The organism is Nostocoides jenkinsii Ben 74 (assembly GCF_001046875.1).
In the GTDB taxonomy this organism is placed as follows: domain Bacteria; phylum Actinomycetota; class Actinomycetes; order Actinomycetales; family Dermatophilaceae; genus Nostocoides_A; species Nostocoides_A jenkinsii.
The window spans coordinates 1,686,139-1,742,977 of sequence record NZ_HF571038.1 but is presented as its reverse complement, the minus strand read 5'-3'; the positions used below and the strand labels follow the sequence as shown (position 1 = coordinate 1,742,977).

General features: G+C 67.4%; 50 protein-coding genes and 3 pseudogenes. 30 read left to right on the top strand and 23 right to left on the bottom strand.

All coding sequences use genetic code 11. The features are described from left to right. Positions 1-21: 21 nt before the first annotated feature. A complete protein-coding gene (locus tag BN13_RS08105) occupies positions 22-789 on the bottom strand; it encodes a tyrosine-protein phosphatase (protein WP_048545896.1) in 768 nt (255 codons plus the stop codon). Between the two features lie 464 nt (positions 790-1,253). Between BN13_RS08105 and hemW the strand changes: the two genes are divergently transcribed. After that, the gene (hemW, locus tag BN13_RS08095; protein WP_048545892.1) at positions 1,254-2,489 is read left to right on the top strand and encodes a radical SAM family heme chaperone HemW; all 1,236 of its coding nucleotides are present in this window, start codon (positions 1,254-1,256) and stop codon (positions 2,487-2,489) included. A 43-nt stretch (positions 2,490-2,532) separates the two neighbouring features. On the opposite strand, the gene BN13_RS08090 is transcribed toward hemW, so the two are convergent. After that, positions 2,533-2,994 carry a DUF4870 domain-containing protein gene (locus tag BN13_RS08090; protein WP_235433979.1) on the bottom strand — a complete coding sequence of 154 codons (462 nt, stop codon included), beginning with the start codon at positions 2,992-2,994 and terminating at the stop codon, positions 2,533-2,535. A gap of 125 nt (positions 2,995-3,119) precedes the next feature. Then, positions 3,120-3,986: a DUF3097 family protein gene (locus BN13_RS08085; RefSeq protein ID WP_048549001.1), complete on the bottom strand. Its 867-nt coding sequence runs from the start codon at positions 3,984-3,986 to the stop codon at positions 3,120-3,122. 196 nt (positions 3,987-4,182) lie between these two features. On the opposite strand from BN13_RS08085, the gene hrcA reads away from it, so the two are divergent. The 5 genes from hrcA (at position 4,183) to BN13_RS08060 (ending at position 7,697) form a co-directional block, all read left to right on the top strand. Then, positions 4,183-5,208 carry a heat-inducible transcriptional repressor HrcA gene (hrcA, locus tag BN13_RS08080; RefSeq protein WP_048545889.1) on the top strand — a complete coding sequence of 342 codons (1,026 nt, stop codon included), beginning with the start codon at positions 4,183-4,185 and terminating at the stop codon, positions 5,206-5,208. 25 nt (positions 5,209-5,233) lie between these two features. Continuing rightward, complete coding sequence (gene dnaJ, locus BN13_RS08075) at positions 5,234-6,358, top strand: molecular chaperone DnaJ (protein WP_048545887.1); 1,125 nt, start codon at positions 5,234-5,236, stop codon at positions 6,356-6,358. Further along, entirely contained in the window at positions 6,355-7,098 is a 744-nt protein-coding gene (locus tag BN13_RS08070) for a 16S rRNA (uracil(1498)-N(3))-methyltransferase (RefSeq protein WP_048545885.1), read from the top strand. Before dnaJ ends, BN13_RS08070 begins: the two co-directional genes overlap by 4 nt. Positions 7,099-7,185: 87 nt before the next feature. After that, complete coding sequence (locus BN13_RS08065; protein ID WP_048545883.1) at positions 7,186-7,428, top strand: type II toxin-antitoxin system Phd/YefM family antitoxin; 243 nt, start codon at positions 7,186-7,188, stop codon at positions 7,426-7,428. Beyond that, entirely contained in the window at positions 7,425-7,697 is a 273-nt protein-coding gene (locus BN13_RS08060) for a Txe/YoeB family addiction module toxin (RefSeq protein ID WP_048545882.1), read from the top strand. The genes BN13_RS08065 and BN13_RS08060 overlap by 4 nt, the downstream gene beginning before the upstream one ends. A gap of 46 nt (positions 7,698-7,743) precedes the next feature. Here BN13_RS08060 and BN13_RS08055 read toward each other — a convergent pair whose 3' ends face one another. Together BN13_RS08055 and BN13_RS08050 are read right to left on the bottom strand one after the other, a co-directional pair. Next, positions 7,744-8,946 (bottom strand): hypothetical protein, encoded by a 1,203-nt coding sequence (locus BN13_RS08055; RefSeq protein WP_048545880.1) that lies wholly within the window; start codon positions 8,944-8,946, stop codon positions 7,744-7,746. Further along, a complete protein-coding gene (locus BN13_RS08050; RefSeq protein ID WP_235433978.1) occupies positions 8,943-9,512 on the bottom strand; it encodes a SigE family RNA polymerase sigma factor in 570 nt (189 codons plus the stop codon). Before BN13_RS08050 ends, BN13_RS08055 begins: the two co-directional genes overlap by 4 nt. Positions 9,513-9,578: 66 nt before the next feature. Here BN13_RS08050 and BN13_RS08045 point away from each other — a divergent pair, with 66 nt between their 5' ends. The 9 genes and pseudogenes from BN13_RS08045 to BN13_RS08010 all read left to right on the top strand — a co-directional run bounded on the left by BN13_RS08045 (position 9,579) and on the right by BN13_RS08010 (position 17,803). Then, on the top strand, positions 9,579-9,917 hold the full coding sequence (locus BN13_RS08045) for a histidine triad nucleotide-binding protein (RefSeq protein ID WP_048545875.1): 339 nt from the start codon (positions 9,579-9,581) through the stop codon (positions 9,915-9,917). 23 nt (positions 9,918-9,940) lie between these two features. Next, positions 9,941-10,654: pseudogene (locus BN13_RS19970) on the top strand (PhoH family protein); the annotation flags it as partial. A gap of 918 nt (positions 10,655-11,572) precedes the next feature. Next, positions 11,573-11,980, top strand: a pseudogene (locus tag BN13_RS19965) (PhoH family protein); the annotation flags it as partial. Further along, positions 11,980-12,441, top strand: a complete 462-nt coding sequence (ybeY, locus tag BN13_RS08035) for an rRNA maturation RNase YbeY (protein ID WP_048545873.1) — start codon at positions 11,980-11,982, stop codon at positions 12,439-12,441. The pseudogene BN13_RS19965 and the gene ybeY, both read left to right, overlap by 1 nt. A 1-nt stretch (position 12,442) precedes the next feature. Then, the gene (locus tag BN13_RS08030; protein WP_048545871.1) at positions 12,443-13,789 is read left to right on the top strand and encodes a hemolysin family protein; all 1,347 of its coding nucleotides are present in this window, start codon (positions 12,443-12,445) and stop codon (positions 13,787-13,789) included. Then, the gene (gene era / locus BN13_RS08025; RefSeq protein WP_084733639.1) at positions 13,786-14,778 is read left to right on the top strand and encodes a GTPase Era; all 993 of its coding nucleotides are present in this window, start codon (positions 13,786-13,788) and stop codon (positions 14,776-14,778) included. The genes BN13_RS08030 and era overlap by 4 nt, the downstream gene beginning before the upstream one ends. A 121-nt stretch (positions 14,779-14,899) precedes the next feature. Then, positions 14,900-16,120: a DUF2157 domain-containing protein gene (locus tag BN13_RS08020; RefSeq protein ID WP_162199932.1), complete on the top strand. Its 1,221-nt coding sequence runs from the start codon at positions 14,900-14,902 to the stop codon at positions 16,118-16,120. Beyond that, entirely contained in the window at positions 16,117-16,641 is a 525-nt protein-coding gene (locus BN13_RS08015) for a GDYXXLXY domain-containing protein (RefSeq protein ID WP_084733637.1), read from the top strand. The genes BN13_RS08020 and BN13_RS08015 overlap by 4 nt, the downstream gene beginning before the upstream one ends. 127 nt (positions 16,642-16,768) lie before the next feature. Beyond that, complete coding sequence (locus BN13_RS08010) at positions 16,769-17,803, top strand: aspartate-semialdehyde dehydrogenase (RefSeq protein ID WP_048545866.1); 1,035 nt, start codon at positions 16,769-16,771, stop codon at positions 17,801-17,803. A gap of 124 nt (positions 17,804-17,927) precedes the next feature. Here the strand turns inward: BN13_RS08010 and BN13_RS08005 are convergent, their stop codons facing one another. After that, entirely contained in the window at positions 17,928-18,557 is a 630-nt protein-coding gene (locus tag BN13_RS08005; protein ID WP_048545865.1) for a DUF305 domain-containing protein, read from the bottom strand. Next, positions 18,554-19,183 (bottom strand): DUF3105 domain-containing protein, encoded by a 630-nt coding sequence (locus BN13_RS08000; protein WP_048545862.1) that lies wholly within the window; start codon positions 19,181-19,183, stop codon positions 18,554-18,556. The genes BN13_RS08005 and BN13_RS08000 overlap by 4 nt, the downstream gene beginning before the upstream one ends. A 122-nt stretch (positions 19,184-19,305) precedes the next feature. Here BN13_RS08000 and BN13_RS07995 point away from each other — a divergent pair, with 122 nt between their 5' ends. From BN13_RS07995 to BN13_RS07975, 5 genes are all read left to right on the top strand, one after another. Further along, positions 19,306-19,719 carry a PIN domain-containing protein gene (locus BN13_RS07995; RefSeq protein WP_048545861.1) on the top strand — a complete coding sequence of 138 codons (414 nt, stop codon included), beginning with the start codon at positions 19,306-19,308 and terminating at the stop codon, positions 19,717-19,719. A 105-nt stretch (positions 19,720-19,824) separates the two neighbouring features. Then, positions 19,825-20,496: a GntR family transcriptional regulator gene (locus BN13_RS07990; RefSeq protein ID WP_048545860.1), complete on the top strand. Its 672-nt coding sequence runs from the start codon at positions 19,825-19,827 to the stop codon at positions 20,494-20,496. Between the two features lie 90 nt (positions 20,497-20,586). After that, positions 20,587-21,615: a 1-aminocyclopropane-1-carboxylate deaminase gene (locus BN13_RS07985; protein WP_048545859.1), complete on the top strand. Its 1,029-nt coding sequence runs from the start codon at positions 20,587-20,589 to the stop codon at positions 21,613-21,615. Positions 21,616-21,674: 59 nt separating this feature from the next. Continuing rightward, complete coding sequence (locus tag BN13_RS07980) at positions 21,675-24,047, top strand: transketolase-like TK C-terminal-containing protein (protein WP_048545857.1); 2,373 nt, start codon at positions 21,675-21,677, stop codon at positions 24,045-24,047. A gap of 35 nt (positions 24,048-24,082) precedes the next feature. After that, a complete protein-coding gene (locus BN13_RS07975; protein WP_048545855.1) occupies positions 24,083-24,559 on the top strand; it encodes an aminoacyl-tRNA deacylase in 477 nt (158 codons plus the stop codon). Here the strand turns inward: BN13_RS07975 and BN13_RS07970 are convergent. The 4 genes from BN13_RS07970 to BN13_RS07955 all read right to left on the bottom strand — a co-directional run bounded on the left by BN13_RS07970 (position 24,543) and on the right by BN13_RS07955 (position 28,727). Next, a complete protein-coding gene (locus tag BN13_RS07970) occupies positions 24,543-25,307 on the bottom strand; it encodes an endonuclease/exonuclease/phosphatase family protein (RefSeq protein ID WP_048545853.1) in 765 nt (254 codons plus the stop codon). The genes BN13_RS07975 and BN13_RS07970 overlap by 17 nt on opposite strands. Positions 25,308-25,400: 93 nt before the next feature. Next, the gene (locus BN13_RS07965) at positions 25,401-26,306 is read right to left on the bottom strand and encodes a GNAT family N-acetyltransferase (RefSeq protein ID WP_235433977.1); all 906 of its coding nucleotides are present in this window, start codon (positions 26,304-26,306) and stop codon (positions 25,401-25,403) included. Between the two features lie 52 nt (positions 26,307-26,358). Next, complete coding sequence (locus BN13_RS07960; protein ID WP_048545852.1) at positions 26,359-27,243, bottom strand: universal stress protein; 885 nt, start codon at positions 27,241-27,243, stop codon at positions 26,359-26,361. After that, positions 27,240-28,727, bottom strand: coding sequence for an APC family permease (locus BN13_RS07955; protein ID WP_048548997.1), 1,488 nt, complete (start codon positions 28,725-28,727; stop codon positions 27,240-27,242). The genes BN13_RS07960 and BN13_RS07955 overlap by 4 nt, the downstream gene beginning before the upstream one ends. 101 nt (positions 28,728-28,828) lie before the next feature. On the opposite strand from BN13_RS07955, the gene ddaH reads away from it, so the two are divergent. Further along, entirely contained in the window at positions 28,829-29,593 is a 765-nt protein-coding gene (gene ddaH, locus BN13_RS07950; protein WP_048545848.1) for a dimethylargininase, read from the top strand. On the opposite strand, the gene BN13_RS07945 is transcribed toward ddaH, so the two are convergent. Both BN13_RS07945 and BN13_RS07940 read right to left on the bottom strand, forming a co-directional pair. Beyond that, on the bottom strand, positions 29,565-30,935 hold the full coding sequence (locus BN13_RS07945) for a flavin monoamine oxidase family protein (protein ID WP_048545846.1): 1,371 nt from the start codon (positions 30,933-30,935) through the stop codon (positions 29,565-29,567). The two genes, ddaH and BN13_RS07945, sit on opposite strands and share 29 nt — an antisense overlap. Positions 30,936-32,163: 1,228 nt before the next feature. After that, positions 32,164-32,718 (bottom strand): PadR family transcriptional regulator, encoded by a 555-nt coding sequence (locus BN13_RS07940; RefSeq protein ID WP_048545844.1) that lies wholly within the window; start codon positions 32,716-32,718, stop codon positions 32,164-32,166. Positions 32,719-32,862: 144 nt separating this feature from the next. Here BN13_RS07940 and BN13_RS07935 point away from each other — a divergent pair, with 144 nt between their 5' ends. Continuing rightward, complete coding sequence (locus BN13_RS07935; protein WP_048545841.1) at positions 32,863-33,267, top strand: nuclear transport factor 2 family protein; 405 nt, start codon at positions 32,863-32,865, stop codon at positions 33,265-33,267. Continuing rightward, on the top strand, positions 33,264-35,291 hold the full coding sequence (locus BN13_RS07930) for an FAD-dependent oxidoreductase (protein WP_048545839.1): 2,028 nt from the start codon (positions 33,264-33,266) through the stop codon (positions 35,289-35,291). The genes BN13_RS07935 and BN13_RS07930 overlap by 4 nt, the downstream gene beginning before the upstream one ends. Before the next feature lie 125 nt (positions 35,292-35,416). Here BN13_RS07930 and BN13_RS07925 read toward each other — a convergent pair whose 3' ends face one another. Beyond that, entirely contained in the window at positions 35,417-35,599 is a 183-nt protein-coding gene (locus tag BN13_RS07925; protein ID WP_048545837.1) for a hypothetical protein, read from the bottom strand. A 72-nt stretch (positions 35,600-35,671) separates the two neighbouring features. Here BN13_RS07925 and BN13_RS07920 point away from each other — a divergent pair, with 72 nt between their 5' ends. After that, entirely contained in the window at positions 35,672-36,142 is a 471-nt protein-coding gene (locus BN13_RS07920; protein ID WP_048545835.1) for a MarR family winged helix-turn-helix transcriptional regulator, read from the top strand. A 146-nt stretch (positions 36,143-36,288) separates the two neighbouring features. On the opposite strand, the gene BN13_RS07915 is transcribed toward BN13_RS07920, so the two are convergent. Genes BN13_RS07915 through BN13_RS07905 form a run of 3 tightly spaced genes read right to left on the bottom strand, consistent with a single transcriptional unit; the run spans position 36,289 to position 39,786 of the window. Further along, positions 36,289-37,434, bottom strand: a complete 1,146-nt coding sequence (locus BN13_RS07915; protein WP_048545833.1) for a M20/M25/M40 family metallo-hydrolase — start codon at positions 37,432-37,434, stop codon at positions 36,289-36,291. 3 nt (positions 37,435-37,437) lie between these two features. Beyond that, complete coding sequence (locus tag BN13_RS07910; protein ID WP_048545832.1) at positions 37,438-38,691, bottom strand: Zn-dependent hydrolase; 1,254 nt, start codon at positions 38,689-38,691, stop codon at positions 37,438-37,440. A gap of 12 nt (positions 38,692-38,703) precedes the next feature. Then, a complete protein-coding gene (locus tag BN13_RS07905; protein WP_048548996.1) occupies positions 38,704-39,786 on the bottom strand; it encodes a diaminopropionate ammonia-lyase in 1,083 nt (360 codons plus the stop codon). 83 nt (positions 39,787-39,869) lie between these two features. On the opposite strand from BN13_RS07905, the gene BN13_RS07900 reads away from it, so the two are divergent. Then, the gene (locus tag BN13_RS07900; protein WP_048545830.1) at positions 39,870-40,763 is read left to right on the top strand and encodes a LysR substrate-binding domain-containing protein; all 894 of its coding nucleotides are present in this window, start codon (positions 39,870-39,872) and stop codon (positions 40,761-40,763) included. Positions 40,764-40,809: 46 nt separating this feature from the next. Here the strand turns inward: BN13_RS07900 and BN13_RS07895 are convergent, their stop codons facing one another. Both BN13_RS07895 and BN13_RS20910 read right to left on the bottom strand, forming a co-directional pair. Further along, positions 40,810-41,319 (bottom strand): GNAT family N-acetyltransferase, encoded by a 510-nt coding sequence (locus BN13_RS07895; RefSeq protein WP_048545828.1) that lies wholly within the window; start codon positions 41,317-41,319, stop codon positions 40,810-40,812. Further along, entirely contained in the window at positions 41,316-41,609 is a 294-nt protein-coding gene (locus BN13_RS20910; RefSeq protein ID WP_048545826.1) for a type II toxin-antitoxin system TacA family antitoxin, read from the bottom strand. The genes BN13_RS07895 and BN13_RS20910 overlap by 4 nt, the downstream gene beginning before the upstream one ends. A gap of 288 nt (positions 41,610-41,897) precedes the next feature. Here BN13_RS20910 and BN13_RS07885 point away from each other — a divergent pair, with 288 nt between their 5' ends. The 5 genes from BN13_RS07885 to BN13_RS07865 are packed head-to-tail and all read left to right on the top strand — an operon-like array spanning position 41,898 to position 52,630. Beyond that, positions 41,898-45,179 carry a helicase-related protein gene (locus BN13_RS07885; protein ID WP_235433976.1) on the top strand — a complete coding sequence of 1,094 codons (3,282 nt, stop codon included), beginning with the start codon at positions 41,898-41,900 and terminating at the stop codon, positions 45,177-45,179. Then, entirely contained in the window at positions 45,176-45,850 is a 675-nt protein-coding gene (locus BN13_RS07880) for a DUF4391 domain-containing protein (RefSeq protein ID WP_048545824.1), read from the top strand. The genes BN13_RS07885 and BN13_RS07880 overlap by 4 nt, the downstream gene beginning before the upstream one ends. Before the next feature lie 25 nt (positions 45,851-45,875). Continuing rightward, positions 45,876-47,816 carry a site-specific DNA-methyltransferase gene (locus BN13_RS07875; RefSeq protein WP_084733935.1) on the top strand — a complete coding sequence of 647 codons (1,941 nt, stop codon included), beginning with the start codon at positions 45,876-45,878 and terminating at the stop codon, positions 47,814-47,816. 3 nt (positions 47,817-47,819) lie between these two features. Then, complete coding sequence (locus BN13_RS07870) at positions 47,820-50,891, top strand: type III restriction-modification system endonuclease (protein WP_048545819.1); 3,072 nt, start codon at positions 47,820-47,822, stop codon at positions 50,889-50,891. Next, on the top strand, positions 50,888-52,630 hold the full coding sequence (locus tag BN13_RS07865) for an ATP-dependent nuclease (protein ID WP_084733636.1): 1,743 nt from the start codon (positions 50,888-50,890) through the stop codon (positions 52,628-52,630). Before BN13_RS07870 ends, BN13_RS07865 begins: the two co-directional genes overlap by 4 nt. Before the next feature lie 54 nt (positions 52,631-52,684). On the opposite strand, the pseudogene BN13_RS07860 reads toward BN13_RS07865, so the two are convergent. From BN13_RS07860 to BN13_RS07845, 4 genes and pseudogenes are all read right to left on the bottom strand, one after another. Further along, positions 52,685-52,897 (bottom strand): annotated as a pseudogene (locus tag BN13_RS07860) (transposase); the annotation flags it as partial. A gap of 101 nt (positions 52,898-52,998) precedes the next feature. Continuing rightward, positions 52,999-53,400: a DUF6262 family protein gene (locus BN13_RS07855; RefSeq protein WP_048545813.1), complete on the bottom strand. Its 402-nt coding sequence runs from the start codon at positions 53,398-53,400 to the stop codon at positions 52,999-53,001. After that, positions 53,390-55,615 carry a tyrosine-type recombinase/integrase gene (locus BN13_RS07850; protein ID WP_235433975.1) on the bottom strand — a complete coding sequence of 742 codons (2,226 nt, stop codon included), beginning with the start codon at positions 55,613-55,615 and terminating at the stop codon, positions 53,390-53,392. The genes BN13_RS07855 and BN13_RS07850 overlap by 11 nt, the downstream gene beginning before the upstream one ends. Beyond that, a complete protein-coding gene (locus tag BN13_RS07845; RefSeq protein WP_048548993.1) occupies positions 55,612-56,709 on the bottom strand; it encodes a tyrosine-type recombinase/integrase in 1,098 nt (365 codons plus the stop codon). Before BN13_RS07845 ends, BN13_RS07850 begins: the two co-directional genes overlap by 4 nt. Positions 56,710-56,839: the final 130 nt, after the last annotated feature.

Here is a 56,839-nt window from a genome sequence, read left to right as displayed (position 1 = left end):
CAAGCGACGTCCTCGGAAGGCTCAGCCGCGCAACTTAGCGCGCAAACCAGCCACCTGCTCCGTGGACCAGCCCTGGGCGCGCAGCCACCCCGCAGCCCCGCCGAAGTCGTCCGTCAGCAGTCCCAGCAGTGCTTCCATCGCGCTGGCTACCGGAACCTGCTCGGCGATCGGCTTGTCCCGCAACGACTCTCGATAGGGATCGCGGTCCATCAGCCGGTCCATGATGCGCTGGATGCGCTCGCCCGACAGCACATAGTCGGCGATGATCTCCTCCTGAGGCACCCCCGCAACGGCCAACGCAATGCCGACGACCGTCCCGGTGCGGTCCTTGCCGGCGGCGCAGTGCACCACGGTCGCGCCGGCGGCGGTCGCGATGACCGAGAGCGCGCCCGACACCGAGTCCGGCCGGCCGGTCAGGTAGCCGCGATAGTGCTGACTCCAAAAGTTCGGGTCCTTCGGACGCGCCACCCCCGCCGGGTCTGCGGCCAGAAAGCCAGGCGCATCGATGCCCGGCGCCTCCTCCCGGATGAAGCTGTAGTGGTGATGCCGCAATGACGTCGCGCGCAGCGGCCCGTGGCCCGTGGCGTGAACTTCCTTGTGCGAGCGCAGATCCACGACGTCCGACACGCCGAGATCCGCCATCAAATAGCGCACCGACCCCGGGCTAAGATCCTGCAGGTTGTCCGAGCGAATCAGGCGGCGGGAGCGCACCACACCGCCGTCGGCGGTCGGCAGGCCCCCGACATCGCGCATGTTCACCACGCCGGCCAGGTCGATCCACCGCTCCATGGCGCCAGCCTAGGTGGGCAAAAGGTGAGGGCCTCGGAAAGTATGAGTTTCCGAGGCCCTCGTCGATCTCGACCGAAGTCGAGGTCGATGCACCAGCCGAAGCCGGTACGGTGATAGCGACCGAGGTCGCGATCGGAGTCATCGGCCGAAGCCGAGACAGAATCGAGCCGAAGCTCGATCACGATTCCGGCGCCGAAGCGCTGGAATCGGGTGATGCAGAACAAGTTCCGCATCGATCGGGCAATCCCGAAGGACTGTCCTTCGCTCCCGCCCGGAGGCGTTTGCGATGGGTTATTCCTACCCCGAGAACCCACCTCCGGCAACGCTTAGCGCCCACCCAATGTCAGAATTTTTCCGCGAACGGCGTGTCGTGCTGGACACGCCGCGTCCGGTGTTACTCACGTGACGACCCGCGGCGCCACCTGGAGTTCGTGGCCTCCGGAGGTCGCTGGCATCATTCCCGTATGCCGCCCAGCGCCCTCCCCGACGGTGACCCCGCCCCCGCGGATGGCCGGCTCCCAACCGCCGCGCTCGGCGGCGTTGCGGGGATCGCGGCATACGTCCATGTGCCTTTTTGTCGGGTCCGGTGCGGCTATTGCGACTTCAACACCTACGCCCCCGGCGAACTGACCGGGCCGGCCGGAGCCACGGCAACCTACGAGGTCGCACTAGCCCGCGAGGTGGACCTGGCCGCCGCCGTCCTCGCGCCCGCCGGCACGCCGAGGCTCACGAGCGTCTTCGTCGGCGGCGGCACCCCGACCCTGCTGCCGAGCGACCATCTCGCCGCCCACCTAGCCCGCATCACTGACCGCTGGCAGCCGACCGACGACATCGAGGTGACGACCGAGGCCAATCCCGACTCCGTCACCCCAGAATCGTTGGCGCAGTTGCGATCCGGCGGGTTCACCCGGATCAGCTTCGGCATGCAGTCCGCGGTCCCGCACGTGCTGGCCACCCTCGAGCGCACCCACGACCCGGCCAATGTCGCTGCCGCGGTCGCTGCCGCCAAGGCCGCCCGACTCGACGTCTCCGTCGACCTCATCTACGGCACCCCAGGGGAGTCCCTCGCGGATTGGCGCACGAGCCTCGACGCGGCCATCGCCCTCGAACCCGACCACATCTCGGCCTACGCCCTCGTCGTGGAGGAGGGCACGAAACTCGCAGCCCAGGTTCGCCGCGGCCGGGTCACTATGCCCAACGACGATGACGAGGCCGACAAGTACGAACTCGCCGACACCCTGCTCACCCAAGCCGGCTACGACTGGTACGAGGTCAGCAACTGGTCTCGACCCGGCAAAGAGTGCCGGCACAACCTGGCCTACTGGGAGGGCGGAGACTGGTGGGGGTTCGGCCCCGGTGCCCACAGCCACGTCGGCGGCATCCGTTGGTGGAATGTGAAACACCCTGGGGCGTATGCCGATCGGCTGGCCCGCGGGGTTTCCCCGGCCGCCGCGCGGGAGACCCTCACCCCCGACCAGCGCTATGACGAGGAAGTCCTCCTCGGCATCCGCCTGGCGAGCGGCCTCCCGGTGGCGCGCCTCGACGGGGCGGGGGTCACGGCCATACCGGCGCTGGTGCAGGACGGTCTCGTGACGGACGTCCCCGCAGACGCCGACCGCCCTCGACGAGTCGTGCTGACTCGTCGAGGGCGGCTGCTCGCGGACACGGTCGTCCGCCGGCTACTGGGCCTGGCGGCCTGACGGGGTTACTGCACGAAGTCTGGGCTACTTCACGAAGTCGGGGCTACTTCACGAAGTCAGGCGTCATCGGCGGCTTGTACCACTCGCCGTTGTTGGCCTTGACCGCCGCGAGAGCGTGCAGGACGCAGCCCCAGATCGCGACCGCGATCAGGCCGAGGACGCCGATCGGCGACAGGATGATCGTCAGGATCATGATCCAGCTGATCACCACGCCGATGCCCATCGCGATCTGGATGTTGAGTGAGTTCGCGGCGTTCTGACGCACGAACGGGCCACGGTCCTTGTACATCAGATAGATCACCAGCGACGCGACGAACCCGAGGGTCCCGGCGCTGAGGATGAAGAGCGCTAGCGGCACGACGTGGGACAACGTTGCCCACGTGCGCTCCTGCTGCGGCGACAACGGGCCCGAGCCACCGATGTCCCCCATCGTGCGCTCGAAGTTGGTCTGACCGGCCGGCGGCGTGCTCTGGTAAGCCGGGTCACCCTGCGGGTACTGGCTCATGTCTGGTCTCCCTGCTGCGGCGGCCCGGGGACCCTCCCCGGCGGCGCTGCTGACACCAAGTCAACCGCACGACGGTCCCGAAAATTGCCACATTCAGGGGTATGCCGCGCCCTTCCCGGGGGTAGTCAGGGTCGGACCGGAGGGGGGACCGTCATGAAGTCGATCAACTCCTCGACGCGACCGGAGAAGGCGGGCTCCAGATCGGCATACGTCCGCACGCGCCCGAGGATCTGTTTCCACGCCAACCCCAGATCCTCGGTCGTCGTATGGGGGAGCCCCAGCGCGGCGGCGATCCCCGCCTTCCACTCGACGTCCCGGGAGATGGTCGGCCAGGCGGTCAGCCCTACGCGCTGCGGGCGGACGGCTTGCCAGACGTCGACATAGGGGTGGCCGACCACCAGCACGGTGTCGTCGGGGAAGCGCGCGCTCGCGGCAGCGACGATCCGGGACTCCTTGGAGCCGGGGACGAGGTGATCGACCAATACCCCCGCCCGCGCGGTCCGGGTCGGCCCGAAATCCGCCAGGGCCGCGGCGAGGTCGTCCACGCCGTGGAGGACCTCCACGACGACGCCCTCGACGCGCAGGTCGTGGCCCCACACCTTCTCCACGAGTTCGGCATCGTGGGTGCCTTCGACGAAGAGCCGGGAGGCGGCCGCGACGCGCGCCTTCGCCCCGACCACCGCCCGCGATCCGCTGGCCGAGCGCACGGGTCCGGCGGCTGCCGTCGCGGCGTTCGCCCTGGTCAGCACCACCGGGCGACCGTCGATGAGGAAGCCGGGTCCGAGCGGGAACGAGCGCACCCGGCCGTGTCGGTCCTCCAGCACGACCACCTGGCGCCCACCAATTGGCTCGACCCGCAGCACCGCGCCGGTCCAGCCCGTCTCGCGGTCCTCGACCACCAGTCCCAGCTCCGCCGGGACCGTGGCCACCTCGGCGGCGCGCGGGCGGCGCCAGTCGCCGGCAAGCGGGTCGGATCCGTAGCGGCTGCTCACCGCGGCAGCGTATGCGACCGGTTGCGCCGGACGTCCCCGGCGCGCGACGTAGAATTGGCAGTCTCCCGAGTCGAGTGCCAGCACCGAGGTCGAGTGCTGGCGAGCCGGACCGGGGGATCGACCGCCGACAACGACTGCCGACAACGACTGCAGGCAAGGACTGCCGGCCAGGACCGCCGACGAAGGGAGGACGCTCGTGAGCCAGGACCGACGACTCGCCGTCCTCGGGGCGATCGTGCACGACTACGTGCATACGAGTGAACCCGTCGGCTCCAAGGCCCTGCTCGACCGCCACCAATTCGGCGTCTCCGCCGCCACCATCCGCAACGACATGGCTGCCCTCGAGGAGGAAGGCCTGATCGTCGCGCCGCACACCAGCGCGGGCCGGGTGCCGACGGATGCGGGCTATCGCCGCTTTGTCGACCGATTGAGCCAGGTCAAGCCGATGAGCCGCGCCGAGCAGGCGGCGATCGCCCAGTTCCTCGCCGGCGCCGTCGACCTTGACGATGTCGTCGATCGGACCGTTCGACTCCTGGCCAGCCTGACCCGGCATGTCGCGGTCATGCAGTACCCCTCCCTGACGAGGTCGAGCGTCCGGCACATCGAGTTGGTGCCGATCCCGGCGGGCCGGCTGATGGTGGTGCTCATCACGACCACCGGCCGCGTCGAGCAGCGGATCATCGACGCTGGCCTCGATGTCGAGGCGGAGGGCGAGTTCGTCGCCGACCTGCGCGCGCGCCTCAATGAGGCGGCCGACGGACACACCCTGGTCGAGGCGGGGGAGCAGCTCGCGGGCCTCGCCGATCAATTCGCGGTCGAACGGCAACCCGCGGTGCGCGCGGTCGTCGCGACCCTGGCCGAGGTGCTCGTCGAGGAACGCGAGGAGCGCGTCGTCCTCGCCGGGACCGGCAACCTGATGCGTGCGCCCGCCGACTTCTCGACCTCTCTTGAACCCGTTCTCGACGCCTTGGAACAACACGTCGTGCTGTTGAAGTTGTTGTCCACGGCGGCGAATGCCGGCGAGCACATCGCGGTGCGGATCGGGCACGAGAATCCGTATGCCGAGCTGCACTCGACCTCCCTCGTCACCACCGGCTACGGCAGTGGAGCGCAGTTGGTCGGCGGTCTCGGGGTCGTCGGACCGACGCGGATGGACTACGGCGCGAGTATGGCGGCGGTGCGCACCGTCGCGGCATACGTCTCGGAATTGCTCGGCGAGTGAACTGCACGAACCAGACAGGACATCGGTGAACGACTACTACAGCGATCTCGGAGTCTCGCGCGACGCGAGCCCCGAGGAGATCAAGAGTGCCTACCGCAAGTTGGCGCGCAAACTGCACCCCGACGTCAACCCCGGCCCCGAGGCCGAGGAGAAGTTCAAGACGATCTCGCAGGCCTATGACGTGCTCGGCGACCCCGAGAAGCGGCGCAGCTACGACATGGGATCCGACCCCTATGGCGGTGCGCACGGCGGCTTTGGCCAGGGCTTCTCGTTCAGCGACATCATGGACGCCTTCTTCGGCGCAGGGGCCGCGGGGGCCACGCGTGGTCCTCGTCCCCGGGCGGCCCGCGGGCAGGACGGCCTCGTTCGCCTCGGTATCGACCTGCGCGATGCGGTCTTCGGTGGCGAGCGCGAGCTGACCATCGAGACGGCGACCGTCTGCAGCACCTGCCATGGCGACGGTGCCCAGCCGGGGACGTCCCGGCGCACCTGCGACGTCTGCGGCGGGCGCGGCGAGATCCAGCAGGTCCAGCGCAGCTTCCTCGGTCAGGTCATGACCAGCCGGCCGTGCAACGCCTGCCAGGGGTATGGCGAGGTCACCCCCAACCCGTGCTTCGAGTGCTCCGGCCATGGTCGCGTCCGGACCCGGCGCACCATGACGATCGGTATCCCGGCCGGCGTCGACACCGGCACCCGCATCCACCTCGCCGGCGAGGGGGAGGTCGGTCCCGGCGGCGGTCCGGCCGGCGACCTGTATGTCGAGGTCAGCGTCGAGCCCGACCCCACCTTCCAGCGTCGCGGCGATGACTTGCACGCGAGCGTGCAGGTGCCGATGACTGCAGCCGCGCTGGGCACGACCTTGCAGCTCGACACCTTCGACGGGGCCCAGTCGATCGACATCAAACCCGGCACGCAGGCCGGCGAGGCCCTGACGATGCGCGGCCTCGGCGTCACCCGGCTGCGCACCAAGAACCGCGGTGACCTCATCGTCCATGTCGACGTGCGCACCCCGACCAGGCTGGACAGCCAGCAGGAGGCGTTGCTGCGCCAGCTCGCCGAGCTGCGCGGCGAGGACCAGATGCAGGGGCGGCTCGGGTCGACCGATCAGGGCATCATGGGCAGGCTCCGGGACGCCTTCAAACCGCGATGACGCGTCCGCTGTTCTACACCGAGATCGGTGAACTCGACTCGCTCACCCGGGGAAGCGCCTTCGTTCTCGGCGGCGCCGAGGGTCGGCACGCGGCCACCGTGCGTCGCCTCACCCCGGGCGAGGACGTCTGGCTCGCCGACGGCGCCGGGGTGCGGGCGGACGCGCGGGTCGTGGCCGCCGCGGGCGGTGAGCTCCGGGTCGAGATCGAGGCGGTCAGCCGCCTGGAGGCGCCCACCTGCACCTTTGCCCTGGTCCAGGCACTGGCGAAGGGCGACCGCGACGAGCAGGCCATCGAAGCCGCGACGGAGTTGGGCGTCGACCGCGTCGTGCCCTGGCAGGCAGAGCGGTCCATCGTCCAATGGCGCGGCGAGCGCGCGGAGAAGTCCCGGCGCAAGTGGGTCGACACCGTCCGCGCGGCCGCCAAGCAGAGCCGCCGCGCCACCATCCCCGCGGTGACCGATGTCGTCACGACCGCCGGGCTCGCGCCGCTCATCGCCCGATCCGTGGCCACCTTCGTGCTCCACGAGGATGCCCGTATGCCGCTGGCGAGCCACCCGCTCCCCGCCTGCGGTGAGGTGCTGGTCGTCGTGGGTCCCGAGGGGGGCATCTCCGAAGCCGAGCTCGCCACCCTGACCGGGGCGGGCGGCATACCCGTGCGGTTGGGGGAGGGTGTGCTGCGCTCCTCCACCGCCGGCCCCGCCGCCCTCGCCGTCCTCAGCGCCGCCTCCCGCTGGGCGTAGCCGTCCCCGCACATATTTCATCGCATGGGCTCAAGACTCTTGCCAGAACGTACGCAATAGCGTACGTTAGGCGCGAAGGAGTCGAGCATGACTGCAGTGAGCGCAACATCGGCCAGGGCCAACCTGTACCGGTTGATCGATCAAGTGAATCAGGATTCGCAGCCGCTGACGATCACCGGACAGCGGGGCAACGCCGTTCTCATTGGGGAAGACGACTGGCGAGCGATTCAAGAGACCTTGTTCCTGGAGTCCGTCCCGGGTCTGGCCGAATCCATTCGCGCTGCACGGCGCGAAGGTGTCCAGGCTGCTTCGAGCGAACTCGACTGGTGACCGACGCTGAATGGACCGTTGTCTATTCACGGCAGGCGCAGAAGGATGCTCGCAAGTTGGCGTCCTCCGGCCTTAAGCCCAAGGCTCTCAAGCTGCTCGCTCTGGTGGCGCAGGATCCGTTCGCCACACCACCTCGCGTCGAGAAGCTCGTTGGCGATTTGGCTGGCTGCTACTCCCGACGGATCAACATCCAGCATCGGCTTGTTTATGAGGTGTTTCCGGACGAACGCATCGTCCATGTGTTGCGCATGTGGACCCACTACGAGTGAGTCCCGCCTGGATACGGCTCGCCCGTCCGGGCGCCGGGGCGGCGCTCTAGCCCTCGGCAAAGACGTCGAGCATGGTGGTCACGACGCCCAAGGTGCTGCCGTCCTTGGCCGAGGGATAGCCGACCGACAGGCGATAGGTCCCGGCCGGCAACCCGGCCAGATCGAAGCCGAAGCCGCGCTCCAGGGGTGAGGTGCCAGCGCCGGGGTCTTGGTCCGCTATGGCCGTGCCCCGGGCCACCTCGGCGCCGCTGGCGAGGTCGCTCACCCACCACACGAGTTGGCCTTCGGGAACAGCCGCAACGCCCGTGACCGGAATGGTGTCGCCAGGCGTGATGGGACCGGGCCCGGGCCGCGTGAGGAGCACCGGGGCCAGCTCCGTCAGGATGGCGTCGCTGTTCGGCCGGTCGTATGCCGCGCCCGCCGGATAGCGCCCCAACAAGACTTGCGTCCGTTGCTCGACCCGGAAGGTCACTGGGACGCGGCCTTTGCCATACGCCGCCTGGGCCGTCCACACCAACAGTTGGCGCGCCATCAGCGCCAACTCCGCGTCGGCAGGATCGGTGAGTTGGGATCCGGGGCCGGACAGCGTCACGGTGATCAGGTCGGGCGTCGCCGAGACATCCACAATGCCGACGCTGCCCCAGGGCGACGGCAGTCCGTCCACGCGGGTGCCGGGGCCGATCGCGTACTCCAAGGCGGCCTGCACCCGGGCGGCGGGGGTGTCTGACCCGGGCAGCCCCACCGACAAGAACGTCCGGCCGAGGCGCCAGTGCTCCCCGTCGTCCGTGGCGATACGCACGAGCACATAGGCGGGCAGGGTGACGGGACCGCCGGCAGAAGTGGAACTCGAACTTCCCGAGGTCCTGGAGGTCACCGACGCCGAGGCTGTTTCGGAGCTCGGTGGGCTGGCGGCGGAGGTAACCAGGCTCGACGAGCTCTGGCCCGGCGTCGACGCACCCACGCCCCCACCAGGCGGTGCCCAGGGGCGGTTCGCCGCGGCGATACCGCCCACCACGATCGCCCCGACGGCCGCAGCCGAGCCGAGCGCCAGCAGCCACGACCGGCGCGGCGCCACCGGAGCCGTCGCCCGCGACCGGACCTCCGCCAACCGATCGCCGGGCGTGATCGAGGCGGCCTCGCGCGAGAGTGCGGCGCGCAAGGCCGCCTCGATCGGGTCGTCGGGCCCGGAGCCGTCTGCTCTGGCGCCGCCGGGAACACCGGCATCGTGGGGACCCTGGGGACGCGTCATCGGGGGTCGTCCTTCGCTCCGGGGGCGGGTACTTGGGCCGCCAGTTGCGCGCGTAGCGCCGAGATGGCCCGACTGGCGTGCGCCTTCACCGAGCCGGGGGAGATCTCCAGGGTGTCGGCGATCTGCGCCTCGCTCAGGTCGAGCCAATAGCGCAGCACCAGCACCTCGCGCTGCCGACGAGGCAAACTGTCCAGCGCCCGCAGCATCGCCGCATCCCCGAGCGTCCCCAGCGCCACCTCATCGGCGCCCGGCGACGTCAACCGGGTCGCCTCCTGCGCGGCCTGCACCGCCAGCTTTTCGTGCACGACCTTGCGGTGCCGCAACACGGATCGGGCCCCGTTGACCACGCTGCGCCGCAGATAGGCGACCGCGCGATCCTGATCGGCGAGGTCGTCCCAGCGCCGATGGATCGAGATCAGGGCGTCCTGCACCACATCCTCGGCGACCTGCTGATCGCGCACAAGAAGGTAGGCGAGGCGCACCATGGGGGCCCACTGCGCGGCATACAGCTCCGTGAGGGCGGCGTCGGCGGAGCGACGGATCCCCACCCTGGGTATGCGCGCCACGGCCACCATTGTCACAACCTCTTCACGCGCGGGGCCCGAGCCCGGTTGACCGGCTAGGTTTTCGGCATGAGCGACTGTCTGTTCTGCAGGTTCGTGGCGCGCGAGATCGAGCCAGCCGTGGTTGCCGAAACCGACCTGAGCCTCGCCTTCAAAGACATCAACCCGCAGGCACCCACGCACGTGCTCGTCGTCCCCAAGCGGCACGTGCCGAATGCGGGGGCGCTCGCGGCATACCCAGAAGAACTCGCCGACGTGATCGACCTCGCCCGGACGGTCGCCGAGCAGGAGGGACTGGACTCCGGATACCGGCTCGTCTTCAACACCGGCGCAGACGCCGGCCAGACGGTTTTCCACGTCCACTGCCACCTGCTCGGCGGGCGGCAATTGAGTTGGCCGCCGGGCTGAGCCAACCTAGACTTGCCGGACCCATGACTGATCAGCCCACCCCCACCGACGGCGCGCCACCGCACGCGGTCCCGACGCACACCGTCGTCATCCCCTCATCCGTCTCGATGGTCTCCCTCCTCGGCCCGCGCGACGAACTCCTGCGCACCATGGAGCGGGCCTTCCCCAAGGTCGAGATCAACGTGCGCGGCAACGAGTTCCGGATGGTCGGGGCGCCCGATGACGTCGCCCTGATCGAGCGCACCATCGACGAACTCCTCGTTGTCATCGCGGCCGGACAGCCGCTCAATCGCGACGCAGTCGAGCGCTCGATCTCGATGTTGCGCAACCGGACTGCCGAGCGCCCGGCCGATGTGCTGACGATGAATATCGTGTCCAATCGCGGCCGCACCATCCGGCCCAAGACGCTGAACCAGAAGCGCTACGTCGAGGCCATCGACAAGCACACCGTCGTCTTCGGGATCGGCCCCGCGGGCACCGGCAAGACCTACCTCGCCATGGCAAAGGCCGTCGCCGCGCTCCAGGCCAAGCAGGTCAACCGGATCATCCTGACCCGGCCAGCGGTCGAGGCCGGGGAGCGCCTCGGCTTCCTCCCCGGCACGCTCAACGACAAGATCGACCCCTACCTGCGCCCGCTTTATGACGCACTCCACGACATGGTCGACCGCGACTCGATCCCGCGCCTGATGGCCGCCGGCACGATCGAGGTCGCGCCGCTGGCCTATATGCGCGGCCGGGCCCAACCCCTCGACAGCCAGGTGCTGACCCCCGACGGCTTCCGCCGCTTCGGTGACCTGCGGGTCGGTGATCTCGTGGTCGGCTCCGACGGCCGCCCGACCCCCGTTCTCGGGGTCTACCCGCAGGGCGTCAAGCCGGTCTTCCGGGTCACCTCCGAAGACGGCGCCTCGACCGTATGCTGCGGCGAGCACCTTTGGCAGGTCACCACCTCGACCGATCGCCGCGCCGGAACGACCCGCGTGGTCACCACTGCTGAGATCGCGGCGGCGTTGCCGCACATGGAGATTGGGCTACCCGTCGTCGCCCCGGTCGAGTTCCCCGAGCGGGACATCCCCACCGATGCGTATGCCGTTGGCTCCCGCCTCGTGGGCCAGCGCGCCTTAGGTGGGTCGGGCCTGAGCGGGTCGGGCGTCGGCGGGGCGGGCGTGGGCGGGGCGGGCGTGGGCGGCTCGGGCGTGGGCGGGTCGGGCGTGGGCGGACACGGCGGCACGCTCCTCGCCGACATCTCGCGCGACTACTTCCACAACAGCATCGCGGTCCGCACGGCCTTGCTCCAGGGGCTGCTGGACGCCGGCGGCGAGCCGGTCCCGGCCCCCGACGCCACTCTCCGCGTGCGCTACGCGGCCCCCAACGCGCAGGCGCGCGACGATGTCGTCTTCCTCGTGCGCTCACTGGGCGGGCTCGCGACGGTGCGCGACACCGGCCGGGCCGACCGGCACGTCGTGGACCTTCGCCTGCCCCCCGAGATCGTGCCCTTCCGCGCAGATGGTGAGTTGTCGGCATACGTCCCGACGCGGGTGCGCCGACCCGAGCGGCGGGTGGCCTCCGTCGTGCCGGTGGGCGAGGCCGAGACGCAGTGCATCCAAGTGGGCGCGGCCGACTCGCTCTATGTCACCGACGATTTCCTGGTCACCCACAACACGCTGAACGACGCCTTCATCATCTTGGATGAGGCGCAGAACACCTCGCCGGAGCAGATGAAGATGTTCCTGACCCGGCTGGGGTTCGGTTCCAAGATGGTTGTCACCGGTGACGTCACTCAGGTCGACCTGCCCGGCGGGACGATGAGCGGGCTGCGCGTGGTGCAGGACATCCTGCAGGGCATCGAGGATGTCCACTTCTCGATGCTGACCTCGATCGACGTTGTTCGACACCGGCTCGTCGGGGAGATTGTCGACGCCTACGGCCGGTGGGATGAACGCCAGCCACGTCCCGGCAGCCACGACCGTCGTCCCCGCCCGGTCAAGGCGCCGTCGGAGGCCAAGACGCGGTCGGATGTCAAAGCGCAGGCGGACGTCAACGCACCCTCAGGCAAGGAACGCTGATGAGCATCGAGGTCCTCAACGAGGTCGGTTATCCGGTCTCCGAGAGCGAGTTGGGGCAATGCGCGCGCTATGTGCTGGAGCAGATGCGCGTGCACCCGCAGGCGGAGATGTGCATTCGCCTCGTCGACGAGGACACGATGGCCGTCCTGCACGAGAAGTGGATGGACCTGCCGGGTCCCACGGACGTCATGAGCTTCCCGATGGACGAGTTGCGACCTGGCCGTCCGGGTGAGGACCCCGAAGAGGGCGTCCTCGGCGATATCGTCCTGTGCCCAAGCGTTGCTGAGCGGCAGGCGAGCGAGGCCGGGCACGCCCCAATCGAAGAAATGCTGCTCCTGACCACCCACGGCATCCTGCATCTCCTCGGCTACGACCACGCCGAGCCCGAGGACGAGAAGGAGATGTTCGAGCTGCAGCGGCAGTTGCTGCTGACCTTCCTCGCCCAGCGCGGCCGCCGCTGATATGGCCACACGCCTGATCATCGTCGCCCTGATCGGGGTTCAACTCGCGTTCTTGTTGGCGTTGGTCGAGGCGGCGGTGCTGCGCACCTCTCGGAAGCGAGCGGAGGAGCTCGCCGGCGAAGGGCGCGCGGGATCGGCTGCGCTGCAACGGATTCTGGGGGACAGCGCGGCATACGTCTCGGTGGCGGTGTTCTTGCGCACGACCTTCGAGATGGCCGCCGCGGTCTGCGCGACGCTGGCCATCGCCTCCCTGGTGGACGGGTTCTGGCCGGCGCTGCTGATCTCGATCGCCGTGCTGGCGGCGGTGTCGTTCGCGGTGGTCGGCGTGTCGCCGCGCACGCTCGGGCGGCAACACTCCGATGCCGTCGCCCTCGCCGGGGCTCCGGTGCTGGTCTGGTGTCGGCGTCTGCTCGGCCCGTTGTCCCGGTTGTTGGTGGCGATGGCCAATGCGGTGACGCCGGGGCGCGGTTTCCGGGATGGGCCGTTCCAGAGCGAGTCCGAACTCCGGGACCTGGTCGACATCGCCGGCGAGAGCGCGCTGATCGAGGACGAGGAGCGCGAGATGCTGCACTCCGTCTTCGAACTCGGCGACACCATCGCCCGTGAGGTCATGGTCCCGCGCACCGACATGGTCTGCCTGGAAGTCACCAAGAACGCGCGCCAGGCCATGGCGCTGTTCAACCGCTCGGGCTTTTCGCGGCTGCCGGTCATCGAGGACGGTCCCGACGACGTCGTCGGCGTCATCTATTTGAAGGATGTCGTGCGCCTGATGACCGCCGAGGCGCTGGATCTGCGCACCGTCGCGGTGGCGACGATCATGCGCCCGATGCCGTTCGTCCCCGAGTCCAAGATGGTCGATGACCTGCTGCGCGAGATGCAGCGCGACTCTGTGCACATCGCCGTCGTCGTCGACGAATACGGCGGGACCGCCGGCGTCGTGACGATCGAAGACATCCTGGAAGAGATCGTCGGCGAGATCGATGATGAGTATGACCGCGAAGCCCCCGGCGTCGAGGACCTCGGCGACGACCGCTTCCGGGTCCCCGCAGTGATGTCGATCCACGACTTCGCCGAGGAGTTCGACCTCGACCTCGACGACGAGCACGAGGTCGACACCGTCGGCGGCCTGCTCGCCAAGGCGATCGGGCGCGTGCCGATCCTGGGGTCGCGTTGCGAGATCGGACCGTATGCCGTGACCGCCGAACGCATGGCTGGTCGCCGACACCGGGTGGCCTCCGTCCTGGTCGAGCGGCTGCCGTCGGTCACCGGCCCGGACGGTGAACTCCTGCCCGACGCCAGTCGGCACGAGCGAGGCAACCACAGCAAGGCATTGGAGGAGAGCCGATGAGCAAGCGGGAGCCGAGCCGGGGCAGTGACGGCGCGCGCAGTGACGGCGCGCGCAGTGAAGCTCGAGCCGGCGATGGCGGGAGCACCGGCTACCGGGCCGGGTTCGCGTGCCTGGTGGGCCGGCCCAACGCGGGCAAGTCCACGCTGACCAACGCCCTGGTGGGGGAGAAGGTCGCGATCACCTCGGCGAAGCCGCAGACCACGCGGCATACGATCCGAGGCATTGTCACGCGCCCCGAGAGCCAGTTGATCCTGGTCGACACCCCTGGGCTGCACAAGCCGCGAACCCTGTTGGGGGAGAGGCTGAACGACCTGGTTCGGGCGACCCTGCTGGACGTGGACGTGGTCGGGTTCTGTCTGCCGAGCGATCAGCGCATCGGCCCCGGCGACTCGTTCATCGCGGGCGAGCTGACCGAGCTGATGAAGGCCAAGCGCACCCCGGTCGTCGCGCTGGCCACCAAGACCGATCGCGTCGACAAGGTACGGCTCGCCGAGCACCTGATCGCCATTGATCGCCTTGGCGACTGGGCGGCCATCGTGCCGTGCTCGGCGACGAAGGGTGACCAAGTCGACGACGTGCTGCGCGTACTCAGCGGCTACCTACCCCCGTCGCCTGGTCCCCTCTATCCCGAGGACGTGCTGACCGACGAGGACACGGACACCCGGATCGCGGAGCTGGTGCGCGAGGCCGCCCTCGACGGCGTGCGCGATGAGCTGCCGCACTCGTTGGCGGTGGTCGTGGAGGAGGTCGTACCGCGCGAGTCCACGGGCAAGCCGATGCTGGACGTGCGCGTCAACGTCTTCGTCGAACGCGACAGCCAGAAGGCCATCATCATCGGCCGGGGCGGGTCGCGGCTGCGCGAGGTCGGCACCGCCGCGCGCGCGGGGATCGAGGCGCTGCTGGGCCAGCGGATCTACCTCGACCTGCGCGTCAAGGTCGCCAAGGACTGGCAGCGCGATCCGAAGCAGTTGCAGCGGCTGGGGTTCTGAGCCTGGGCGTTCTGAGTCTGGACGTTCTGAGTCTGGGCGTCTCGATTGGGCGGGACGGGCCCCGGCGCGTCGAGTACGGGTACTCATGCCGTTTCGCGCGCGAGCCGGTTGAATGACCGCCATGAGCGATGACCCTGGCTCCGGTCCGAGACCCCGAACGCCCAACCCGGCAACGCCGATCTCCCCGGCGCAGTGGGGATTTCTGCGTGAGGAAGTGCACCGCTGGGAGCGGGACGGGCTGATCGACGGCCCGACCGCGACGGCGATCCGCGGTCGGTATGTCGAGCAGCACCGCTTCGGCTTCGCCCAACTCGCCCTCGGCCTGGGTGGGTCGCTGGTGGTCGTCGGCCTGATCTGGTTGGTGGCCAGCAATCTTGACCTCGTCTCGCCGCTGGTGCGCTTCGCCATCGTCGTGCTCATCTGGCTCGCCCTGATGTTCGGCAGCGAACGCCTCGACGGGGCAGTGGCGGGAGCCGGGCGTCTCCTGACCGCTGGAGCCTTCGGGGCGGTCGTCTTCCAGGCGGCGCAGAGTCTGCAGGTGCCCGCTTACGAGCCCAAGCTCGTGCTCGCTTGGGCGGTCGGCGCCCTGGTTTATGCGTATGCCGTGCGCTCGCACGCCGCGCTCGTCGTCGGCCTCGGCGCGCTGACCGTGTGGTTCGTGTGGCAGAGCGCGGAGACCGCCAACGGGATCATCGGCTTCATCGCAGCGTTGCTGTTCGCCGCGGTTCTGGCGTTGGCGGGGGCGTTGCTGCACCCGTCGTCGTGGGCATCGTTCGCCGGCGTATGGCGCTTCGTCGCCGCCGCCCTCCTTTTCGCGGGTCTGTTCGCCAGTTCGCTGCCGAACTACGACGACCGTGGCGAGTGGCCGGTCGTGCTGACGATCGGGATCGTCGTGGCCCTAGTCGCGGCCGCTGCGGCCGTGGTGCGGGCCGACCGGCTCGGTCGGCTCGAGATCGCGGGGGCGAGCGTGCTCGCGGTGGCCGGGCTTGGGCTGGCGTTGTGGTGGCCCGGCGACTCGATGGACACCGCCAACGGGGTGCAAGCCTTATCCGCGGCGATGTGGGTGCGCACGGGCCTGTCGCTCGTCGTCTATCTGGCCGCCGTTGTCGGCGTGGCGCTGATCGGCGAGCGCCGGGATGCGCCGTCGTTGACCGCGCTGGCCATGGCGGCCGTGGTGATCTTTACAACGGTGCAGGCCTGGGCCGTCTTCGCGCCAATCATCTCCGGCGCAACGCTTTTCCTGGTTGTCGGATTGATCATGCTGGCCTCCGGCGTGCTGGCCGAGCGCACCAGACGGCAACTCGCCAAAGATGACCACGGCCCGATCGGAGCGACGGCATGAGCGGCATACGCAGCATTCGAATCCGAAGCCTGCCGATGATCGGCGCGGTGGTGGCGCTCCAGGCGGTGCTGGTGGGGGCCGCTGTGGCGCCGCAACTCTCGGCGCGTGTCAGCGGACAGGAGATCCGGCTTGAGGTCGGCGTTGTCGATCCGATCGATCCGTTCCGGGGCGCCTATGTCGACCTCGGCTACCCGGGGCTGGTTCAGCAGCCAAACGGGATGAACCCCGCCGACCCGAATCCCGACGCTCCGGGGATGGAGGAGCGCGGCGCGGCATACGTCCCGCTGGTGAAGGAGGGGGACGTGTGGGTGGGGAAGAGCATCGAACGCACGCGCCCGGACGGGCTGTATCTCGCCTGCGACGACTCCAGTTGGCGGCTGCGCTGCGGCATCGAGAGTTGGTTCCTGCCGCAGGGGAAGGCGAGTTCGCTGGATGCGTCGCTGCGGGAGCGGAAGGCCGTCGCGACCGTCAAGGTCGACGGCCGCGGTAATGCGGCCCTGGTGAGCATCGCCGCTCGGTGACCTACCCGTGGGTAGGTCAGACGTTCCGTCACCCTAGGGTGCCGAAACGTCTGACCGTGTCCGCGGCCGACCCGCCGGCTGGTGAAATGCCGGGGCGGGGCGGGCGCGGCATACCTATCCTTGGGGCATGCGTGTTGGTGTGTTCGGTGCAACCGGTCAGGTCGGCGGGGTCATGCGGACCCTCCTTGCGGAGCGGGGCTTCCCCGTGGACGACATCCGCTACTTCGCCTCGGCGCGGTCGGCGGGCACGACGCTGCCGTGGGCCGACGGGGAGGTGACGGTCGAGGACACCGCCACGGCCGACTTCTCGGGCCTGGACGTCGCGCTGTTCTCCAATGGCGGGTCGAGCTCGAAGGAGTACGCCCCCAAGGTCGCCGCGGCCGGTGCCGTCGTCATCGACAACTCCAGCGCCTGGCGCAAGGACCCGGACGTGCCGCTGGTGGTGAGCGAGGTCAACCCCGATGACCTGCTCAGCATCCCCAAGGGCATCGTCGCCAACCCCAACTGCACCACGATGGCCGCGATGCCGGTGCTCAAGCCGTTGCACGACAAGGCTGGGCTGGTCCGCCTGCACGTGTCGTCCTATCAGGCCGTGTCGGGCTCGGGCGGCAAGGGGCTGCAGGAATTGGATCGGCAGTTGCGCGGTGGGTATGCCGCGGGCGACCCGATGGCGCTGGCTCTCGACGGGGGCGCGGTCGCGATCCCCGACCCGCAGGTGTATGCCGTGCCCGTCGGCTTCAACGTCGTCCCCCTCGCGGGTTCGCTGGTCGACGACGGCTCGGGCGAGACGGACGAGGAGCAGAAGCTGCGCAACGAGTCGCGCAAGATCCTGCACATTCCTGACCTGCGCGTCTCCGGCACCTGCGTCCGGGTGCCGGTGTTCAGTGGGCACTCGCTGGCGATCCACGCCGAGTTCTCCGGCGACATCAGCCCGGACGAGGCGCTCGACCTGCTGAAGAACACCCCCGGTATGGTCGTGGCCGATGTGCCCAACCCCCTGGCCGCGACCGGCCGCGACGAGGTCTTCGTCGGCCGCGTCCGCGCCGACCAGGCCGCCCCCGAGGGCAAGGGCCTAGCGCTGTTCGTGGTCGGCGACAACCTCCGCAAGGGCGCCGCCCTGAACGCCGTCCAGGTGGCCGAGGAGTGGCTGGCCCGCCGGTAGGTTTTGGCCCTTCCGAACTTCTGCTAGCAGCAGTTAGTCAACTGTGGACACCTTGCAAGTTGTCCGCAGTTGACTAACTTGTGCTGAGTTGCCGCGGCGGCGCGGGCAACGACGCGGCGACGCGCTAGGCGGGCCGCTTGGCCAAGAGGTCGTTCAGCGCCTCGATCTCCGCGGACTGCGCATTCACCATCGACTGTGCCAGGGCGCGGACTTCGGGACGCTTCGTCCGGGCCAGCACGGCCTTCGCCATCTCGACTCCACCCTTGTGGTGGGCGATCATCAGCGTCAGATATGTGCGCTCCGCCGGGACGCCCGTCTCCTCGGTGAGGCGGGCCATGTCGGCGGGGCTCGCCATACCCATCATGGGGGTGTCGGGGGTGGTCGCGGTGCTGCCGTGACCCGCGTGGCCGCCGCCGCTCATCCACGCCATCGGCGGATCGTCGCCGGTCTGCGGGAGTCCCCACAGCGTGAGCCAGGCATTCATCTGGCCGATCTGCTGCTGCTGGCTGGTGATGATGTCAAAGGCGATCCGGCGGATGTCTTCGTCGTCGCTACGGTCCCGGATCAGGAACGAGAGTTCGACCGCCTGCGCATGGTGGTCCTGCATGTCTCGCGCGAACCCGGCCTCGGCGCTGTGGGTGTCGGGGGTGCCGGAGCGATGCCCGAGCGCATAGCCGCTCGCCGCCCCGAGCAGCAGCGCCACGACGCCCACGATCGCCGCGAGAATCGAACGGCGAGAGGCGGATTCGGTCATGCGACTTTCCCGTCGGCGTCCATCCCGCCCGTGCAGGCGGCGCCGAGCTCGGGGGTCCCGGGGCCGAGGCGGTAGCTCTTGATGAACTCAGCCAGGCGTGTGTCTCCTACCCCAGTCAGGTGGATTTGCTTGCCCCAGGCCGAGGCCACGACCGGGGAGGGGAGACCGTCGTATGGCGATACCACCATGAACGTGTTCGGCACCTCCTTGCGGAGCTTCTCCACGTCCGCGGTGGGCAGCTTCGGGTCGTACGTCACCCACACCGCGCCGTGCTCCAGCGCGTGCACGGCGTTCTCGTTGGGGACTGGCTTGTCATAGATCCCACAGTTGAGCCAGGTGGGGGAGTGTTCGCCGCCGGCGGGTGGGGTCTCGGCATACTTCACCGGGGTATTGGTGTGCTTGCCGGCGGGGTAGTCGAAGCTGAGGACTGCCCCCATCTGCGGTTTGTTGGATTCCTGGTGCAGGATCGCCCACCCCACGAGCCCGCCGATCACGGCCACGGCGGTCGCGCCCGCGGCGATGATCGTCAGCTTCGTGCGCCGGTCTGCCTTCGCTTGCTGCGCGCGCGCCGCCTCAAGTTGGGCCTGTCGCGCCGTCCGCGCGTCCTGCTGGTTCTTCTTCGCCACGGGCCTGCCTGTCAGTGGTGAGGGAAAAGTCAGGGTCGCACGCTAGGCGAGAAGTCTGACCGTTCGCTGGGAGCGCGGGGCAGAAGTCCATTGTATGAAGGCTTACGGGCATACAATGAGGTATGGCCGCGGCAACCTCGCGCGGCGAGCCCTGCGCTGATCAGGTCGAGGAACTGTTGCGCGGAGCCACTGCCATCTCCAACGCCAACCTGGCAGAGGTGATCGACCTGCTCATCCGCGTCTTCGGCTTCCCAGAAGATGAGGTGCTCGGCGATCTGGCCTTGATGCGGGACGCAGGGCTGGACATCATCGACGTCGACGCCGCAATCGCCACCCGCGCGGCCCTGGTGCGGTCGGCGCACTACGGCAGCAAGACGAGCTCGGTGAGCCTCGCCGATTGTGTGGCGCTCGCGACGGCTGAACGGCTTGGGTACCCCCTGGCTACTGCCGACCCGGACCTGCTGTGGGTGTCGCGGGACGAGATGGTCGGGGTTCATCCGCTGCGTGACAGTTCCGGACGGATGCCGTCCGGCTGATTGGGGGACCGAGGGCCTCGTCGTCCTGGCTCGCAGGGTGCTCGCTTCGGCTGAAGGCCGCCCGCCCACTTGACACGGATGCGTTCGTAGGATGCAATATATTGCATGCCGATCCCCCACGACGCCGGAAGCAGCGCGGTCAAGCGCGGCTTGCTTCGCGACGATGTGTATGCCCGTTTGCGGGACGCCATCGTCGACGGCACCTTCTCCCCGGGCGAGCAGCTGAAGGACCAAGACCTCGCGGAGTGGCTCGGCGTGAGCCGGACGCCGGTGCGCGAGGCGATCCTTCGCCTGAGTGCCGCGGGGCTCGTCTCCGCCGCCCCCGGTCGCTCGACGATCGTTGCGCCACTGGAGGGCAACGCGATCCGTGACGCCCAGTCCGTCGTTGCCGCGATGCACCGACTCGCGGTCGAACTCGCGGTGGCCCGGCTCACCGCCGCCGACCTGGCGGCAATGCGAGCGGCGAATGCGGGCTTCGCGGCCGCGATGCGCGCGGGGGATGCCGATGCCGCGCTGGCTGCGGATGACGCCTTCCACGCGATTCCCGTTGCGGCAGCGTCGAATTCGGCGATTGTGACCGTGCTCGATCAGTTCACACCGGTGCTGCGCCGCCTCGAGCGGCTCCGCTTCGCTTCCCTGACCGGGCGCGCCTCGGTCGCCCTCCACACCCGCCTGGTCGACCTGTGTGAGGCCGGGGACACCGCCGCCGCGGCGGAGGTCTCGCACGAGACGTGGCAAAGTCTCGGCCCCTTGCTCTCCACTCTCGACGTCGACTGAACCCGCCCGCCCAAGCCGGCCACGCGGCATACGCCCAGCAAGAAATCAACCCCACCCCGCCGAACCACTCCGCCACACAAAGGATGAGAGATGAAGCTCGATCAGTTTCCCCGCTACCCACTGACCTTCGGGCCCAGCCCGGTTCACCACCTGCGGCGCCTGTCCGACCACCTCGGCGGCGCCCAGGTCTGGGCCAAGCGGGAGGACGTGAGCAGCGGGCTGGCTTACGGCGGCAACAAGATTCGCAAGATGGAGTACATCGTCCCGGACGCCATCGCCTCCGGGGCCGACACGCTGGTCTCGATCGGCGGCTACCAGTCCAACCACACCCGGCAGGTCGCGGCCGTCGCCGCCCACCTCGGCATGAAATGCCGTCTGGTGCAGGAGAAGTGGGTGCCCTGGGATGACCCGGTGAACGACAAGGTCGGCAACATCCTGCTCTCGCGCATGATGGGCGCGGACTCGCGACTCGACCCCGCCGGCTTCGACATCGGCATCCGCGACTCCTGGAAGGACGCGCTGCGCGAGGTCGAGGAGGCGGGCAGCACGCCATACGCCATCCCCGCCGGCGCCTCCGAGCACCCCCTCGGCGGGCTCGGGTTCGCGAACTGGGCCTTCGAGGTCGCCGAGCAGGAGAAGCAGTTCGGCGTCTTCTTCGACACCATCGTCGTCTGCACTGTGACTGGCTCGACGCACGCGGGCATGATCGCCGGCTTCGCCGCGCTGGAGGAACTCACCGGAGTTAAGCGCCGCGTGCTCGGCATCGACGCCTCCGCCACCCTGGAGAAGACCCGCGATCAGGTCGCCCGGATCGCCCGCCACACCGCCGAGCTGATCGAGCTCGGCCGCGACATCCGCGATGACGAAATCCAGGTGCTCGAGGGCTGGGCCGGAGAGCTGTACGGTCTGCCCGTGGAGTCGACGATGAGCGCCATGGCGATGGGCGCGCAGCTCGAGGCGATGATCACCGACCCGGTCTATGAAGGCAAGTCCCTCGCCGGGCTCATCGACCTGGTCAAGGACAAGGACATCCCGGCGGACTCGACGGTGCTCTATTCCCACCTCGGCGGGCAGCAGGCGGTCAACGCCTACCACTCGTTGTGGGACCCGGTGAAATGAGCGACGCAGGAGCTCCTATTTCACCGGAACAGCGAGAATGTACGAGCGGAGCGAGCGCGATGCCTTTGCATGAAGTGACCAATGGCGCTGGTGCGCAGCCGGATTCGAAGCTCCTAGCGGAGGTCGCGCAGCGTGTCCTGTGGCTGTCCACGCGCATCGTCGACGCGGCGAACCACGACCGCGCCACCGGCGATGGGGTGAAGGTCGGCGGCCACCAGGCCAGCAGTGCGAGCCTGGTGACGGCCATGACCGCGCTCTATTTCGCGCATCTCGACGCGCCGGACCGCATCTCCGTCAAGCCGCACGCCTCGCCGGTGCTGCACGCGATCAACTACCTCCTCGGCAATCTCGACCGCTCCTATCTCCCGACGCTGCGCGCTTTCGGTGGGCTGCAGTCCTATCCGTCGCGCACCAAGGACCCCGATCCGGTCGACTTCTCGACCGGTTCGGTGGGCCTCGGCCCGGCGGCGCCGCTCTTCGCGGCCGTTGCCCGCAGGTATGTCGATGCGCACTTCGGTGCCCGCCCCGCCTCGCGTTTCATCGCCCTGCTCGGGGACGCCGAACTCGACGAGGGCAACATCTGGGAGGCCATCGCCGACCCGGCCACGCAGGGTCTCGGCAATGTCATGTGGATCGTCGACTTCAACCGGCAATCTCTGGACCGCGTGGTGCCTGGCATCCGAATCCAACAGTGGCGCAGTCAATTTCAGGCAGCGGGCTGGCATGTCGTCGAGGTGAAGTACGGTCCTCGGCTCACGGCGGCATACGCCCAGCCCGGGGGAGCGGCGCTGGAGGCGTGGATCGATGCCATGCCCAACGAGCGCTACCAATCCCTGTTCGGGCTCGACCCGGCGGGCGTTCGCGAGCGTTTCCTCGACGGCGCGCCCGCCGAGGTGGTCGGCTTCTTCGACGGTATGCCGGACGCGGACCTCGCGAGCCTGGTCACCGATCTCGGGGGTCACGATGTGGAGGCGATGCTTGCGGCGTACCGCGCCTGCGACGCCGAAACCGACCGTCCCAGTGTGGTTTTCGCGTATACCGTCAAGGGGTGGGGTCTGCCGCTGGCGGGCAACCCGCGCAACCACTCCGCGCTGCTGTCGACCGAGCAGGTGGGTGAGCTGCGCACGCGGATGGGTCTGACGGCCGAGACGGAGTGGGATCGCTTCGACCCGACGACCGCAGCTGGTCAGTGGGCCGGCGTGCGCGCCGAGCACCTGCGCCGCGATCCGGCGCAAGAGCGCCAACCGCTGCCGGTCCCGGCCGCAACGGCGCTCAAGTCGGCCAAGCCGATGTCGACCCAAGAGGCCTTCGGTCGCATCCTCGTCAGCCTCTCGCGCGTCGACGGCGTCGGCGATCACATCGTCACCACCGCGCCGGATGTCGCGACCTCGACCAACCTCGCCGGCTTCATCAACCGCACGGGTGTCTTCCACCCGGAGGAGAAGGTCTCGTGGAGTCCCGATCCGCTCGTGAAGTGGACGGAATCCCCTGCGGGACAACACATCGAGCTCGGCATCTCGGAGATGAACCTCTTCCTCAACCTCGGGATGCTCGGCCTCGCGTGGGACCACTCCGACCAGCTGCTCCTGCCGGTCGGGACGCTCTATGACCCCTTCGTCCTGCGCGGACTCGACGCCTATGTGTATGCCGCCTACTCCGGCTCGCGCTTCGTCGTCGCCGGCACGCCCTCGGGTGTGACCCTCGCCCCCGAGGGCGGCGCGCACCAGTCGACGATCACGGCGTCCGTGGGGATCGAGCTGCCCAACACGACGCTGCTGGAGCCGGCGTATGGCGCGTGCGTCGACTGGCTGCTCTGCCACGCATTGGCGCGGATCGCCGACCCCGGCAAGGGTGACGCGCTCGGCAAGACCGAGGACGGCAGCTACTACTTCCGGCTCACGACGCGCCCGATCGACCAGGCGCCTTTCGAGGCGGCCAGGGAGCGGCTGGGCGAGGCGACCTTGCGCCGGCAGGTGCTGGCCGGCGCCTACCGGCTTGTCGACGCGGGGGAGACACACGGAGCGCCGGTCGTCCAACTCGCTGCCTCCGGGGCGGTCATGCCCGAAGTCCTCACGGCCGCAGCGGAACTCGCGGACGAAGGCATCCTCGCCCATGTCATCGATCTGACGTCCGCCGACCGGCTGTATGCCGCGTGGCAGCGCACGCTGCGCCAGGGCATCCGCACGGCGACGACCCCGTCGATCCCGGGTGCGTTGCGGGCGGCCTTCGACATGCGGGCTCCCGTCGTGACCGTGCACGATGCGTCGTCGCATGCTCTCGCCTGGCTCGGCTCGGCGCTCGGGGTGCCCTGCGTGCCGCTCGGCGTGGATTCGTTCGGGCAGTCGGGGACGGTGGCGGACTTGTATGAGGCGCACGACCTCACGTCCGGCTCGATCGTCAACGCCGCGCTCGCCGCGCTCGCGCTGCGCTGACGTCGGGTGTCGGGGAACGGTCATACGATCGGCTCGTGAGCGAGCACATCGACCCGACCCCGGCCACCGAGCACGCGAGTGATCTCGGTCTGGATTTCGTTGTCACGCAACATGGTCCGGTCAAGTCACTCGCCGAGGCGGCCGCAGCACGCGGCGTGCCCCCGGCCGACATCATCAAGACGCTCGTGGTGCGCCGGGCCGATGACGACTTCCTGTTCGTCCTCGTGCCCGGCGATCGCGAGATCTCGTGGCCGAAGCTGCGTGGGCTGCTCGGCGTCAATCGTCTCTCCATGCCGGACGCGGCGACCGCCAAAGCGGTCACGAGCTACGAGCGCGGCACCATCACGCCGCTCGGCGCGTCAACCGCCTGGCCGGTCATCGCGGATGCGACCATCCCCGGTCGCCGGATCTCCCTGGGCGCCGGCCGTCACGGTATGGCGCTCGGCCTCGACGCCGATCCGCTGCTCGCCGCCCTCGGCGCGCAGGTTGCCGACATTAGCGAGCCGCAGTAGCCGGTTTGTCCAGGATCAACTGGGCGAGAACGCCATTGTGGTCGCTCACCGGAGGAGTCGGCGTGAGCACGTGCCAGGCCGTGGCATCGAAGCCGCGCTGCCACATCCAGTCGATGCAACCGCCACCCGCGCCAAAGCCATTGAACGTCTGCCGCGGTTCGCTCGTCGGGAAGATCGCCGTGAGGGCGCGAGCCAGGGTGCGGTATGCCGGGCTGCCGGGCTCATCGTTGAAGTCACCGGCGAGGACCAGCGGTCCATCGCGAAGCGATTCGACCAGTTCGGCTAGCTGTTGCGCCGACGCGGATCGGCTTGTCGCACACAGCTGGTCGAGGTGCGTGCTCGCGATCGTGACCTCCACCCCGGAGACCCGATGGCGATAGCCAGCCCATGTCACCATCCGTGGGCAGTCCTGGGTGGCTGTCCACGTTGACGGGATGGTCCGGGGCGTGGCCGAGAGCGCGAGGTGGTCGTATGCCGTGACCTCCCACCGATCCGCCCGGTGCACGACCGCGCAGTGCTCATCGCTCGACCCGCCGCGTCGGCCGAGCCCGGTCCACTCCAGCGGCGCATCCGGCGGGGCGTCTCGTCGCACGTCCTCGAGCATCGAGAAGTGCGCTTCTTGCGTGGTGATGAAGTCCGGCTGGACGCGATCAAGGAGCGCACGGAAGCGCGGTCGCCTCGACGCCCAGTCGTTCGGCGGCGGGTCGGCCGGACCGCGCAGATTCTGCGTGAGCACCCGGATCTCCATGGCCTGAACCTAAACCCTTTTGCGAATCTCCCGGACGGGGTCCTCGCGAAGTACCGGAGCGAGTTGGCGAGTGAGGAAACTTCGTGGGGTGTCTTAGACGTCGGTCACCCAGTGGCGCCAACTCTGCGTCACGACCATGCCCACCGCGAGATAGACCCCCAAAGCCCCCGTCCGGCTGTCCGTCGACAGCTCGGAGCGCGTCGCCCCACGCCGCCGACCCTCTTCGAAAGCATCGACGAGCAGCGCACGAGCCAGCCCCCGACCACGGTGGTCGCGGCGGACGGCGAGCTGATCGACATACGCACAGTTCTGGCTATCGAGGATGAGGCAGGCGATGCCGACCGGCTCTCCCGCCTCGTCGGTGACGAAGCGAATCTGCCAGGGAGAGAACCCGGTTCGCCCGACGATCCGGGGCCGCCAGTCTTCGAAGGACTGCGGGGTGCGGTCCGGCCACTCATTGAAGGCATCCTCGATCAGCTGGTATGCCGCCCGCTCGTCCGCCGCCGTGAACTCCCGAATCGCGTAGCCCGGCGGGAGCGGTTGCTGCGCGATCTCGGCGCCCTCGGGCACCTCGAGAACCCAGGAAGTCCACAACGTCCGGTAGCCGCGACCGCGCAGCAGCGACTCCGCGGGGGATCCCTCGAACTTCGACTGGCCGACGAGCGTGCCGCCCCTTGCCCGGGCGGTGTGCTCCGTCCAGGCGGCGAGCCACGTCCCGATGCCCCGACCGTGGTGGCTCGGGAGCACGGCGCCGTCGGCGCGCCGAGCGCCAAAGACCTCGGCGGCGCCCACGAGCACGTCGCCCTCGAAGACCCCGATCGACTCCGTTGCCAGGTCGAAAGATGAACGAGACCAATCAGATTCGATGTCCTCCGGTTCCACCATTCGGTGCCCCGTATTGACGAACTCGTCCTCGACATACACCCGGAAGGTCGCGTCGAGGTCGCTCATCGCGAGCGGCCGGGTAACCAAGCCGGCGGGAAGTGGAGGCAGCGTCATACCCACCAGAGTGCGGCACCGACCCATGTCGAGGCCAGCGAATATCCCGAGGTCACGGCACGACGACGACCGGGACAGTGGCGTTGCGCAGGATCTTGGCGGCGCTGGAGCCGAGGAAGACCTGCGCGAGCCGATGCGTGGAGGAGGACCCGACCACGAGCACCTCGTCGCTGGCCCAGTCGACGCTGGCCAGGGCCGCGGCCCAGGATGCGCCTTCGGAGACAATCGTCGTGACGGCATCGGCCGCAAAGCCGCTGTCGCGCAGGTGCGCCGCCGCCTCGTCGAGCCCGGAACGGGCCTGCGCAAGCCACTGCTGGAAGACACCAAGTTCAGCTCCGCGGACGGCGGACGTCACCATGGTCTGCGGGCGGACCGCGAAAGTCACCAGGCGCAGACTCGCGCCGACGCGCAGACAGATCGACGACACCTGATCGAGTAACGTCCAACTGGCGTCATCATCGCGAAAACCCATGGTGACGCGGGTGATTCGGGCGTCACCGTCGGCGCGATAACCCCGTGGGGCGATCGCGACGGGGACTTGCGCCGAGTGCAGCAATCGGTCGGTCTTGGAGGTCGGGGTGACCCGGCCGTGCGGACCGTTTTCGCCCGAACCGACCACCACGAGCGAGGCCGCCAGACGATCCGTGGCCTCCAAAATGGCTTGCGGTACGGACCGTCCACTGACCCAGGTCGCCTCCCCCAGGACATCGGGATGCTGCGCCAGAAGTGCCAGGGCTGCAGCCGAACTGGCCTCACCTTCTTGGGCGGCCCATTGCTGGAAGGCTCGGTCGGTGTCGCCCGCAACGGCGGTCTCCCAGCCGCGCGGCACGACGGTCAGGGCGTGGACGCGGTCCGCCTCAGACCGGGCGAACTGGCATGCGAGAGCGATGGCACCGCCGTCATCCTTGTGGGGGCTGTAGCCGACGAGATAGGTCATTCCTCACCCTCCCGGCGACGACCGCTCGGTTCGGCGATCTCCTCCTCGTCCACATAGTGATTCAAGGTGGCGTGGCGCCGCCCGTAGGCGAAGTAGAAGGTCAGCACGATGGAGATCCACACCGCGAAAATGACCCAGGTGATGGCGGCCAGGCCATAGAGGATGTAGAGGCAGGCCACGACGGTCAGGATCGGTGTCACCGGATAGCCCGGGATCTTGAACGGCCGCTCCAGATTGGGATGGGTCCGGCGCATGACCATGATCCCAATCGCGACCATGGAGAAGGCCATCAGGGTGCCGATCGAGACCGTGTCCCAGAGATAGTCCGCAGGCACGAACCCGCCGATCAGCGCGACCACGATCGAGACGACGATGGTGTTAAAGGTCGGCGTCATGGTCTTGGGATTCACTTCGAGGAATCGCTTGGGGATCAAGCCATCCCGGCCGATCGCGAACAAGATTCGGGTCTGGCCATAGAGGGTCACCAACGTGACGGAGAAGATCGAGATCACGGCACCGGCAGCCAGGACGGTGCTCCAGACCTCGTTGCCGGTGATCTCCTTGAGGATCAGGGCGAGGCCGGCCTCGCTGTTTTCGGAGTCCTCGAAGAAGGACACGGGCTTGGCGGCCAAACCGGCGGCGGCGACGGCGAGGTAGATGCCGGAGACGATCGTCAAGGCGCCAATGATGGCGCGCGGCAAGGCCTTTTGTGGATCCTTGACCTCCTCTCCCGCCGTCGCCACCGCGTCAAGGCCGATGAAGGAGAAAAAGATGGTGCCAGCTGCGGCACTGATGCCGGCGAAACCCTTGCCAAAGAAGTTGGAGAAGTGGTCGGCGTTGAAGGCCGTGAACCCGATGACGGAAAAGAGCAGCAGAACCCCGAGCTTGATCAGGACCATGATCGCGTTGATCTTCGCCGATTCGGAGGCGCCGCGGATCAGCAGCAGCATGCAAAGCAGCACGAGCACGACAGCGGGCAGATTGATCAGCCCCCCGGTGGCGACGCCGTCGGTGCCCGGGATGGGCGAGATCGACAAGGCCCGGGGCAGTTGCCACCCGATGGTCTCGTGCAGGAGCTCATTGAAATAGCCGCTCCAGCCGACGGCGACGGCCCCCGTCGCCACGCCATACTCCAGCAGCACGCAGCCCGCGATGACGACCGCTACAAGCTCGCCGAGCGCGTGGTAGGCATAGGAATAGGTCGACCCGCTGACCGGGATCGCCGACGCCATCTCCGCATAGCAGAGCGCCGACAAGCCCGCGGCCAGACCAGCGACGAGGAACGAGACCAGCACGGCCGGGCCCGCCTTGGGGACCGCCTCCCCGAGGACGAAGAAGACGCCGGTCCCGACCGTCGCCCCGACCCCGAACATCATGAGTTGGAAGGTCGTCAGATTGCGCGCGAGTTCCTCGCCCTCGTGATGGCGGTGCTGGAAGACGATCGGCTTACGGCGGCGTAACTGTTGGGCGAGGGGCAGGGACATTTCGGTGACCTCCACTCGTGGACGCTCGTCAAGTCTGTTCAAGATAGCGCTGCCTGGCCGAGACCGCGAGGGATGCGCGAGCGATGCATACCCTGGTGCGTATGCCCGTTCGTCGCGCCCTCATCCGCCGCCCCGGTCTATTGCTCGCCGACGGCCTCGTTACACACATCGACAAGCAGCCTGTGGACCTCGATCGCGCGCTCTCCCAATGGCTTTCGTATGCCGAAGCTCTCCGCTGCGCGGGCTGGGAGACCGTCGAGGTGCCGCCGGCTGATGACTGTCCCGATGCCGTCTTCATCGAGGACCCGGTCGTCGTCCAAGGCGATCTCGCCATCCTCGCGAGGTCGGGTGCCCCCGAGCGGCGTGGCGAGTCCGCCGGCGTCGAGGCGACGCTGCGCGACCTCGGCTACCGGATCGCCCGCATTGAGGAGCCGGGGACGCTCGATGGGGGAGACGTGCTGCGGGTGGGGGGCACGGCATACGTCGGGCTTGGTGGACGCACGAATGGCGCGGGAATCCAACAACTTGCAAACCACCTGCGGGAGTTCGGGATTCGCACGCAAGCGGTGACCGTCGAGCGCGCCCTGCACCTGAAGTCGGCGGTCACGGCACTGCCGGACGGCACGGTGATCGGCTGGGATCCGGTGGTGGACTGGCCGGGCGCGTTCCCGGCATACGAGGGGATGCCGGAGGAGGGCGGCGCCCATGTCGTCATCCTCGACCCGGACCACTTACTGATGGCCGCGAGTGCCCCGCAGACGGCCGATCTGCTGAGGGGTCGCGGCTACCGCGTGACGACCGTGGACATCAGCGAGTTCGAGAAACTCGAAGGCTGCGTCACGTGCCTGTCGGTGCGCCTGCGCTGAGCGAGGCGAGGACCTCGCGCGCGGCATCCGTGCCGGAGCGCACGGCGCCCTCCATGTAGCCATTCCAGCGGGTGGCGTATTCGGCTCCGGCCCAATGGATTCGGCCGATCGGCGGGCGCAGGGCCTCGCCATATGCCGTCCACACACCGGGGGCGAAGTGGGCGCCATAGCAGCCCCGCGAGAACTCCTCGGCGCTCCAGTCCTGCTCGGCATAGTCGATCGGATTGGCAGCCTCCGGACCGAAGTACCGAACGAAGCAGTCCAGGACCGTGCGCCGGCGCTCGGCCTGCGTCAACCGAACCCAACGGCGGGCGTCGCCGCCCTCGACGAAGCCCAACAGGATGCCCACCTCACCATTGGGTGGGGAGACATCGAAGGTCACCTTGACCGGTCCGCGATCCGAGGCGGCCTGCCCGTTGAGCCCGGCCTCCCGCCAGAACGGGGTGGGGTATGCCGCGAACGTCTTGGCCACCGCGCCCGCGGGCAGCTTCTGCGTGAGCTGGTCGCGCCAGCTCGGCAGGATGGGGTCGTAGTCGATGCGCCCGGCCAGCGTGGGCGGGATGGCGACGATGACGCGGTCGGCATCGTGGGTGGCGCCGTCGCGGCATACCGCTCGAATGCCGTTGGGGGACTGCTGAATTCCGCGCACGGGGGAGTCCAGCCGGATGTCCAGGCCCTCGGCGAGTGACTCGGCAATGCGGATCGTCCCGCCGACGACGCGGTCTTGTTGCGCGCCGTGGTCGACCGCGAGCAACGTCTCCAAGTCGGCATTGCTCGCGGTGTAGAACAGGGCGTGCAGCAGGGAGAGGTCGCTCGGGTCGGCGGCGAAAACGGCCTCGGTCGCGATCCGGAAGTAGGCGCGCCCGCTCGGGGTGCGCAGGTTGCGGCGGATCCAGGTCTCGAAGGTTTGCCCGTCGAGCGTCGCTGCGTGTGCGTGCTGCCACGGCCGTTCGGGATCGACGCCTTTGGCCATCCGCGCAAAGCGCAGCAGCCCCTGCCCGAGGTCGGCGAGGGCGAACGGGCTGAGCTTCGGCACGGCGCCCTTCGTCGGCTTCATGCGCGACTGACGGCCGGCCAAGTCGACCAGCAGTTGACCGTCGTCGTTATAGGTGCGGAAGGTTGGCAGGCCGAGTTCGGCGGCGAGGGCATACATGCGCTCGTGCCGCTCGCCGATCCACGTCCCGCCGAACTCGACGGCCTGCCCAGCCACCGAACCGCCCATGACACGGCCGCCGACGCGCGAGCGCGCTTCCAGGACAACGCATTCCACGCCGGCCTGGGTGAGTTCGCGCGCTGCGCTCAGCCCGGCAAGGCCGGCGCCGACGATGAGGATGCGGGTCATCCCGCCATCCTCGACGCTCGATCCCAGCGGCGCCAGAGCCCGCGAACCAGCGCCGGCCGGACATCCCCGCTGGGCACGACAGCCGCGCCCCGTTCCTCCCACGCGGACGCGAGCGGCCACGCCTCGTCCGGCGACGTCGCGGTGGCGACCCACTCGCGTTCGAGAGCGCGCGCTCGCGGCGCGTGTCGGCATACGCCTGCGGGTCGCGGGTCCAGCCGCGATGAAGGCGCTCGTGCCGCCACCACAGGTGGGCGGTGTCGGCGCGATTGCTCAGCCCGGTGGGCTGTGGCCACGACGGGGGAGCCAGGGCGACCGGTTTGAAGAGCGAGGTGCACGGCGCGGCGGTGCCGGTCACCCAGTGTTCGCCGGTCGTCGCGTTAGCAACCCACGAGGCGGTCGTCTGGGTGCTGGTCAGCAGGCCGCCGGCGTGGGCGCAGGGTGCCGCCAGCGCGCCATTGGCTCCCCGGTAGGCGATCGATCCGTCGCCGCCGTGATCGCGCAGCGCTGACATCAGGTCGAGCACACCATCGGCGGCCTGCGCAGCCGCGCCCGTGCGTGCCTGGCGCACGGAACACTGGGCCACCCGGCCGCGGAGGGGATCGGCATACCGCTCGGCGAAGCCGGGGATGGTCAGGCCGTTGGAGATGGACCGCGCACCGCGGACCTCCTCGACCGCGTGCCGCCGGCCCGCCGTCTCGAGGACCACGGCGCCGGTAGGGTCGGCGATGAGATAGGAGTTGTCGTAGCGGAAGCGCGGATGCTCCTGGCTGGCCCCGCCACCCTGACCGTGTTGCTCCAGCAGGCTGACGATGACCTGCACGGCCTCATGCCGATTGCTCGCCCGCTCCAGCGCCAGCCGCAGCAGGTCCATCCCCGTCAAGTCGCCCCCGCCGTCGCCCGCCCGCCGCGTGAAGACCGCCTCGTTGCCGATGGTCAGCCCATGCTCATTGGTGCCCATCTCGGCGCCCCACATCCACCACGGCCGCGAGATCAGCACGGCATTGGTCTGCGCGACTTGGTCGATATCGGTGTGCGTCAGGCGGATTCGTCCGGGTTCGTGGCGCGCGGCGGCGTGAAACTCCACCTGCTGCGCCTCGACCGGATCGCGATCCGAGTTCTTGGCGAACAGCACGCCGGCATCGGTGAGGTGCACGAGGGTGTCGCACATGCGCTCATCATGCACCCGAGGGCGTGCGGGACGTCGTCGGTGCGGCTTGAATCAAACTCGTCAGCGGGTCCGAGAGCGAAGTGCCGCAAGGGTTTTGGTGCCCCAGCGGATGTTTTCCTGCTCGAAGGCGAGCCCCCGCAGGAGCGTCAGGTAGGGGCCGATGCGCTCGGCGGTCGCCAGGTAGTCCGCCTCCGACTGCCCGTCGAGCATCGCGGCCTGCCGTCGCTGGTAGCGGGCAAGCTTGTGTTTGGCCGCCTCAAGGCGCAACTCGACGGCGTCGGCAACCGCATTGATGTCGCCGGCATCCACAGCCTGCACCTGGACCAGCAACTCGTCACGGATCGCGCTCTGCTTGGGCCGTTGGCGGGTGAACCGTCGCACCTCCGCGTCGCCGGATTCGGTCAACCGGAATACCCGCTTGGTCGGGCGGTGCTCTTGCTGAACCGTTTCGGCGCGGATCAGGCCGTCTCGTTCGAGCCGGTCCAGCTCGCGGTAGAGCTGCTGCGGGGTGGCGGACCAGAAGTTTGCCACCGTCGTCCCGAAGTCCTTGGTCAGGTCGTAGCCGGAGGCTTCACCCACGACCAGGGCGGCGAGGATCGCGCTACGCAGGGGCATGGCGTCACCTTAGCCATCGCAACTTGCCCGCCGTTCGGGCTCGGTGACGTCGCCCACGTCACGCCGGTGACTCCTGGAAGGAGGTGACGAGGGGCGCTAGCGTGGGGTCTCGGCATACTCAACAAAGTGACTAGGAGCCCGGGAATGCATGCGTTCCGGAAGTGCGTCGAGGCGCGAGACCTCGACGGGATGCGAGACCTGCTCGCCGACTCGGTGCAGTTCACGAGTCCCGTTGCGTACGCGCCCTATCCGGGCAAGGCGATCACCGCGGCAATCCTCGAGACCGTGATCGAGGTCTTCGAGGACTTCCGGTATGTCCGCGAGATTGTCGACGGCGACGACAGCGCGTTGGTCTTCACCGCCACGGTGGACGGTCGTGAGATCACGGGCTGCGACTTCATCCACGTCGACGCTGACGGCCGGATCGACGACTTCATGGTGATGGTCCGCCCGCTCAGCGCGGCGCAGGCCCTGTCGGCGGCGATGGCGGCGCGCTTCGACGGCACGAAGATGCGGGCGCTGGAACTCGCGACGGGAGGCGCGCGGTGAGCGGCGCGGCATACCCCCATCTGTTGGCACCCCTCGATCTCGGGTTCACGACGCTGCCCAACCGGGTGATCATGGGGTCGATGCATGTCGGCCTGGAGGAGGTCGAGGGCGGGTTCGAGCGGATGGCCGCGTTCTATGCCGAGCGCGCCCGCGGGGGCGTCGGGCTGATCGTCACCGGCGGCATTTCGCCGAACGAGGCGGGTCGGCCGTATCCGGGCGGCGCCATGCTGACGAGTCCGGCGGAGGCCGAACGGCATCGGGTCGTGACGGAGGCCGTGCACGAGGCCGGTGGCCGAATTGCGTTGCAGATCTTGCATTTTGGGCGCTACGCCTATCATCCGGAGGCAGTCGCGCCGAGTCCGCTCAAGGCGCCCATCGCGCCCTTCCCGCCGCACGAACTCAGCGCGGCCGAGGTGGAGCAGACGGTCGAGGACTACGTGCGGTGCGCGCGGCTCGCGCAGTCGGCGGGCTATGACGGCGTCGAGATCATGGGCTCCGAGGGTTATCTGATCAACGAGTTCATCGCGACCGAGACCAACAAGCGCACGGACGAGTGGGGCGGGGACTACGCCAACCGGATGCGCTTCCCGACCGAGATCGTGCGCCGCATCCGGGCGGCGGTGGGGCCGGAGTTCATCGTGATCTATCGGCTGTCGATGCTCGACCTGGTGCCCGGTGGCTCGACGCTGGATGAGGTGGTGCGGCTGGCCAAGGAGATCGAGGCCGCGGGTGCCGACATCCTCAACACCGGGGTCGGCTGGCATGAGGCGCGCATCCCGACGATCGCGACGATGGTGCCGCGCGGGGGGTACGCGTGGGTGACCAAGAAACTGATGGGTTCCGTCTCGATCCCGCTGGTCACCAGCAACCGGATCAACACTCCCGATGTCGCCGAATCCCTTCTCGCGCAAGGGTATGCCGATCTGGTCTCGATGGCGCGGCCCTTCCTGGCCGATCCCGAATTTGTCGCGAAAGCGGCGGCCGGGACGCCGGACGCGATCAACACGTGCATCGGCTGCAACCAGGCCTGCCTGGATCACACGTTCGCGATGAAGCTGACGTCGTGCCTGGTCAACCCACGCGCCTGCCACGAGACCGAGTTGGTGATCGCGCCGACGGCGACGCCGAAGCGGGTGGCTGTGATCGGGTCCGGGCCGGCGGGGTTGGCGGCGGCGGTGACGGCCGCGCGGCGGGGTCACCAGGTGACGTTGTTCGAGGCGGCCGATCGGATCGGCGGGCAGCTCAACGTCGCCCGCGAAGTCCCCGGGAAGCAGGAGTTCGACGAGACCCTGCGCTACTACCGCCACGAACTTGATGCTTTTGAGGTGGAGGTGCGTCTCGGGAAGCGGGTGGATGCCGCGGAGCTGGGCGGCGCGGCATACGACGAAGTGGTGTTGGCGACCGGGGTGACCCCGCGCGTGCCGGACATCGACGGGGTCGATCACCCGAGTGTTGTCGGCTACCTCGATGTGCTGAGCGGTGCGCGGGAGGTGGGAGAGCGCGTGGTGATCCTGGGCGCGGGCGGCATCGGCTTCGACGTGGCCGAGTTCCTAACCGACCCGGGGACCGATTCGTCCCGCGACATCGCGGCCTTCCTGCAGGAGTGGGGCGTCGATGCCGAGCAGCGCGCGCCCGGTGGGCTGATGACGCCCGTGCGGGAGAAGTCGCCACGCCAGGTCACGCTGGTGCAACGGAAGGCCTCGAAAGTCGGTGCGGGACTAGGCAAGACGACCGGCTGGATTCACCGGACCGAGCTGCAAAATCGGGGTGTGACGTTCGTGGCGGGCGCGGCATACGACCGGATCGACGACGCCGGCGTGCACATTCGGGTCGGCGAAAAGGCGGCCGTGTTGCCGGCCGACACCGTGGTCCTGTGCACGGGTCAGGAGCCCCAACGGGAGCTGTATGACGCTCTGGTCGCCGCCGGCCGCACCCCCCACCTGATCGGCGGGGCCGACGTGGCCGCCGAGCTGGACGCCAAGCGCGCGATCGACCAGGGGACCCGCCTCGCGGCTGCGCTCTGAGCCCGGGCGTGGGCCGTGGCGCCCGCGATGGCCTGGTGCGTTGGGCTCGCGGACGCAATAACCTGACCCGCAGCGGCGGCCACCGGGTCCACGTAAAGCGCCATTTCTGGTGGCTTTCCCCAGGTTCAGTTCTGACCGCGCTGCAAGCGGGCCTGCTCGACGCGTTGCCGTCGTTCCTCGCGAAGGCGCCAGTGGGGGTCGCTAGGGCCATCCTGTTGAGCTGGGCCATACAGGTGCCAGCCGATGTAGCGGATTCTCCAGCCGATGCGATAGAGGAGGGAGAGACCGTCGGATTCGGGCTTGCTCATGATGCAGTCCTGTCATTTAGGGCACTAATAACTAGTGCCCTAAATATTAGCACGAGATAGACTGGGCGCCTCATGAGCACCGATGCTGACACGTACGCCTCTGACCTGCTGGCGCTCGATCAACAGGTCTGCTTCGCCCTCGCTGTCGCCGCTCGCAATGTCATCGGGCTGTATCGACCGCTACTGCAGCCGATGGGGCTGACGCATCCGCAATACCTGGTGATGCTCGCACTCTGGGAGAAATCACCGAGTTCCCTCACGGAGCTCGCTGGCCGCTTGTCATTGGAACCGGCCACTTTGTCGCCGCTAGTCAAGCGGCTGGAAGCCGTGGGATATGTCACGCGCGCCCGCGACGCGAAGGACGAGCGGGCCCTCGCGGTCACGCTAACCGAGGAGGGCGCGGCCCTGCGCGCGTACGCCCCGGCCGTGCCGGCTGGCATCGTCGCACGCCTCGGCATGCCTCTAACTGAATTAGAAGAGCTGCGCGACCGGCTGCACGTCGTGATCGAAGCAACGCGGCGTGCTCACGCCAACGGAGGATAGGGCTCATCGTGGCTGGCTCCCAGAGGTGCGCGCCCAACGAGCTGAGGTTGGACTCAGGCGTCCCCGGGACGCAATAACGTGACGGACGGGGACTGGCGGACGCAATAACCTGGCGCGGACGCAAGAGCTTTTGCGTCCGCGCCAGGTTATTGCGTCCGCGGCAGTCGCTCGGCGATGCTGCACAGGATCTGAGCGGTCTGCTCAACCGACGCCAGGTCGACCCATTCGACGTCGGCGTGCGCGCCTTCCCCGATCGGGCCCAGCAGAATTGTCGGTATGCCCGCGCCGGCCAGCAACGCGCTGTCGGCCCAAAAGCTCGCTCCCGCAGGAGAACTCGTCGCCCCCACGACCGCCTCGCGTGCGTCCAAAGCGGCCTGCACCAGCGGATGGTCGGCGCTGGTTTCGAGTGGCTCGCGCTGGAGGTCCAGCGTCACCTCGAAGCGCGCGTCCGGCATCGCTTCGCGAGCGCGATCCACGACGGCGTCGAGTTCGGCTAGCACCGTGGCTCCCGACTCGCCGGGCAGGGTGCGGCGCTCGACCCGAAGGACGCAACGGTCCGGAATCGTCGAGACCTCCGTGCCGCCCTCGATCAGCGATGCGTGCACGGTCCCCGGTCCGAGCAACGGATGCGCGGCCTCGGCCAAGGTGGTCTGCAGCTCCGCCAGGCCAGTGAGCACCGGACCCATGGCGACGATGGCGTCGACGCCAAGGTGTGGCCGAGAGCCATGCGCGGCAACGCCATACGCCGTCACCGTCAGCCACGCGAAGCCGCGGTGCGCGGTCACCACCTCCAACTCGGTCGGCTCGGTGACGACCGCGGCGTCAGCGGAGAGCGAGGCGAGGACGTCCTCCATGCCTTGGCTGAGGTTCTCCTCGTCGGCGACGGCGGCCACGACGATCCGGCCGCGGTGCTCCGGAACATCGAGCCGTGCTGCCGTGACCAGAGCCGCCGCCAAGCCGCCCTTCATGTCATAGGTGCCCCGACCATGCATACGTCCGCCCTCGATGCGCGGGGCGAGCGGCTCGCTCATCCCGGCGAGGCCGACGGTGTCGAGATGCCCGCACAGGACCAGCGTCGGCCCGGGCGCGCCGCGGGTGGTCGAGATGAGCAGGCTCGGACGCTCCGGTGATCCGTGTCGGGTCACCGCGAGTCCCCGCTCGCCACACCAAGTTTCGAGATGATCGGCCAGCGGCGCCTCGCCCGCACCGGTCGAATCGAGCCCGGGATTGACCGAGTCGATGGCAACCAGATCCGTGAGCAACGACAGCAGCTCGGGGGAGATGTCGGTCATTCGTTAGTCCTCGTTCGCGAGTCGGTAAAGCACGGTGGCGAGCACGTCGGCGCCCGCGTGGCAGGCCTCGGGGGTCGAATACTCCCTCGGATTGTGGCTGATCCCGTCGTATTCGCCGCGGACGAAGATCATCGCCGTCGGGGCAATCGCGGCCACCTCCTGCGCGTCGTGTCCGGCGCCGGAGATCAGGTGCCGAAACTCGTGGCCAAGATCCTCTATCGCCTGCGCGATCGCCTTCTGCACACCCTCATCGAAGGGCACCGGCGCCGTGCGCGCCATCCGCTTCGTGCGGACGGTCAGGCCGGCTTCTTCCAAGGATTTGAGGTATGCCGCGAGCTCGCCTTCCGCCGCCGACAGCGCCTCTTCGTCGGGGTTGCGGAGGTCGACGGTCAGGATGGCTTGGTGCGCAACGACATTCGTCAGTCCGGGGGCGAGTCGCAGTTGACCGATGGTGCCGCGCAACTCGCCATACCGACGGGAGTCGACGAGTTCCTGTACGTGGGTGATGACGCGGGCGGCGGCAAGACCGGCATCGCGCCGGAGCTCGGTGGGGGTGGTCCCAGCATGCGCGGAGCGGCCCTCGATGGTGACCTCCTGCCAGCTGATGCCCTGGACGCCAGTGACCACGCCAAGAGTCAGGCCCTCGGCGGCGAGAACGGGGCCCTGCTCGATATGGCATTCGACGTAGGCGTGCGGCGGTTCGAGCTGGGCCGGATGCGTTCCGTTCCATCCGGTGCGGGCCAATTCCGCTGCGAGAGTGGTGCCTTCGGCGTCTGTTAGGGCGTGCGCGTGGGCGATGTCGATGCGCCCGCACGCCACCGCCGAGCCAAGCATGTCGGTGCCGAAGCGAACGCCTTCTTCCTCGGTGAAGAAGCCGATGTCGATCGGCCGCCGCGTGGAGAGCGCGAGTTCGTCGAGGGCCTGCACGGCCTCCAAAGCCGCCAGCACGCCGAGGCATCCGTCGAACGCACCCGCGGTCGCGACGCTGTCGATGTGGGACGCGGACATGACCGGGGCGGCATCGGGATCCGTGCCGCCTCGCCTCGCGAAGACATTGCCCATGGCGTCGACTCGCACGGCGAGGCCAGCCGCGCGCATCCATCCGACGACGAGCTGACGACCCGCGGAATCCGCGTCGGTGAGCGCGAGCCGGTTGACGCCGCGCAGGCCGGAGTGGGCGTCATACTCCCCGACCTCGGCGAGCTCCATCAGGCGCGACCAGAGGCGCTCGCCGTTGATGTGCAGTGGAGTGTCCATGGTCAGGTCCGTTCAGGCGGGATTGGCGGCGGCGCCCTCGGTGCACAAGAGCACCACGGTGGCGTCGGCGGGGAGATTGAGGTCGGCGAGCGCGCCGGTGGCGACCATGGCGAGGAGTCCAGCGAGTGGCGCGGCGCCGCACGGGCCGGCGTCGATGCCCGCGGCGCGGAGGATGGCTTGGGCGGCGCGGGCTTCCGAATCCGTCACGGCGACAACGGCATCCAGTCCTTCGGAGAGCGCGGGCCAGGCCGCGCTCGACGGCGTACCGCAGTTCAGGCCGGCCATTGTCGTCGCGGTGGTGGCGACTGAGAGGGGTTCGCCGACCTGCCGGCTCGCGAGGACACATGCGGCGGTGACGGGTTCTACGGCGAGGAGGGCCGGGCGGGCGGCGCGGCCGGGGGTGCGGTAGTGCTCGATCACGCCCTGCGCGAGTGACCCGACGCCGACAGGGATGACGACGAGATCGGGTGTGCGGCCGTCCGCGGCGAGTTGCTCATCGACCTCCTCGACGAGAGTGCGATAGCCCTCGACGATCCAGGCGGGAATCTCCTCATACCCCGGCCACGCCGTGTCCTGGACGAGCAGCGCGCCCGTCTCGTGGGCGTATGCCGTGGCGGCCGCCACCGCCCCGTCATAGTCGAGTCCGGTGGCCACGACCTCGGCGCCTTCGGCCCGGATGGCGTCGGCCGCCTGCGGGTGAACCCCGTCGGGGATGAAGATCGTTGCCGGTATGTCGAGCAGCGCCCCCGTGCGGGCCAGGGCCCGGCCGTGGTTGCCGTCGGTGGCCGTGGTCAGGCGCGGCGGGCGGGGCTCGCCGGCCGCTTCCAGGGCCGAAAGCGCTTGGTGCACAGCCCAGCTCGCGCCGAGCACCTTGAACGCTGGCAGGCCGAGACGGTTGGTTTCGTCCTTGACGAGGACCCGTCCGAGACCGACTTCGCGGGCAACCTCGGGGAGTACGGCGAGGCGGGTCGGCGCGTAGCCGGGCAGCGTGCGGTGGAAGGCACGCGCCGACGATAGGGGTGGGGGAGCGCTCCAATCGCGGGCGCCGGCGCGGTGGTGGTGCGCGCCGCTGCGCGGTGTGCTGTCCGTGGTCATGGTCATGACGCTAGGGCTCTGGCACTCTGTGGTCCAGCGAATGTTTTTGACGATTACTCATTGACGATCTAAAGGAATGCGCGATGTATGACCTTGGCCGGCTGCGTGTCCTGCGCGAACTCAGTCATCGCGGCACCTTGGCCGCGGTGGCCGAAGCGCTTGCCTACAGCCCGTCGACGATCTCGCAGCAGCTCACCCAGCTGGAGAAGGACGTCGGCGTCGCGCTCTTGGAGCCGCACGGACGTGGCGTTCGGCTCACCCCGCAAGCGCTTGTGCTCGTGGGTCACGTTGAACGCATCCTGCAGGTGCTCGACGAAGCTGAGGCCGACGTCGCCGCGTCCTTGACCACGCTGACCGGGACGGTGCGGATCGCCGCCTTCCAGAGCGCGATGTCGGCATACGTCCCGGCGCTGGTCGAGTGGCTCTCGGCCACACACCCTGGTCTGAGGGTGGAGGCGAGTCAGGTGGAACCGGAGGTCGCCATCCCGCGCCTGCGCGCCCGCGACCTGGATCTCGTTCTGACAGAGCGTTATCCCGGCGACGCCTCGCCCTGGCCCGCCGACCTCGATGCCGCCCCGCTCGCCGACGACCCATTGCTTCTGGTGGTGCCGTCGACAACTCCCCGCTCCCGCCGATCGCTCGCAGACTTTGCCGAGGCGCAGTGGGTCCTCGAGCCCGCGGGCACCACCTCTCGCCAGTGGGCCGAGTCCGTATGCCGCGCCGCCGGCTTCCTCCCCGACGTCCGCTTCGAAGCCACCGACCTCCGCCTCCACCTTGATCTCGTCGCCAGTGGCCGTTGTATGGCGCTCCTCCCCGCCCTCGCCTTCGCCACCGGGCTGCCTGACGGCTGCCGCACCCTCACCCTCCGCGCGTCCCCTCACCGGCGGCTCGAGACGGTGGTGCGCCAAGGCAGCGCCACCCACCCCGCGGTCCTCGCGGTGCGTCACGCTTTGGTGCTCCTCGCCTCCCGTTCGTGACCAGCCGCGTTGATAATGCACATCCGCGGAAGCGCCGTCCCACCTGTCAGGCGAGGAACTGGGCCCGTAGCTCCTTCATGGACACCATCAGCTGCAGCTCAGATGCGGGGGATGCGACGAAGTCTCCGAGTTTGAGGTAGAAGTCGCGAGCCTGACTGTCGCGAGCGCGGATGAGAAGTGCTGCAGCACCAATGGATTCGCTGAGCAGGGCGCATCGCGCCAAGGCATCCCGAAGCAGACCGGCCCCGATGCCGCGCCCGGTCACCGATCGATCGACGGCCAGTCGCGCAAGCACAATCACGGGCATCGGGTCGGGTCTCGTGCCCCGCTTCAGCGGTGGGGGCACATCGACCAACTCGACCGCACCGGTAGCGATCGCGTAGTAGCCCACGACGCGGGTCCCCATTGTTGCGACATAGGTGACGGCGTTGTTTGCCCGCTGGTTTTCCCACGCGAACCGCTGCAACCACACGTCGAGTTCCGCTGCGCCGCTGTCGAACTCCGAGAGATGGACCTGCCGATCGAGCTTTCGAGGACGGTGAACCGGCTCGGTCATGTCCCATCGACGAACGGATCGGGCCGACTCTTCAGGGCGTGGAACCTCTCGGTCGAAGGGAGGGGTGCATCCAGGAGTGCGACGAACTCATCCCACTGAGCCTGATCAATACCGAACCACCGCTGATCAGCGAGGACCCTCTCGGCCCGCTCGACCGCGCTATCAAGGACGAAGTCCGTCACGGTCGTGTCCGAGGCCGCAGCCGCGCGTCGAAGCAGGTCGGCCTGCCTGTGGGTCGTGCGGAAATTCAGCTGCTGAGACTTGGTGGGTCGTGTCGTGGCGGTGCCCATGGCGCTCCGTTGGTCGTATTGTCAATGCATATACATTAGCTGTCTCGTCTGCATCGTGACATCCGTGATTGCCGCGGCTGTCGTAGATCACCCTGCGTGACCAAGCGTGTCGTTCAACTCCATGGGTAGAGTCGCCCGAACCAAGCGCATTGTTGGAGGTGGGGAGGGTATGGAAAAGGAAGACAGTCAGGCGGAGCTGACTGACTCAGTCTTCAACGGCCCATACGATCCATCATCGCGACTCTGGGTCATCGATGCAGAGCGGCACCTATGGGAACCAACGACCGCTTGGGTCCATTCGAAGTGAAGATCATCGACAACGTCAACGAAACCCTCGGGGATGACCTCAAGATCGAGGTGACCGTTGGCTCAAGGGTCCGCATCGCTGCATCGACCTTCTCGATCTTCGCCTTCGAGGCTCTCCGCAAGGAGTTGGAGCAGGTCGGCGAGTTGGAGTTCCTCTTCACTGCTCCCTCATTCGTCAACGGCCAGGCAACGGACCGGCTCCGCAAGGAACGTCGAGAGTTCTTCATCCCGTCAGGCACCCGCGGCGAGTCGAGCCTCTATGGCTCGGAGTTCGAGATCAGGCTCCGCAACAAGCTCACCCAGCGCGCCATCGCCAGGGAGTGCGCCTCGTGGATCCGGGACAAGGTGACGTTCCGCTCGAACGCCATCGGCAACCCCATGCAGCAGTTCGCCGTGGTCGACGACCGTGCTGCCTACATGCCGCTGCAGGGCTTCACGACGGCCGATCTTGGTTACGAGCCCGGAAACGCCGTCTCCAACATGGTGCAGAAGATCGACGCACCCATGGCCTCGCAGTTCCTCACGCTGTTCGACCAGATCTGGCACAACCCCGCCCAGGTGCAGGACGTGACGCAAGCGGTTCACGACCACATCGCCAGCGTCTACGCGGAGAACTCACCTGCCCGGATCTACTTCCTGATCCTCTACAACCTGTTCACCGAGTTCCTCGAGGACATCAGCGAGGACGTGCTGCCCAACGACCGGACGGGCTACCAGGAGACCAAGGTCTGGCAGAGCCTGTATAACTTCCAGCGCGACGCCGCCGTCGGCATCATCAACAAGCTGGAGACGTACAGCGGCTGCATCCTCGCCGACAGCGTCGGCCTCGGAAAGACCTTCACGGCACTGGCCGTGATCAAGTACTACGAGCTGCGCAACAAGGCCGTCCTGGTGCTGACACCGAAGAAGTTGGCGGAAAACTGGACGAACTACAACGCCAACCTGACCACGAACATCTTCGCCGGCGACCGGTTCAACTACGACGTCCTCGCCCACACCGACCTCTCGCGCACGCGGGGAGAGTCGATGGGCCTTCGCCTCGACCGCATCAACTGGGGCAACTACGACCTGGTCGTCATCGACGAGTCCCACAACTTCCGCAACGCCGACTACGCCGAGGAGAAGGAGTCGCGCTACCAGCGACTCATGCGCCAGGTGATCAAGGAAGGGGTCAAGACCAAGGTTCTGATGCTCTCGGCCACACCGGTCAACAACCGCTTCAACGACCTGAAGAACCAACTGCAGCTCGCTTACGAGGGCGAGTCTGAGAACCTGGCGCAGCACCTGAACATCTCGAGCACTGTCGAACAGGTCTTCCGTGATGCGCAGAAGGTCTTCAACGAGTGGTCCAAGCTCGACCCAGAGGAACGCACCACCGACCGCATCCTGAAGATGCTCGACTTCGACTTCTTCGAGCTGCTCGACTCAGTCACGATCGCCCGCTCCCGCAAGCACATCCAGGCCTTCTACGACACCACGGAGATCGGCGCCTTTCCCGAGCGGCTTGCCCCGCGATCGGTGCGTATGCCGCTGTCCGACTTGCCGAGCGTGCCGAGCTTCAACGAGATCTTCGCCCAACTGCAGGTGCTCACCCTCGCCGTTTACACCCCACTGGCCTACGTGTTCCCGAGCCGCCGGGAGAAGTATGAAGACCTCTACAACGTCAAGGGCGGCACCGCGCGGGACAACCTCGGCCAGTTCGGGCGTGAGCAGGGCCTGAAGAAGCTCATGACGGTCAACCTGCTCAAACGACTCGAGAGCTCAGTCGAGGCCTTCAGGATCACGCTCGACAAGATCGAAGGGGCCGTCAACCAGACGCTGACCCGGCTGGAGTTGCACGCCGGTGCCTTAACCGAGATCGACCTCGACCTGGGCGACATGGACTTCGACGTCGACGACGCAGAGGACGCCAACGTCGAAGCGCTCTCGTTCGGCGCGAAGATCAAGGTCGACCTCGCCGACGTGGACATCGAGTCCTGGCAGCGCGACCTGTGGCACGACCGCGAGACTCTGCGCGAGCTGCTGGACGAGATGCGCAAGATCACCCCCGAGCACGATCTGAAGCTCCAAGAGCTCAAGCGCCTCATCCTCGCCAAGGTCGCCCAGCCGATCAACCCCGGCAACAAGAAGGCCCTGATCTTCTCCGCGTTCGCGGACACCGCCAGCTACCTCTACCGCCAGCTCGCACCAGACTTCGAGCAGAGTGGGCTCTCCTCCGCGATCGTGACCGGCGGCAGCCATACAGCTAAGACGACCCTCGGCAGCGGCTACGACTTCCAACAGGTACTGACCCTGTTCTCGCCGAAGTCCAAGCAGCGGCACCTGACCATGCCCAAGGAGACCGCCGAACTGGACATTCTCATCGGCACCGATGTCATCAGCGAGGGCCAGAACCTCCAGGACGGCGACTTCCTCGTCAACTACGACATCCACTGGAACCCGGTCCGGATCATCCAGCGCTTCGGCCGCATCGACCGCATCGGGTCAACGAACGCGCACATCCAGATGGTCAACTTCTGGCCCGACATCAGCCTGGACGAATACATCAACCTCAAGGAACGTGTCGAGAACCGCATGGTGATCGCGGATCTTGCCGGCACAGCCGACGACAACGTGCTCACCCTTGAAGGAAGCGAGGCCGCTTTCCGCAAAGAGCAGCTGCGCAAGCTCCAGGACGAGGTCATCGAACTGGAAGACGTGCGGTCCGGTGTCTCCATCACCGACCTCGGCCTGAACGACTTCCGCATGGACCTCCTCGGTTACATGAGGGAGAACGACGGCGTTGCCACCTCCCCCAAGGGACTCCACGCAGTCGTCCCAGCCGACCGAGCAAAGGGCCTCGTTCCTGGTGTCATCTTCGCCCTCCGGAACGTCAATGCCGACGAGCACATCAACCGGGGCAACCGCCTGCACCCGCACTACCTCATCTACCTCGACGACGACGGCAACCTCGTTGCTGACCACACCGAGGCAAAGCATCTCCTCGATCTGCTGCGGGCCGGCTGCCGCCCGTACGAAGAGCCGGTCAGCGAGGTCGCGCGCACCTTCAACGTGGAGACTAAGGAAGGCGCAATGATGGGGAAGTACTCCGCACTCCTCACCACCGCCATCCGCACCATGATCGACGTCACTGAGGAGCAGGACGTCGACAGCCTCTTCACCGATGGACCCACGACGGCACTGACCCAGTCCATCACTGGCCTTGATGACTTCGAACTCACCGCCTTCATCGCCGTCGTCAGCCACGACGGGACCACGGCATGACCGATGTTCTCTACCGCTGGCCCGAAGCTGCAAGGTTCGGCAAGGCCATCCCCAAGACCAAGTTCTACGAGCACGGTGGGGTGACTTCCGCTGTTCGCGCACGGTTCGTCGCAGAGGTCGACGGCATCACCTGGGCCTACAAGCTGGCGGAGTCGACCATCAACCTGCCACCGAGCAGCGAGATTCCAGAGATTCAAGTCTTGGTCGTCAAGGCCAAGGGAGCGGACGTCGACGCCTCGGTCTTGACGACCATCGACAAGGCCATCAAGCAACCCGTCATCTTCGAGATCGTTTCCACTCAAGGGCACCGTATGACCGCGACCCTCAAAGCCGGGGTCCCCGGTCAGCGGTACTACTCCACCGAGTGGAGCCACGGCGACCGCCGCCGACCCCTGCCTCCCAGCATCACACTCCCAAATCTGTATGCCGCGCTGCTCGACCCACTGCTGCCCACCCCGATACGCCCCGGTGAGCAAGTGGCAGACATAGCTGCTCGGCTCGCGACAATCGCGCGCCTCGAGCGCGACATCTCCGCGTTGACACGGAAGCTCAAGGCAGAGCCGCAGCTCAACCGCAAGGTCGAGTTGCGCCGTGCCCTTAAGACACAGCAGGCCAGCCTCGCTGACCTGACGGACCCGACACACGCCTCGACCATGACAACGACGAACTGAGGAACCCCTAGTGGAGAAGTTGCGCATGACCTCACCCGACCTGACGGCAGCCAATGTCGAGAAGCTTGCCGATCTCTTCCCCACCGTGATCACCGAGTCGGTCGACGCGGACGGGAACCGAGTGCGCGCCGTGGACTTCGACCTCCTCCGCCAAGAGTTGTCGGACCACATCGTCGAGGGGCCTCAAGAGCGCTACCAGCTCGACTGGCCCGGGAAGCGCGCTGCAGCCTTCGCGGCGAACGCACCGATCGCCAAGACGCTGCGACCCGTCCGTGAGGAGTCAGTCGACTTCGACACCACGAGGAACCTGTTTATCGAGGGCGACAACCTCGACGCTCTCAAACTCCTCCAAGAGTCCTACCTCGGTAAGATCAAACTGATCTATATCGATCCGCCCTACAACACAGGAAACGACTTCGTCTACGAAGACGACTTCGCCGAGACGACTTCCGAGTACTTGGCCCGTTCGGGTCAGCGGTCGGATCTAGGCGAACGACTGGTGGCCAATCCCGAGTCCAATGGTCGATACCACTCAGCTTGGCTCAGCATGATGTACCCGCGGCTCAAGCTTGCACGAAGCCTGCTTGCCGAGGACGGCATTCTCATTGTCGCTATCGATGACCACGAACACGGCAATGTCCGTGCATTGCTCGAGCTCGTGTTCGGCGGCGACAACTTCTTGGCCAACGTTGCATGGCAGGGGTCTGGGAAGAACGACGCTAGGTTCACCGCGGGCGGCTTGGACTACATGCTGATCTTCGCTCGCAATAGATCCGTATTGGTGGATCGCGACGTCCGATTCAAAGGCCCGAAGCGAGGCTACGAGGACGTCGTCGCCGCGGGCCAGCGCGTATGGGAGGAGTCCGGGCATGACGCGAAGCGAGCTACGGAGTTGTTTCGGGCATGGTGGCGGAGCAAGCCGGATGTGGAAGCGGGCCTAAAGGCCTATAGCGAGATCGATCAGTCTGGACAGATCTACACGCGTGACAACCTCGCGAGTCCGAATCCCCGCGAGAACTTGATGTATGACGTCCATCATCCAGTAACCGGCCAACCGGTGCCGATGCATGAGAACGGCTGGCGGCTCTCTCGTGAGGCGATGGCGCAGCGGATCGAACAAGGACGAATCCTCTTCGGCGCTGATCACTCCACCACTCCAAGGTTCAAGCGACTCCTAAGCGACATGGAGACACAGGCGATCCGCCCCGTCGTTTCGCAGGAACGCGCGCCAGCTAGCGATGCGCTCGCGCGACTTCTCGGTGGCAAGTACTTTGACTATCCGAAAGACACAGGGGTTCTAGCGACGTGGATCAATGCCACGACGTCAACGGACAAGAACGCTGTGATCATGGACTTCTTCGCCGGTTCAGGCTCTACGGGGCATGCCGTCATGGAGATGAACGCCGCAGATGGCGGGCATCGCCGGTACATCCTCGTGCAACTAGACGAGGCGGCTGATCACCCGGACTACGAGACTATTGCGAGCATCGCCCGTGAACGTTTGCGTCGTGCGGGCGCAAGCCTCAAGCAGGGAGCGGGACTGTTGAGTGTGGATCTGGACTTTGGCTTCCGTTCGCTGCAGGTCGACACGAGCAACATGGCCGACACGCTCGAAACCCCGGACGCCTTGGCGCAGCTCGCCCTCTCCGATGCGATCGGCAGTGTGAAGGCGGACCGCACGGACGAGGACTTGTTGTTCCAGGTGCTGCTCGACTGGGGACTCGACCTCTCAGTTCCGATCGTGGTCGAGACGGTCGCAGGTCGACGCATCCTTTCAGCAGCCGAAGACGCGCTAGTTGCCTGCTTTTCGGACGAGATCACCGAGGAAGTCATCAAGGAGATCGCGAGCCGGCACCCGTTGCGCGCTGTGTTCCTCGATGCGGGATTTGTCGATGACGCGGCGCGCATCAATGCCGAACAGATCTTCCGCGAGGTTTCGCCCGAGACCGAGCTTAGGGCGATCTGACCGATGAAGCTCCAGTTCAAGGTCCAGCAGTATCAGACGGACGCCGTTGATGGCGTCGTCGACGTGTTCTCTGGTCAGCCCTACGCGGACGGCGTGAAGTACCGGATGGACCCCGGCAAGGCGGCCGCACCGACCTTGGTGGACGATGCTGGTCTGCGTAACGCCGAGATCGCGCTGACGCCGCTGCAGATCCTGACGAATGTGCATGGGGTGCAACGGGCGCGCGGACTGGAACTGGTGAAGGACCTCAAGGACCCGGTCAAGAAGTCCGCGGCTCCGATCAACCTCGATATCGAGATGGAGACCGGCACAGGGAAGACCTACGTCTACATCAAGACGATCATGGAGCTGCACAAGCGGTACGGTTGGTCGAAGTACATCGTGGTCGTGCCGTCCATCGCGATCCGCGAGGGCGTGAAGAAGTCCTTCGACGTTACCGCGGAGCACTTCCAGCAGCTGTACGGCACCAAGCCGCGGACGTTCATCTACAACTCATCGCGTCTGCACGAAGTGGAGCGCTTCTCGTCCGACTCCGGTGTCCAGGTGATGATCATCAACATCCAGGCCTTCAACGCCACCGGCAAGGACGCCCGCCGCATCTACGAAGTGCTCGACGACTTCCAATCGCGGAAGCCCATCGACGTCATCGCAGCCAACCGCCCGATCCTCATCATCGACGAACCGCAGAAGATTGAGGGCGACGCGAAGAAGCCGTCAAAGTCGCTGGAGGCCCTCGCCGCCTTCAACGCATTGTTCGCGCTGCGCTACTCGGCCACACACAAGATCCAGCGCACCAAGGTCCACCGGCTCGACGCGATCGACGCCTACAACCAGAAGCTCGTCAAGAAGATCGCTGTCCGCGGCATCACCGTCAAGCACCTGGCCGGGAGCTCGGCGTACCTGTACGTCGACGGACTGGAGGTAGGCAAGGGGGCGGACTTCCCGAAGGCACGCGTCGAACTTGAGGTGCAAACCGCTCAGGGTATCAGGCGGCAGGTCAAGCGGCTGAGCCAAGGCATGAACCTGCACGACATCTCCGGCGGCATCGAGGCATACAAGGGCCTCTTCATCCGCGATGTCGACGCGAACCGCGACATCGTCGAGCTGAGCAACGGCGACATGATTGGCGCCGGCGAGGTGACCCAGGACGTTGCCGAGGACCAGAAGCGCCGCATCCAGATTCGCGAGGTCATCCGCGCCCACCTAGACAAGGAGCGCCAGCTGTTTGCGCAGGGCATCAAGGCACTGTCGCTCTTCTTCATCGACGAAGTCGCCAAGTACCGCGACTACGACCGCGAAGACACTCTCGGCGAGTACGCCCGCGTATTTGAGGAGGAGTACGAGGCAGTGCTCGCCGACTTCCTCGGCCAGCTGGACCTCGACGACGCGGCCGAGCGCTACCGCAAGCATGTCGAAGCCATTCCTGTGCGCTCGACGCACGAGGGGTACTTCTCGATCGACAAGAGGACCGGCCGATCCGTCGACGGCAAGATCGCTGCGCGCGGTGACTTCGCGGGGCAGTCGGATGACGTCGACGCGTACGACCTGATCCTGAAGGACAAGGAGCGGCTGCTGTCGTTCGAGGAGCCCGTGCGATTCATCTGGTCGCACTCGGCGCTGCGTGAGGGGTGGGACAACCCGAACGTGTTCGTGATGGGCATGCTCAAGAAGAGCGACAACACCACCACCCGGCGGCAGGAGATCGGCCGCGGCCTCCGCCTGTCGGTCGACCAGCACGGGGAGCGAATGGACAACCCGGTCACCGTCCACGACATCAACGAACTGACCGTCGTCACCGACGAGTCCTACACCGACTTCGTCACAGCCCTGCAGAAGGAGATCATCGAGTCGCTGTCGGCCCGCCCACGCAAGGCCAGCGTCGACTACTTCACCGGCAAGCAAATCAAACTCGCGGACGGCACGACGAGTGTCCTGGAGAAGTCAATCGCCCAGTCTCTCTACAATCACCTGGTTCGTCACGACTACACTGACGACGACGGCCTCGTCACGCAGGCGTACAAGGACGCCCGCGCCGACGGGACCCTCGCAGCACCCACAGCTGAGGCGCTCAAGCCCATGATCGACTTCGTGTGGCCACTCGTCGATGCGCTCTACCTCGACATCCCCAAGCCAGTCGATGGCCGCAAGCCAAAGAAGATCCCCTTCAATGAGGCGAACTTCAAGAAGCGCGAGTTCCAGGAGCTCTGGAGCCGCATCAATCACAAGGCCGTCTACCAGGTCGAGTTCGACTCCGACGAGCTGATCAAGAACTGCATCCGCACCCTCGACAAGTCGCTGAACGTGACCGTCATGCAGTACCTCGTCGAAGCCGGCAAGCAGGTCGTCGGACTCGAACTAGAGCAGCTCGAAGCCGGCACAGGCTTCAAGGTGTCCGAGACGAAGGTCGAGCACTCCGCCGTCTCGTCAGGGTCCACGGTCAAGTACGACCTGCTCGGCGAGATTGCGGAGAAGACCCAGCTCACCCGCCGGACCTGCGCGGCGATCCTCACCCACATCAACCCCGGCACGTTCGCCAAGTTCAAGCAGAACCCTGAACAGTTCATCACGGAGGCGGCCCGCCTCATCAACGAGCAGAAGGCGACCGTCATCGTCGAGCACCTGACGTACGACCCGCTCGACCACCGCTACGACTCGTCGATCTTCACCGAGAATCAGGCCGCTCAGGACCTCTCAAAGGCTGGCGACAAGCTGAAGAAGAGCGTGTACGAGTACGTCGTCGCCGACTCCAAGGTGGAACGGTCGTTCGTCGAGAAGCTCGACGTCAGCGACGAGGTCGTCGTCTACTCGAAGCTGCCGCGTGGGTTCTCCATCCCGACGCCCGTCGGCGACTACAACCCCGACTGGGCCATCGCCTTCCGCGACGACACCACCAAGATCAAGCACGTCTACTTCGTCGCCGAGACCAAGGGCTCGATGTCGACGCTCCAGCTCAAGGGGGTCGAGACCGCCAAGATCGAGTGCGCCCGAAAGTTCTTCAACTCGCTCGACAAGACTGACGTCAAGTACGACGTGGTGACCGACTACACCGAGCTCATGCAGCTGGTCACAGCATGAAGGCCGGTGGAGAGAATGTTCAGGCGCGTGTTACTCGACTGAGAATCGAGAAGTTCAGAGCCATAGGTCGCGCTGACATTGAACTCGGCGAAACCGTTGCCCTGGTGGGTCAGAACGGATCCGGCAAGTCGACGGTGCTACGAGCACTCAACGCATTCTTCAACTTCGAGGAGGAGCGAGCTGACTTCGAGTCGGGTAGACATGCGTTCACCCGAACTTCCCAAGCTGTCATCGAAGTCACCATGACGGGTCTGGGCGGAGCGGACGTTCCTGCTTCCCAACCCGGCGCGGGCGAAGTGAGGGCGCGATTGAAATTCAAAAAAGCGCCAGTGTGGGAGCTTCTTGTCAAGGGGAAGTGGATTACGGCGCCGCAGAACCTTCATGAGGAACTCGGGAAACACATCTCTTTTGCCTTGGTTCCTGTTCGCCGCGATCACGAGGTGGCTCACGATCCATCCCGCGGACTTTTGGCGCGCGCTGTTGAGGAGTGGGTGACGCGCAATCGACAGCGTGACCGGATGAGCCCCCAGGTCGCCAAAATGGGAAAGTCCCTGCAGAAGGGATCCCTTCAGGGCCTGGAGAAACAACTTCGTCAAGTCGCGCCGCTGGATGGACCATTTCAGTTCGCGCTAAGTTACTCAGTGCCCCCTGACTATCGGCTCCTGCTTCAGAACCTGGAGCTCACGGTTTCGGAAGGGGGTCAGCCCTTCCCCCTTTCCGACAGCGGGAGCGGAACGCAGAGCATGGCAGTCTTCGCGCTCTATTCAAGCCTCGCTAAGCTTAGAGGCGTCACATTCATATTGGGTTTCGAAGAGCCGGAACAGAACCTTCATCCTCAAGCGCAGAAGCAGTTGATGCGACGTCTGACCGAGGTGAACCTGCAAGTGGTATTTACGACGCACTCTCCGACAATTGTCGATGCGCTTGACCATGAGCATGTCGTGCTCTGCAGGAGGATAGGCGGCAAGCGAAGGGACCTCGAGGTAGAGCTGGCACAGATTGGCAGTGGATTCTTCACGGCACACGGCCTGGATCGGGACAAGTACTACAAGTTTCATCGGCGACGGAACTCGGAGTTTCTGTTCGCGGACTTTGTTGTGGTCACGGAGAGCCCGATAGATGCTGCAGTCGTATCCCAGCTGCTGACTGACGCAGGCGAGGATATGGAGTCGCTGGGCATGAGCGTAATCTCCCTTGACGGAGTCGAATCGATCGACTATATGTTCTTCCTTCTGCGCGGCCTCGGCATCCAGTCTGCGTACGTCGTGGACAAGGACTACTTCCTTCATTATCGCGGGCCAGAACGAAGCACGAGTCTTGACACTCAGGGCTATCCCCAATACAGCCCAAACCCGAAGCCCGGGACGCTACTGGAGGAACTCTTCCCCAAAGCAACCGCGCGAGGCAATGTCCTCAAGAACCTCCACGGTAATCACTCCGCAGCAATGCAATTGCTTCGGGGGGTTGGGTTCTTCTGCTTCCGATACTCATTGGAGGTTGATCTCGTCGCGGCGCGGGAACCGCGTGAGCGTCTCTTCCACCACTGCAAGATCGGTGTTGGTGCAAGAACGGAGCGCGAACTTCTTGTCAACTACAGCAAGAAGATCAAGTCGCAAGAGGCACTTCTGAAGGCTGTGTCAGGCCTCCCTGCAACGAGCCTGCCGAATTCGTATAAGAGTTTGCGTCGTGAGTTGCCCAATATGGCTCGCGCCGCCCGGGTTAAGACAGGAAGTCCGTGAAGGTTCGGGGCGGGGACGGGTCTGTCCGACGAACGGTGGTTCTGACGTTCATTGTTAGAGGTTCTCTGCTGCTGGCATGCGGTCGGCGAAGGTGACGGCGAACGCGTTGAGCGCTGGCTTCCAGCGCATGGCCCATCGTGCCTGACCGGTGCCTTTGGGGTCCATCCCTCGGGTCACGAGGTAGAGGACCTTGAGGGCGGCCTGTTCGGTGGGGAAGTGCCCGCGGGCGATGACCGCGCGCCGATAGCGGGCATTCAACGACTCGATCGTTATCTTGAGCCACTGGCCGGGCTGGTGCCTTGACCTGCGGTTTTTCGTGCTGGACGTGTCCGGGACGAGGGTGTTCGGGGGCGTGTCCGGGCTCGTCGTCAGGGGCGGTTTTCGAGTGGGTCTCGGGCGTGTCGCGCGCGCTGGTCGCCGAGGGCTTGGGCGAGGGCGTGCCGCAGTTGCTGGTTGTCGGCCTCCAGTTCGCCGATCCTTTGGTGTGCGAGTTGCAGGCGTTGCCTGAGGGAGCTGTCGCTGGCGGCCTGCCGGGCGGGCACGGCAGGGACTGTCGTCCGCCGTGGGCGTTCCGCGCGGATCTGGGCGAGCAGGTCGGCCTGGGTGTACAGCCAGGATCGGGATACCCCGGCGCGCTGCGCGAGCACGCTGACCGTGATGGTCTGCTCGGTGGTGGCCAGGTGCCGCAGGGTGCTGACGGCACGGCGACGGGTCTGCTCCGCGCGGGAGCGGGCGGCCTTGGCGAGGTGGCGGCTGTTGTCAGCTCTCATCGTTCTCCTCGGGGTGTTCGAGCGCGGTGATGATCGACTCGAGGTTGCTCAGCACGTCCTGGTTCATCTGGGCCACTCGGGTCCGGCCTTGGGCCTCGGCGCGGGTGATCAGTTCGATGACCTGGGCGCGGTGCTCGCGGTGAGCGGGCAGGTGGGTCGCGGTGGTCAGGAACATCGGGCAGGTCAGGCACGCGTTGGCGTGGGGACATGCCTTGTGGATCGGCAGGGCGCAGTGCCCGTTGGGCAGTGCCTGGGTCGCGGCGGCGAGGCGGTGACCGGTCCAGGCGGCGTCGGCCAGCGGGCTGCCCGGTTCGCTGGGGATGGCGGCGCCGGTGATGTCGACCTTGCGGGCGGCGTCCCAGTGCCGGCGGACGGTGTCGTCGTGCAGCCTGGCGTAGTGGGCCGTCATCTGTGACGAGTCGTGGTCCAGGATGCGGCGCACGACCTCTTGGGGCACGTCCCGGTTGATCAGTCGAGTGCCCAGGGTGTGCCTCCACTGGTGCGGGGTCAAGTGCACGCGATGGGCGTGTTCGTCTCGTACGTCGAGGGATTCGAGCCACCGATACAACGCGGCCCGGTAGGTGGAGGTGCTCAGCGGGATGGCCCGGTCGGGGTTCTTCGTCGGCCGCGGGAACAGCACCGGCGGCGCGGTGGCCTCGGCGGTGAGGCGTGCCTGTTGGGCACGAATCAGGGTGTGCAGTTCCTCGTCGAGGGGGACGAGGGCCTCACGGTTCATCTTGTGGTTGACGTAGCGCAGGTAGGGCGCGCCTTTGGGGTCGGTGACCAGGCAGTCGTAGGACAGCCTGGTCGCGTCGCCGACGCGCAGCCCGCAGCGGATCAGGATCAGGGTGATCACCGCCCCGGCAGGGTCGGACCAGGCCGCGATCGCGGTCGGCGCCTCGAGCTGGGCCATCACATGCTCGGCCACCGCGCGCGGCCCGCGCTGCGGGCGGGGCGGGTTGTCGTCGGTGAACAGGGCCGCGGTCGGGTGCAGCGGCGCCCAGCCCCGCTGCCGGACGGCCTCGAGGAAACCGCGCAGCTGCCCGATGTGGACCTGGCGTCGGTGGGCGGTTGGGACGCCGGTGGAAAGGTCGGCCAAGTAGCCCTCGAGCACGACCCGGGTGAGCGCCTGCGGAGCGTCGATCCGTGCCTGCTGCAGGTAGCCGGCGAGCCGGGTCACCGCGGTCAGGCCGCGGCGGACGGCCTCGAGCCCGACACCGGTGGCCAGCCGTTGCCGGGTCCACCGTTTGGTCGCCTCACGCAGCCACGGCTGGGCGATCCGGGTGAAGTCGAGGGTGAGGTTGCCGGGATAGCCGAGCCGGCGCAGCTGCCATACCTCGCGCGGGTACTCGGCCACCCAGCCGCTGCCGGCGGCGAGGTCGGCGACCCGTTGATGGGCGTACACGAGCAGGCCACGGCCGTTGCTGTCGCGTCGCCCGGACGCGGTGAACGCCTTACGCCAGGACCGCTCGTCCCCGTCGCGCAGGCTGGGAACGTCGGCCTCGAGCAGGAACGACACGAGGCGCCCTACGACCTCCGGAGGTGTCCGGCTGGCACGCTCGTCGTGCCGACACTGGATGACGTAGGCCAGCTCCCAGCGCAGCGGCTCAGGCAGCCGGGCCAGGACGATCACCTGGTCCGAGGGAACCCGGAGCGCGGCGAACTCACGAGCGAACACCACCGGGTCCGGGCGCCCGTTCGCGCGCCACGTGCTGTGGTGGGCGTGACATAACGGCCCGGCCGCTTGCGGCCACAACAAGCATCCCGGGACGTGGCACGCCTCGGCGACCGGCGCCTTGATCGGCGGTGGCCCCGCGGCGAGCCACTGCTCGAAGTCGGGGCGCCCGGAACGTTCCCACCCTTGAGCATGTAACTGGCACAGACCTTTTCGTGCTACCCCGTACCCGCACGCCTCGACCCGGCAAGCCCGGTTCGGGCGCTGACGTGCCCAGCCCGGATCGGTGCTCGCAACGAACTCGTCCACATCGGGCCGGCCCGCCTTGGCCCACCGGGCGTGGTGCCCGGCGCACATCCCGTGCCCGCGCGCCAGCCGCTGACAGCCTTCGACCAGGCATGGCCCCGCGGAGTAGGCCGGGTCGTTCACGCCGACCACGAGCCGGTCAGCCGCGAACTCCGGCCGCAGCGCCATGCGGACCCGAGCCGTCCACGCTGCCTCGCTGCCGGTGGGTAGCGGCAGCACGATAGCCGAGGTCACGACACGTCCTCGGTCAGCACACCGGCACGGGTGAGCGCGGCCCGGGTGTCGGCCACGGTCAGGTGCGCGTACGTGCTCGAGGTCGTGGCCACCGACGCGTGCCCCAGCAGTGAGGAGACGACCTCGACCGGCACACCGGAGCGCAACAGCCCGGTCGCGTACGTGTGCCGCAGCCAGTGCGGGTCGAAGTCGATCCCGGTCCGGGCACGCAACCGCCGGACCAAGTCGTACACCGCCGCGTACTTCAGCGGTGAACCGACGCGCCCACCCCACAGATTGACGAAGACGTAGTCACTGTCGAGCTCGCCGTACTCCTCGATCAGGTAGTCGGCGTAGCACCGGACCAGCGAGGCCGGGACCGGGATCGTCCGCGGGACCAACGATTTGGACCGGGCCCGGTTGTCGTTGTCACGGGCGATCACCCGCACCTGCCGCTCGGCCGCGTCCCAGTCCTCATGCCGCAGCCCGAGCGCCTCACCGACTCGCATCCCAGTGCTCGCGAGCACCTCGAGCAGCAGCCGGTCCCGGCGCCGCTGGCACGCCCCGATCAGCGCCTCGACCTCCTGCCGGTCGAGGGTGCGCGGTGTGCGCCGTCCCGCCCGGACCCGCACCACCGGCGCGGCGACCGGCCTGGACTTGCTCACGTGGTGCAGGAACCCGCGAGCCCCGCCCCGCCGGCCCGCAGGCCGCCACACGCTCAACGCGGCATGCACCGCAAGCCCGGACCGGCTCGCGTGCTGGTACATCGACCCGACCGCCGCGAGCTTGCGGTTGATCGTCGCAGCCGAACAATGCTCGCCCAGCGGCAGCACCGCCACCCCTGCGCCACGCGCTGAAGGTGGCAGCCGCAGCCACGCCACGAACGCCGCGACGTCCTCGACCGACACCGCGGCCCAGTCCAGCGCACGACCGGCGAGGAAGGCGAACCAGTCCCTCAGGTCATGGGCGTACGCCTTGACCGTGTTCGGCGACCGTCCCGCATCGGTCAAGAACGACAGGAACCGCTCGGCCGGCTCCACGAGCTGCCCGTCCTCACCGACCACCGTCCACGACTCACGCCGCGAGCCGGACACCACCACTCGAGCAACGAACACCGAACCTCCCACGACCATGCCTGCTGGACGGCTGCAGATAAGCACGTCCAGCACGCACGATGGGGGACCGATCCAGGCCATCGGCTACATCAACGACACCCTGAAGCTGGCTCAAGATAACGATCGCGTT

What these genes read in the sequence shown, in the direction of transcription:
- BN13_RS07955 (WP_048548997.1), bottom strand. Translation starts at nt 28,727, where the DNA reads ATGTCCCTGCCCCTCGCCCAACAGTTACGCCGCCGTAAGCCGATCGTC.
- BN13_RS07880 (WP_048545824.1), top strand. Translation starts at nt 45,176, where the DNA reads ATGACCGATGTTCTCTACCGCTGGCCCGAAGCTGCAAGGTTCGGCAAG.
- BN13_RS07960 (WP_048545852.1), bottom strand. Translation starts at nt 27,243, where the DNA reads ATGACCTATCTCGTCGGCTACAGCCCCCACAAGGATGACGGCGGTGCC.
- BN13_RS07875 (WP_084733935.1), top strand. Translation starts at nt 45,876, where the DNA reads ATGACCTCACCCGACCTGACGGCAGCCAATGTCGAGAAGCTTGCCGAT.
- BN13_RS08010 (WP_048545866.1), top strand. Translation starts at nt 16,769, where the DNA reads ATGCGTGTTGGTGTGTTCGGTGCAACCGGTCAGGTCGGCGGGGTCATG.
- BN13_RS08065 (WP_048545883.1), top strand. Translation starts at nt 7,186, where the DNA reads ATGACTGCAGTGAGCGCAACATCGGCCAGGGCCAACCTGTACCGGTTG.
- BN13_RS08105 (WP_048545896.1), bottom strand. Translation starts at nt 789, where the DNA reads ATGGAGCGGTGGATCGACCTGGCCGGCGTGGTGAACATGCGCGATGTC.
- BN13_RS07985 (WP_048545859.1), top strand. Translation starts at nt 20,587, where the DNA reads ATGAAGCTCGATCAGTTTCCCCGCTACCCACTGACCTTCGGGCCCAGC.
- BN13_RS07855 (WP_048545813.1), bottom strand. Translation starts at nt 53,400, where the DNA reads ATGAGAGCTGACAACAGCCGCCACCTCGCCAAGGCCGCCCGCTCCCGC.
- BN13_RS08020 (WP_162199932.1), top strand. Translation starts at nt 14,900, where the DNA reads ATGAGCGATGACCCTGGCTCCGGTCCGAGACCCCGAACGCCCAACCCG.
- BN13_RS08090 (WP_235433979.1), bottom strand. Translation starts at nt 2,994, where the DNA reads ATGAGCCAGTACCCGCAGGGTGACCCGGCTTACCAGAGCACGCCGCCG.
- BN13_RS07905 (WP_048548996.1), bottom strand. Translation starts at nt 39,786, where the DNA reads ATGACCACGGACAGCACACCGCGCAGCGGCGCGCACCACCACCGCGCC.
- BN13_RS08015 (WP_084733637.1), top strand. Translation starts at nt 16,117, where the DNA reads ATGAGCGGCATACGCAGCATTCGAATCCGAAGCCTGCCGATGATCGGC.
- era (WP_084733639.1), top strand. Translation starts at nt 13,786, where the DNA reads ATGAGCAAGCGGGAGCCGAGCCGGGGCAGTGACGGCGCGCGCAGTGAC.
- BN13_RS07945 (WP_048545846.1), bottom strand. Translation starts at nt 30,935, where the DNA reads ATGACCCGCATCCTCATCGTCGGCGCCGGCCTTGCCGGGCTGAGCGCA.
- BN13_RS07920 (WP_048545835.1), top strand. Translation starts at nt 35,672, where the DNA reads ATGAGCACCGATGCTGACACGTACGCCTCTGACCTGCTGGCGCTCGAT.
- ddaH (WP_048545848.1), top strand. Translation starts at nt 28,829, where the DNA reads ATGCCCGTTCGTCGCGCCCTCATCCGCCGCCCCGGTCTATTGCTCGCC.
- BN13_RS08070 (WP_048545885.1), top strand. Translation starts at nt 6,355, where the DNA reads ATGACGCGTCCGCTGTTCTACACCGAGATCGGTGAACTCGACTCGCTC.
- BN13_RS07865 (WP_084733636.1), top strand. Translation starts at nt 50,888, where the DNA reads ATGAAGGCCGGTGGAGAGAATGTTCAGGCGCGTGTTACTCGACTGAGA.
- ybeY (WP_048545873.1), top strand. Translation starts at nt 11,980, where the DNA reads ATGAGCATCGAGGTCCTCAACGAGGTCGGTTATCCGGTCTCCGAGAGC.
- BN13_RS07980 (WP_048545857.1), top strand. Translation starts at nt 21,675, where the DNA reads ATGCCTTTGCATGAAGTGACCAATGGCGCTGGTGCGCAGCCGGATTCG.
- BN13_RS07970 (WP_048545853.1), bottom strand. Translation starts at nt 25,307, where the DNA reads ATGGAGATCCGGGTGCTCACGCAGAATCTGCGCGGTCCGGCCGACCCG.
- BN13_RS20910 (WP_048545826.1), bottom strand. Translation starts at nt 41,609, where the DNA reads ATGGGCACCGCCACGACACGACCCACCAAGTCTCAGCAGCTGAATTTC.
- BN13_RS07870 (WP_048545819.1), top strand. Translation starts at nt 47,820, where the DNA reads ATGAAGCTCCAGTTCAAGGTCCAGCAGTATCAGACGGACGCCGTTGAT.
- BN13_RS08005 (WP_048545865.1), bottom strand. Translation starts at nt 18,557, where the DNA reads ATGACCGAATCCGCCTCTCGCCGTTCGATTCTCGCGGCGATCGTGGGC.
- BN13_RS07925 (WP_048545837.1), bottom strand. Translation starts at nt 35,599, where the DNA reads ATGAGCAAGCCCGAATCCGACGGTCTCTCCCTCCTCTATCGCATCGGC.
- hemW (WP_048545892.1), top strand. Translation starts at nt 1,254, where the DNA reads ATGCCGCCCAGCGCCCTCCCCGACGGTGACCCCGCCCCCGCGGATGGC.
- BN13_RS07915 (WP_048545833.1), bottom strand. Translation starts at nt 37,434, where the DNA reads ATGACCGACATCTCCCCCGAGCTGCTGTCGTTGCTCACGGATCTGGTT.
- BN13_RS07940 (WP_048545844.1), bottom strand. Translation starts at nt 32,718, where the DNA reads ATGCCCCTGCGTAGCGCGATCCTCGCCGCCCTGGTCGTGGGTGAAGCC.
- BN13_RS08055 (WP_048545880.1), bottom strand. Translation starts at nt 8,946, where the DNA reads ATGACGCGTCCCCAGGGTCCCCACGATGCCGGTGTTCCCGGCGGCGCC.
- BN13_RS08045 (WP_048545875.1), top strand. Translation starts at nt 9,579, where the DNA reads ATGAGCGACTGTCTGTTCTGCAGGTTCGTGGCGCGCGAGATCGAGCCA.
- BN13_RS07995 (WP_048545861.1), top strand. Translation starts at nt 19,306, where the DNA reads ATGGCCGCGGCAACCTCGCGCGGCGAGCCCTGCGCTGATCAGGTCGAG.
- BN13_RS07900 (WP_048545830.1), top strand. Translation starts at nt 39,870, where the DNA reads ATGTATGACCTTGGCCGGCTGCGTGTCCTGCGCGAACTCAGTCATCGC.
- BN13_RS07965 (WP_235433977.1), bottom strand. Translation starts at nt 26,306, where the DNA reads ATGACGCTGCCTCCACTTCCCGCCGGCTTGGTTACCCGGCCGCTCGCG.
- BN13_RS07935 (WP_048545841.1), top strand. Translation starts at nt 32,863, where the DNA reads ATGCATGCGTTCCGGAAGTGCGTCGAGGCGCGAGACCTCGACGGGATG.
- BN13_RS07990 (WP_048545860.1), top strand. Translation starts at nt 19,825, where the DNA reads ATGCCGATCCCCCACGACGCCGGAAGCAGCGCGGTCAAGCGCGGCTTG.
- BN13_RS07910 (WP_048545832.1), bottom strand. Translation starts at nt 38,691, where the DNA reads ATGGACACTCCACTGCACATCAACGGCGAGCGCCTCTGGTCGCGCCTG.
- BN13_RS08030 (WP_048545871.1), top strand. Translation starts at nt 12,443, where the DNA reads ATGGCCACACGCCTGATCATCGTCGCCCTGATCGGGGTTCAACTCGCG.
- BN13_RS07895 (WP_048545828.1), bottom strand. Translation starts at nt 41,319, where the DNA reads ATGACCGAGCCGGTTCACCGTCCTCGAAAGCTCGATCGGCAGGTCCAT.